We start from the raw sequence: 56,609 nt of genomic DNA on the forward strand, positions 1-56,609 counted from the left end.
TCCTGAGCCAGGATCAAACTCTCCATAAAAGAATTTGATTGCTCAAATTTCATTGACTTGGGTCTATCTTTCGCTCTTCAGTTTTCAAGGAACAATTTCTCTTTATCCCGCCATCCGGCGGTTGTGTGTGCCACGCTTTCGTGGCGACAAGATCTATAATACCATGCTGAGATGCTCTCGTCAACAGGATATTTGCTTTTTCCTAATGGAAACGTCTTATCTCTTGCGCCATTGCTCTTCGCTGGCAACGACAAGAAATATACTATCATGCACCTAGATCATAGTCAATAAGTACTTTCTCTTCGATAAAATGCAGAGAGTTTCCCTCGTCTCTCTAAAAACCTAAGACAAGGGAAACTCTTAACTTATCTTCTCATTTTCACTCTCTACAAACAGGTCCACTTGTACAGACTCACTAGCACTCATTCTATCTGAGTAGGTTAGCCTTCCTCTTTTAGCGAAAAACTTTCTTTAGTATCGCCAATGCATTTTTGGCATGGGGATAACGAAAAGAGAAGTCAAACTTGGTGGTTTGCTTTAGAATGCTCTTGTAGTGGCTAAAGGTACTAAAACTACTTTCACCGTGATAAGCCCCCATGCCACTTTCTCCAACTCCACCGAACGGAAGGTATGGCGTACCGATATGCATCAACGTATCGTTAATACAGCCACCTCCATACGACAGATGACCCGTGATGCGCTCTTCCACTTGTCCATCCTGCGTAAAGAGATAAAGGGCCAAAGGCTTCTCACCCGCTTTGACACGCTCAATCACTTCGTCCACATCCCTATAAGTCAATACCGGGAAGATCGGACCAAAGATCTCTTCTTGCATGACAGGCACCTCTTGCCCAGCAGGTTCTATCAACGTCGGTTCAATCTTAAGATGCTCTTCGTCCACTTTTCCACCGAAGAGAACTTTCCCATCATCTAAATAGCTTTTCACACGCTGGTAATGACGCTCATTGACAATCTTGGCATAAGCCTCATCCTCGATCGGATTCTCTCCATAAAAGCTTTTCACCACATCTGTGTATTCTTTCAGAAAAGCTTCTTTTACCTCTTCATGAACCAAGAGGTAGTCAGGAGCAATACATGTCTGTCCAGCATTGGTTAGCTTGCCGAAGGCAATTCGCTTTGCCGCTAAGGAGAGTTCCGCATCCTTATGCACAATACACGGGCTTTTTCCTCCTAGTTCCAAGGTAACCGGTGTTAAGTGTTTGCTGGCCGCCTCCATAACAATTTTGCCTACAGCCACACTACCTGTAAAGAAAATGTAATCGAACCGCTCCTGCAAAAGGTTTTGACTGGTTTCTACCCCGCCTTCTAACACATAGAGAAAACCATCGTCAAAATGATCGTTAATCAATCTTGTCAATAAATTGGAGCAAGCTGGGGTTAATTCCGACGGTTTGACAATAGCCGTGTTGCCGGCAGCCATAGCACCAATAAGAGGAGAGAGTGCCAGCTGAATGGGATAATTCCATGGTGAGATGATCAATGTTACCCCATAGGGCTCTGCCAATTGATACCCCTTGGAGCCGATGTGCGACTTCGCTGTTTTTACTTTTTGTCGCTTCGTCCATTTCGGAAGATGCTTAATAGCAAATCGAATTTCTTCCAGCAACAACCCGATTTCCGTTAGATAAACCTCTGTCTCTGATTTATTAAGATCTTCTTTCAGTGCGGCTGCAATCTCTGGCTCGTGTTCTTTGATCAGTGAATGCAATTTTTTAAGCTGATCGATTCTCGTGTCCATAGACAAGGTATGGCCGCCATCAAAATAAGATTTTTGCTTCTGTACCAACTGACGAACTTGTTCACTTGATGCTTCAGCTACCGGTGAGTTGCTCATTTCTTCATCAGCCCCTTATTGTCGTCATTCAAATTCCTGCATGGAAGAGGACGCCAACCCCACGTCACCTCTCTTACTATCCATTATAGCGGACTCCACACGTACGCCCCTATTTTCTTTCCATCCTTATGAAGCTTGAACAAAGAAAATAAGAGCTGTTTCGATCGCCGCAGCAAACAGCAACATAACAGCCACACCTGCAAAGGTTGGAAGCGCATGCTCCTTAAGCTTCCTCCATCCTTCGTCCCTCTTCTCTTTCCATGCCTCCGCACCCGGAAATAGCGATACGATCGCTTGCCACAACGTGATGCCTAATCGCATCCCCATTGCAGCGGAAATGATAATGGCGGGAAGCTCCAAAATCCCATGTGGCAAAATGGAGGTCACAAAAAGAACTATAGGATGCACTCCACTCGCTTCTGCCGCCGTTACCAAAACGGTTCCCAAGATCATGCCATTCATACATAAAGAGATTGCCGGGATAACCCCGAAGAAAAGACCCATGATCACCATGACGAGCGAGGCCCGCGCATTGTTTAAAAAAATCACGAGAAAGCCATTCCAAAAGGTGGGGTCCTCTCCCATAGCCTCCGCAATCTCTTTCAATTTTTCATCCACTCCTGCTAGTTGTAATACCACTAGAATTCGCTCAGGAAACATCAGCCCTATCAGGGTCCCCACTACAAGAAAGGCTGTAGCAATTCCAATCATGAACCGCTCTTCTTTTAATGCACGGATAAAGTTCTGCACCTTCTTCACCTCCTCATCGTCCTCTCTTCTCCTTTTGCGCATAACCCTCGTCCCAATGAATACATTTAGTATAGGACAGGTCATTCTCCCTCATTACGCACTTTGGAGGTGTTAAACATTGAATTTTTTCTGGGTCTTATCTGGAAAAAAACTAAAGCGAACGATCATCGCTGCTGTTTCTCTTCTATTCGCTGCCGGCATTTTCTATGCCGAACAAAACGATATTCAGGTTTTCTTACCACTTGAGCCTGGTCCAGCGGCCATCTACAGTGTGGATACTTCCAAACAGGAGCTCGCCCTCACTTTCGATATTAGCTGGGGAGAAGAAAAAGCAGAACCTATTCTGGAGGTTCTTAAAGAGAACGACATTAAAAAAGCTACCTTTTTCCTCTCTTCACCATGGGCTGAAAGTCACCCGGATATCGTCAAAAAAATTATCGATTCAGGATACGAAGTAGGAAGTCATGGTCATCGTCATACGAACTATAGTACCTTGGAAGATCAGGAAATCCGTACGGAAATCATGAAAGCACATCAGGTCTTATCCAAACTGACGGGCAAAGAGCCCAAGCTAATCCGTTTTCCCAACGGTGACTTTGATAAACGCGTACTAAAAACAGCAGATCAAATGGGGTACACCGCTATCCAGTGGGATACCGATTCCCGCGATTGGATGAACCCTGGTACAGAAAAGATTATCCAACGCGTCACCAGTAAAGCCCACCCAGGGGATATTATTCTCTTGCACGCCAGTGATTCCAGCAAACAAACCGCCGATGCCTTGCCCGATATTATTTCTACACTCCGTGAACAAGGGTATAAATTTGTTACGGTTTCTGAGTTGATCGCTGGCACCGATGTGGAAGTCAACCCCGTAGAATAAGAAGAGCGGGAGACAACTTACTTACTCGTCTAAGTGCGTCTCCCGCTCACCTCTCCCTTTCCTCCTGATAGAAAAAAGATGGGGTGATTTCTCCCATCCACATCCCCATTCCATGCCTTCCGATTTTCACTAGGCAAGGGTTAAGCCTTCAATGATTTATTATGCTTCTACGCTTTTCTCTTTCGCTCCCTGTGTCCAGTGATGAAGCTTCAGCACTTGCCACGCATTACAAACAAAAATTGTTAGAACCGTAAACCAAATCACATCGAGCGACATCTCCGCCACACGTTGATTGAGCGATGGGATCGCTTCTACAGTGGTCATCACCACCATAAAGAAAAAGGTAGGTAAAAAGGCGCTTTGATTCGTCATCTTCACCTTTACACGCGCCACCAATCCTCCAACAACCAGCAAAAACAGAAGAAGAAGCAGGTGTACCGCAAACGTTCCCTCTGCTGCGTACTTCACATAAAAGAGGTACAACAAATTCCCAACAACAAGTATCAATAATAAAGTCTGAATCGCCGTGTGGGCAACAGGATTACGAAACAATCCCCTACTGATCCAATTAAAAACCAGATAGCAAAAGAAACCCATCTGGGAAACCGCTGCGTACAAGAGACCCCCCAATAAAATGGCGCCCCACGAACCTAACTCAAGTCCAATCGTGAGCTCTAGTCCCCCGCCAATCAGGAGAGCGGCTCCCGCTCCAATCACTAATGTACTCCAAAACCACGTAACAATACCTCGAATCGTCATACCATCCGCTCCTACTCGTTTTCTTCGCTATTGCTGATTGTATCAAAATCCCCTTCCCCTTTACCAGTAGACAGAGGGCATAAAAACGTCCAACTTGTTTCAGATTAAGAATGATGAAGAAATGAATCCACCAGAAAGGACGGGGTTTTTTGTGCACAGCAAAGTAGGTCTATTCTTTTCCTTCCTTTTATTGTTCGCCATCCCTGCGTGTAGCCCCGCATCCAATTCGGAGTCGCAAACAGCCGACTACCAGAAAACCAAGGAAATGGTTGTTGACGTGCTCAATACGCAAGAGGGAAAACAAGCATTACAAGAGTTGCTTAAAGACCCAGACTTCCGCAAAGAAGTAATTATGAATGACGAAGTACTGGAGAGCACGGTCTCTACCACCATGGTCGATGCCAAGATGGCTAAACAGTGGGAGCAGTTATTTCAAAAACCAGCGGTTGCCACCAATTTCTATAAAGCCACTTCCTCTTCCCAAGAGGCCATGATGAAACAAATGCTCAAAGACCCAGAGTATCAAAAACTCATGCTCGACCTGTTAAAAGATCCTCAATATCAACAAACGGTCATGCAACAGATGAAATCACAAGAATATCGTGCGCATCTAATGAGTGTCATGGAAGAGGCCATACAAACCCCTACCTTCCAAGAAAAACTAGGGAAAATCATAGGAGAAAGCGCACAGAAGAGTCAACAGTCTTCCAAACAAGGGGGACAAAGCGAAGAGAAACAAGGGCAAGACGGTGGCAGTGGTCAGCAATCTGGAGGAGGTTAAAAAACAAATATCCGAACCCGTTATAGAGCATGCTTGCTCAGAAAAATGGCAATGGATGTGGTGGTATGAGAGGAAAAAACGAAGGAATGGGTCCCCACCACGCCCCTCCTTAATAAAAAGAAGGCAAGAGTGGGTCTCTTACCTTCTTGGTTCTTATCTCGCTATTTAGCTTCTTTCGCCATCATCGCCTGCGCGATTTCACCATAAATCTTCCCTGTGTTGGTATTCGCCCGATAAACAGATGGAGAGTAGTCTGGATCCTCAGGATCGCCATTTTGTGGGATGCCGAGCGGAATTTGCGCCAGTAACTCTGTTTGCAATTCCTCTGCCAGCTTCTCGCCGCCTCCTTGTCCAAACACGTAATCTTTTTGACCACCGCAATCATAATAGGACATGTTTTCCACAATTCCTAGAATATCATGATTGGTATGCAACGCCATCGCACCAGCACGGGCCGCTACGAAGGCGGCAGTGGCATGAGGAGTAGTAACAATCATCATGCGACTTTTCGGGATCATCTGGCTGATATCCATGGCCACATCGCCGGTTCCTGGAGGCAAGTCGACCAACATGTAATCCAGATCGCCCCAATCCACTTCGTTTAAGAAGTTGCGAATCATTTTACCTAACATGGGGCCACGCCAGATAACCGGAGCATTTTCCTCTACGAAAAATCCCATGGACATCACTTTTACTCCGTAGCGTTCTACTGGATAGATGGTCTTGCCAACCACTTTTGGACGACTAACGATTCCCATCATGTCCGGCACACTAAAGCCATAAATATCCGCATCGATAATGCCAACTTTCTTTCCTGCACGAGCCAAAGCGACAGCTAGATTAACCGTAACCGTTGATTTCCCTACTCCTCCTTTCCCACTGGCAATCCCGATAAATTGCGTTCCGCTATTCTCATCAAGCACATCGGATTGATCCGTTTGATGACCCCCGACGTTCTTCGGCTCTTCTTGTTGCTTGTCCTCTTTCGCTTCAGAAGCGTTGGGTTGACGCATGCTTTTTACTTTATCCATATGTTTTTGCCGTACAAACTGAGCGACACTCTCTTCTTCTTCTTTGCTCATCTGCACGAATTTAATCTGTACGGAAGAAACACCAAGTGGAGAAAGCTCCTCTTCCACCCTCCGCTTCACCTTCACTTGTTCTTTCTCATTTTGTTCAATTACCTTTATATTCATCGAAATCTGGTCTTCTTGGATTTGTACGTTATCGATCATGTCTAATTCCATGAGTCCCAATTTTAATTCAGGGTCTTTTACCTTCGATAACGCCGAGAGCACTTTCTCTTTTTCCACTGTTTTCACCTCAACGTTTTGCACATTCACCAAACTACTGCCAGTATAACATACCCCATAGTTAATCTCACAAGCAAACCTAGTAGGATAGAGAGGGTACTTCCTCCTCTACACTTTCTTCATTCTCGGCTTCTACGTAGTAGCGGAGAATGCCTTGATAAATGGCGGTTGCCATCTTCTTCTGATAACCCTCCTCCGCCAACAGGAGCGCTTCTTTTTCATTCGAAAGAAAGCCTACTTCCACCAATACGGAAGGAATATTTGATTCTTTGATTATGTAAATGTCTCCTCGCTGTTTGGGAAGACGCTCGGTATTCTCAAGGTTCATTTTAATCTCATCTTGAATATAAGCGGCCATCTTCTTATTCCCTTCCAACTTAGGATGGTAAAACGTTTGTGCCCCATCCCAACGAGGGGAGGGAATCGAGTTGAGGTGAATACTAACCAAGGCATCCGCTTCGCTTTCATTCACCATCTCTACTCTTCTAAGCAAATCTTGACTCTTACGGCGGCTATACCCCTTTGTCCCCTCTTGCGCCAAATCATAATCTCCTTCACGTGTCAGGATGACAAGTCCACCCGCCTCTTGAATGTAATCACGTACATACGTCGCAATGGGGAGTGTTACCTCTTTCTCCACTACACCAGACCGGCTCACCGCTCCCCCATCCACACCACCATGACCGGGATCGATCACGATAACCTTTCCTGCTAAGGGCATGTTCCAAGCGGTACGCGAAGGGATCTCAGGCAACCATAAGGAAAATAGAGCAAGCAATCCCAGTACCAGCCCTAAAACAGACCAAACTTTCTTCGGATGTCTTGTGATTGTTCGCATCGCTAAGGGAAGCATCTTCTTCGTCCTCTCCCAAGAGCTTGTTTATATCCTATCCTATGGGACAAGGGGGATAGATATGCTTTCTAACAACAGGAGACCGGAAAAGGAGGAAGTCACGATTAGAAAAGAATAAAAGAAGCATCCGATGAACATCATGCTTCTTTTATCCAGCTTTCTTACAATAATTTTTGTTTCCGCAACTGTAAGCCATACTTTAATCCACGACAAAACCAGCTAGCGGCTAATTGATGAAATAACTCATAAATAATGCCACGCATTCCTTCTTCGCCTGTTTCTTCTTCATCCAACCCGTATTTCTGCATCCAGGTACGGATATTTTCATCAGTATCTCCTTCGTAAGCGAGCAGGTACGGACTGTAGTCATTCGGATTGGACGCATACACCATTTTGCGGCTTGCATCCATCCCTACTTGAAAAATGTCGTACGCCAGTCGGTAGGCGGCTTCGTCAATCAGACAGCGCTGTTCGGATTGACAATAATCCAATATCGGGTCCATGACCTGTTCATAAAAACGTTCCAACTCGGTCCATGGAAATCCAATCAATGCCTTCTGCCGGATAGCTTCTGCTCGCTTTTCCAACACTTCTTCTAGGTAAATCAGATTGTCCGGCATCCCATCCCCTCCAACATGAAGCTGATGTTGTTTTCATTTTGCCGGTGTACGCGCCACTTCATACTACACGATTAATGGAAATACAACAAAAAACCCCGTTAAACAACGGGGTGAAGGGCTCCAGCGGATTAACGCTTGGAGAATTGTGGTGCACGACGTGCTTTTTTGAGACCATATTTTTTCCGTTCTTTCATCCGTGGGTCACGGGTCAAGAAGCCGGCTTTTTTCAATGATGGACGCAATTCAGCATCTACTTTGAGCAATGCACGAGCAACGCCGTGACGGATTGCCCCTGCCTGTCCAGTAAAGCCACCGCCATCTACATTAACCAATACATCATAACGACCAAGGGTATCGGTCAACACGAGCGGTTGACGGACAATCGCTTTCAGGGTTTCCAAACCAAAGTAATCATCTAAGTCACGACCGTTCACAACAATTCGTCCATCACCAGGAATGAGACGAACACGTGCGACGGACTCTTTCCGACGGCCTGTGCCATAAAATTGGACTTGTGCCATGTGGGGTTCCCTCCTTTAAGTTATCCTCGTAGTTCCCATTTTTCTGGTTGTTGTGCTTGTTGCTTATGCTCCGCTCCTGCATATACCTTCAACTTCTTCAGTTGAGCACGGCCGAGCTTGTTCTTTGGCAACATCCCACGAACAGCCAATTCGATCATGCGTTCTGGGCGCTCTTCGCGCAATTTCCCAGCGGTTTTTTCTTTCAATCCGCCTGGATGACCGGTGTGACGATAATATTTCTTCTGATCCAGCTTCTTCCCTGTTAGGTGAATCGCTGATGCATTAATTACAATCACATGATCTCCCGTATCCACGTGCGGGGTAAATTGAGGCTTATGTTTGCCACGCAACAAGGTTGCTACTTCTGTCGCCAGACGACCCAATGTTTGGCCTTCTGCATCAACAACATACCACTTCTTTTCCACTTCGTTTGGCTTTGCCATGTAGGTGGTGCGCATCGTTTTCCCTCCTTGAATCTCCGTCGGTTAAAGTACCGTAAACTTGATTTGGATCCATATATATGAATCATTTTACTTTCGCGCCGAATGTAGTTCCACCGGGGCTAGCAGTGGAAAATACCAACGACCATAATATCGTAAAAATCGCCTTATGTCAAGGGAAGGAACGGGTCAAACAAGAGGGCGATCTACTCGCCGTCAACCACACATCCTCCCCACTTAAGCATCCGCCTCCATCCATCCCCTCTCCTACTACGAATTTTTTCCTTTCTTCTGTCATTTACCAGTCGTCACTTCTCATATCGAGTTCTTTCGCATCCTACTACAGACGTCTCTTGCTATCTTTTAAACATGATCCAAATATCATTTCGTCTGCTCCTCTATTCAGCTAATATAACAGTCCATTAATCTGATCATGTTATACTAGGTAAACGAACCGCTAAGAGAAGGAGCAACGCACATTGCAAACGACACAATCCGTAATCATCAAACGACTTGAGAGAACAGACACTCCCGCTTTATGGGAACTACGCAAGCGAAATCGCTCCTTCCTTACCCCCTATGAGCCTCTTCGCCCGGACAGTTCGTTCACCTACGATGCCACGCAGGAGCAAATCGAGCAGGCGATCGCAACGGAGAAACTGGATCAAGGATACAGCTTCGGTATTTTTCTATCTGATGAAGAACAAACCCTCATTGGTAGAGTTAATCTGAGCAATATTGTACGTGGGGCATGGCAAAATTGCACCATCGGTTATTTTATAGATAAAGCGATGCAGGGGAACGGCTACATGACGACGGCGGTTTCTGAGGCCGTCCACTTTGCCTTTTATGAAGCAGGACTCCACCGTGTCCAAGCCGCTATCATGCCACGTAACCTAGGCTCCATTCGAGTCATTGAAAAAGTGGGCTTCCGCTACGAAGGCCTATCCAAGCGCTACTTACACATTAACGGACAGTGGGAGGATCATGAGATTTTCGCCATCACGCGTGAGGAATGGGAGTAGAAGAATAGCTCCTATCCATTTCGTCGCTTGCTCCTGCCTATTGTTCCAAAGTCCAATGCGGAAAGTGATGAAGGATATTCTTAAGTGTTAGAAAACGCTACGACGTTGCTCATGACAAAAGGGAGTATCCATCCTGATATATGGTGGTCACTCCCTCGTTCGTTTTTCATCATTTCATAGAGACAATACAGTTTACAAAAACTTCAATACACCTACAATCACTCCTGCTGACATTATTCCTGTCCCCACCATCCACTTAATCAGGTCTGCTTTAATCTCTCCTATTTCTGCTCTGACCCCTCCTACTTCTGCCCTAACCTCCCCTATTTCTGCTCTGACCCCTCCTACTTCTGCCCTAACCTCCCCTATTTCTGCTCTGACCCCTCCTACTTCTGCCCTAACCCCTCCTACTTCTGCTCTAACCCTCCCTACTTCTGCTCTAACTCCTCCTATTTCTGCTCTAACTCCTCCTATTTCTGCCCTAACATAATCTTTCGTAGCAACGTTTTGGAGGGAGTCACGAACGTATTCCTTTGTGGACATGTCCTGTAATGCACTGTTAATCGTGTCACGAACGTACTCTTTCGTCGCCACTCCCTGCAAGGAATCTTGCAACGTTTTGTAAATGAGAAGTTCCATCTTCTCTGCACTTGGTAACGTTTCTAGTTTCTCATCAATCTTATCTAGTCGCTCTTTCTGCAACAGGATCTGACCTTTTAATTCACTCATCTCATCATTGAGTCGATGGCTTGTACTTCTCAACTGTTCAAATTCATGAAGCCATTCTCCCTCCTCTCTTGTCGAAGCTAATTCTTGCGAGCCACTAACCAGGTCTGAAAGAGCAACCCGTTTCTTTTCTTCTCCCATTCCGTAACCCTCCCTACTTCATTTATTATATCAGAAAATTCTATTTTCTGTTGGTATGTTGCTATTTAAAGGCGCAAAAGTATGACTGCTCATAAGTATCCCACAAGGGGGACACTCCCTTTCATCCTCTTCGTTGTCATCAAATTCACTTAGCTGGTCTGAAACAACGCGGAATCAGGTGGTGATTTGACTCCATCTGATGAGAATAGCCCATTTCATAGAACCCGCATGGTTGGTGCCACACGCCCCGGATGAAAGCATTTAACATGGGAACATCTGGTTCTCTCATAGCGTGGTTGATGGGTGGGGCGACATGCATCGCTGCCTGATCCACGGCTCAGAGTCTCTTAGGGTGAAATCGCTCGCCCATCTTCCAACCACTCTTAGGGTGAGCTTCCACCATTATATGTAATGATATTTTTCCACCTGGTGAAATCATGTTCTATCAAGTGGAGACTTTCATAGAAGTGGGGACCAACACCCATTCAAAATATATTATCTATCTGCGAGAAACCCATTCGGTAAAAATGGCTCCACTCATTCGAAATCAGATGAAAAAGAATGTTAAAATAATATAGACCCAAGAGAGCCGTGAGTAAGGTTGAGCATAATTCGTTAACGTTATAAGCCACGTCCATCTATAATGCAAACCACTTAGAACAGAGAGCATCATCCCATAAACAGGAGCTGATACCGTGATCAAGCCCTCATTCACCCGTCTCGTTGATGCATTGCATGCCACTACTCCCTTCGTCCCACCCGAAGCACTCGAACGGCACTATCAAACATCACTTACCTTGCGCCTCGGCGCCAATGAAAGTTTATTTGGCCCCTCTCCACTGGCGCAAGAAGCCATGCAAAAAGAGATAGAGAAAATCCACCTCTATGGAGATTCGGAAAGTGATGAACTGCGTACTGAACTATCACGCCAGTTAGAAATCGATCGTGAGAGAATCGGTATAGGAGCAGGCATCGATGATCTGTTGGGCCTGACAGTTCGTACGTTTCTTGAACCGGGCGATGTAGCGGTTACCTCATTAGGGGGCTATCCCACTTTTAATTACCACGTGCGTGGGTATGGGGGGCAACTCTATTCTGTCCCTTACCAGCAGGGACGCAACGACTTAGAAGGATTAGCACAGGTGGCAGTCCAGCAGAAAGCCAAGATTGTCTATCTTGCCAATCCCGACAATCCTACTGGAACCTACTATGATGCGAAGGAACTACACGCCTGGATGAATGAGCTCCCATCAGAGACACTCCTTCTTCTCGATGAAGCTTATATCGAGTTTGCTCCAGCTGATACCGTGCTATCACTGCAGGAAACCCTTCACCCACAAATCATCCGGATGCGTACCTTCTCCAAAGTTCATGGACTTGCTGGAACGCGCATCGGCTATGCTATTGCTCATCCAGCAACGATCTCGGCATTCAATAAGATTCGTCACCATTTTGGAATCAATCGCATCGCGCAAGCGGGAGCGCTCGCCTCCCTCCATGATCCGACATACGTACACACGGTTGTCCAACAAGTAGAAGAGGGAAAGAGAGAGTACATCGCGCTCGCCCATGATCTAGGTTTACGTACCCTTCCTTCTGCAACCAACTTCGTCGCTTTTGATACGGGGAGTCCACAAAGAGCGGAGTGGATAGTGGAAGAATGTTTGCAACGTGGCGTATTTATTCGTAAACCCCAAGCAGAGGGGCTAAGTCATCTTGTTCGCATCTCCGTCGGCACGAAAGAGGATCGAAGGCAACTAGGAGACATCCTTAGCAACATCCTCAACGACTAAAACCTTAGCATAAAGGGACAAAGGGTCACCTCTTCCATTTACCATGGCTTCGCTCATGATATATAAGGATCAGACTCAAAACATGGATGGTTTAGACCTCGGATTGCCCAGTCACAGGCCATCCCTTCAACAATCGGTCATCTCTCTTCTGATACGTAACTTCACACCACCCACCTCGGTTGTATCTAGAAGAACCTCTGACAAAGACAGATAAGAAGCATCCCTTTGAAGATAAGGGTGAAAGCTCACCCTAAGAATGATTGGAAGATGGGCGAGCGGTTTCTCCTTGAACGACTCTGAGCCGTGGATCATGGGGCGAAAGGAGATGCCGCCGCCCATCAACCATGCACCGAGAGAACCTCATACTCTCAAGCAGTCTGCTTTCATCTAAGAGGTTATGTCACAAACCATAATGGGCTTTACTTCGTGAGAAAAGTTAATCCTATAACCTAACCACTTACTTTTCGCATAAGGAGTTCTATAGGGCCTCTCGAAAACGACCGACGCCACACATACGAGAGCAAGATCGCCAGTGAGAAGAAAATGAAACCACTAGCAATGGCCATGGCAAAAGAGGTTTCGTTCATACCAATGAGATAAAGGAACACGATAAAGAGAAAGTGCCCAACATAATGTGTCAAGGCCATCTGACCTGTATACACAACCGCTGTCGTAATAAGATGATTTCGATAGGCTTCTCCAATATAGATACAAAGTAAGATGATGCAGATAGCCGAACTGGAACTGGATAGCATATAAAGTGCATTGGGTGGCATCGGCTTGGTTTGGAAAAGGTACTGAGCAATCTCTAACCCTATGCTTTTACGAGAAATGGAAATTAAGAGATAAGAGACTGCCTCCGTAATCATAAAGCAGGAAAAGGCATAGAATAACAATTTCTTTCTCACTTGCGGACGCTTTAGATCCAGTCTTCCTATCCATAAGCCAATCAAAACAAAAGAAACCCACGGAAATATTGGATGATAGCCATTATAAAAGAGGTTTCTTATCAACCCATCCGCTGTCCAAAAGGTCTCGTAATATTGAAATGCTGCATCCCATCCTCGCGTGTAATCGAGAGTAAGCTGAAGCGATTGGGCGATGAGCAAAATGATCACTGCCACACCAATTACTCTGCGATTGGAGGACGCAATAAAAAAAGATGCGATAAATAGGTAAAATGCGTAATAATGGAGGATATCCGCATCCCAGCCACAAAGAAAAAGCCCCGTCCCTAAAATCAATAAAAAGAGAGAGCGTTTCCATATCACGATACGGTGTTTTTTGATATCTGCTTTCTCTTGCGTCACCCTCGCTGTTTTCGTCATTAACGAAAGTCCAATGCCCGCTAAAATAACAAAAATCGCAGAAGCTCTTCCTTCGAGCAACCCTGCCAAATAGACCAGCCACTCTGGTTCGAACGAAATCGGCTGTAACGCAATTTTGTAATTCACCAATACCATACCGAAGATAGCTAGCGCTCTAGCGATGTCATAACCGAGTATTCTAGTAGTTGGGGGTACCAATATGATCACTCCTAGTAACGTATTAGCCTCAATAGCGAAGAGCGCATTTCTATACAATCCACCATCGTAATAAGAACAAGCAGATAGTAACCCTTGTCTCTTCCGAGATATAGTATTCTCTACAGATCCTAAGTTTTCCTCTATCCTCTCCCTTGCAGGAGCCTTAAAAGAACCACGAGCACCGTCACTCATTTTTCATGATTCTTTGTGGAATGGGCAGGAAAGCACTTCCGAGCTTCTACATCAACACTGTCTCCTTGTTCTCCTTCTCCGTGATTTCTCTTTCTTCGTTCGCTTTACTCTCGTTTGCTTTACTCTCGTTCGCTTCGATTTTGCCCCTGTCGTATGGTTCTTCCCCACTCTCTTATTCACAAAAATATCTTGACTGCTCTGGGGAATAGACATCCATGTCGCCATACTTCCTAAGTTAAAATCGATATCAATGTAGTCTCCGATGAAAGAACTTGGTTCGCCAAAGAAATCATCTGCATTGGGATCAAATGATTGTTGACTCACGCGCTCATTGCGAAAGCTTTTCCCGCCATCTTTGGAAATGGCTTTAAATACATCAATCAACTCTGTTGTCACCCGATTGGTGTAATAGACGACCTTGATATTCCCCGTACGAGGTGAGGTCACTACCGCAGGGAAAAAATTTTGTGTCGGTACCGCGCTATCATCGACTCTTCTCGGGTTGGTCCACGTGACTCCATTGTCGTCTGACTTCGCGATGAAAATGTGTGCGTTCCCTTGCTCCCGCTCATCCATCCAAACCGCATACAGACTGCCTCTATTTCGCCCCTGTGACTGATCGACAGCTAGATAGGCGAAGGTCCCCACTCGAAAACCCCAATTGCTAACAGGTAGCGGAGAGGAGACAGGGGTAATTTGTGCCACCTCCATGGGCTCACTAAATGTGGACCCTCCATCGAGTGAAACCGCTAGGAGAAAAGTACTAGATGAACCGGCAAAACGAATCCAACCAACGTATACCTCTCCATTAACTCCGATCGCAATACTGGACCCCTGTTGAAAGAAAGGGGATTCTGAAAGAGTAATGGGTTCGGACCAATCTAACCCATTGTCTGAATGCTGAATCAGAATACCCACCATGGCTTCTGCATTATTAAAATGTGTATAGCTGACATAGGCTCTTCCTTGGTATGGGCTATCGGGTAGACGGTCGATCCTAAGATAGGGCTTATCAAAGCTATCTTCAAAGCTACCCTGATTTATGATCGTAGGTCCCGAGATGGTTTCTCCCCTATCGGTGGAGACATAAGCAACAGGAGACCCGGTGAGTAGAACAGTGAAGGCAATCCCGGTGACAATCACCCTATCTTTGTAATAGTCGACATACCCGTCACCCGCAAAGGGAATTCCTTCTGGAGGAAGCAAAACTCGATTATCCCAACTCTTTCCTCCATCGGTAGAACGGTAAAACCCAATCAACGGAATTCCACCTGTGCGGTAATCATTTGCAGTTGCCAGGACAATTTCTTCGCTTAGTTTTGCTATGGAAGGTTCATTTTGCGGAAAAGGGGAAGTAGTAACCTGAATATTTTTATATTTTTTATTATGTTGAAGCCCTATTAGTCTACGATGAGCATTTTTTGTATCTTTTCGAAGTGATAAGTCCCTTTTTTCGGGCACCATGGGGAGAAGTCTAGGAAAAGTCGTGAACAATTGGCCCACCCTTTCTGTTGTTAACTTCATATGCGGAAAAAAGAATGACTGCGCTTATCTGTTTAGTTAGAATGAACTATAGCGCTTGTCAGTTTCATGCGAAAAAGGTTCGAATAGCGATACAACTTCCTATTCGAACCTCTTCCTATTCTAGGCCATCTCAGACGCTAATCTAATTTCATAACCGTGATAGAAGCAGAATCCGCTGTCAGTGTTCCTCCAGCGCTTGCATTTAAATTGACTGTTCCAGGGTTATCCGTTCGGCTATTTACGAGAAAAAGCTCCGATGGAACCGTAGTTACTTCAAAGTTGACCGCTCCCGTATTCGTCACATTATTTTGCTGAACACCAAATCGACTACCCGGGACCAGAGTACGTCCCCCTCCATCATTAATAAACAGAGCAAATTGATTTCCTTGGTTCGCTGTGAGGCGCCATATCACGCGATAGATCCCTGTTTCTGTAATCATGATCTCGTTTGTTATCGTATTAATGGTAATCGCTGTTCCAATGTTGGCTGCTGCATTGGTTGTAGTAAACTCCACAAAATCCGTTGCAGGCATATCTCTATCAATAACTTGTGTCGTCGTCCGGTAAGCAAAAATAATATCGGATAACCCTCCTGCAGGGCCGGTTGGGCCTGTCGGTCCGGTTGGGCCTGTTGCTCCTTGTGGACCCGTCGGTCCCGTCGCTCCTGTTGCTCCTTGTGGACCCGTTGGTCCCGTCGCTCCTGTTGCTCCTTGCGGACCCGTGGGCCCTGTCGCTCCTGTTGCTCCGTGGACCCGTTGGTCCCGTTGCTCCTGTTGCTCCTTGGTCCCGTCGCTCCTGTTGCTCCTTGCGGACCCGTGGGCCCTGTCGCTCCTGTCGCTCCTTGTGGACCCGTTGGGCCTGGAGGACCCCCACTCGGTCCTGTCGGTCCGGTTACTCCCCTTGAACCCGTTGGACCTGCTGGTCCGGTTGGACCCGGTGGGCCAGTGGCACCTGGACGTCCCCTTTTCCCAGGCTTCCCATGTTTTCCGTGCTTTCCTCGTGGACCGCGTTGCGGTTCAAACTTAAAAAAGAAAAAGAAGAAGAAAAAAAACAATAGCTTCTTGCGGTCCTTCTTATGCAATTTTTTCTTAAAATTCAGGTGTTTTTTGTGAGCATGATGCGCATGTTTCTTTCCATGCGGTTTCCATAAATGAAAAGACATGATTCATCCTCCCCACGGCAAAAACTTCTTCTTTACTATACGGTGGGGAGACAAATATGGTATGTATGACCACCTATTTTTTTACCGACTTTTTATTATGTACATCATTCTTTCGCTCTCCACCCCTGATACCCCACTTCCATCATGGTCAAGCCTTCTGGCGGAAAGGTTTTTCCCACACGGCTCCGATCTTGTGCCCGCAGTAATTCTGAAATCTCTTCTGACTCCCTCTTTCCTAGCCCGACATCGACTAAAGTACTCACCATAATTCGCACCATATTATACAAAAAACCATTGCCTGTGATCTCCACCCATGTCACCGTTCCCAGCTGTCCCACCTGGCAACGATAAATGGTACGAATCCGATTCTCTTTCTCTGTCTTAGCGGAGGAAAAAGTAGTAAAATCATGAGTTCCTACAAACAGCATCGCTGCTTGTTGCATGTCTGTCAGATTCAATTGCCGTCTCGGCAAATGGGTGCGATATCGTCCCCTAAATACATCACGCACCGGATCGGTATCGATCTCATAGCGATACGTCTTCCAACTACTTCGCATCGCGTGAAAATCGGGCTCCACCTCTTCCACGTCCAGTACCACCAGATCACGGGGAAGAATGTGATTGATTGCATATCGCCACCGCTCTACAGGCATCGGACCGCTTGTTTCAAAATGAATCACCTGGCCTTGTGCATGCACCCCCCGATCGGTTCGTCCTGCCCCCATGACAGTAATCTTCTCCCCTGTCATCCGGGAGAGCTTTTGTTCCAATACTCCCTGCACGGTCCGCCCTCTGCTCTGCCTCTGAAAGCCAAGAAAATCAGTTCCATCATAGGCAATGGTCATCTTCAGCTTACGCATATTCCTCTCTCCCTTAAAAAAAAGAAAAAAGGGCAGAATTCAGGATCAATATCCTGCCCTCCCCCTTTTGCTAGTGAAAGCCAAATTTACTTCACTAGTTCAAGATAGACCATTTCCGCTCCGTCACCACGGCGCGGGCCAATTTTGATGATGCGGGTGTAACCACCACTACGCTCTTCAAAGCGAGGAGCGATCTCATCGAACAAAATCTTCACGGCATCTACTTTGGTGTGTGTTACCTCTTCGCCGTCCTTAACCGTCTTAGAACGGTCAGTCCGTACATATGCCGCCGCTTGACGACGTGCATGCAAGTCGCCACGTTTGGCGAGGGTAATCATTTTTTCGGCGATGGATTGAGCCTCTTTCGCTTTGCTTATAGTGGTTTCAATCCGTTCATTAATGAATAAATCGGAGACCAAGTCACGCAGCATTGCTTTACGCGCAGAACTATTGCGTCCCAGTTTTGCGTATGCCATAACGCGCATTTCCCCCTTTCCGTCGTCAGTAAACTAATCCTCTTCCCGTAAACCGAGGCCAAGGCCTTCTAGCTTTTCTTGCACTTCTTCGAGGGATTTGCGGCCGAGGTTGCGTACTTTCATCATGTCATCTTCCGACTTCTGCGTTAACTCGTGTACCGTATTAATCCCTGCCCGCTTCAAACAGTTATAGGAGCGAACGGAAAGATCCAGTTCTTCGATGGTCATTTCCATCACTTTCTCTTTCTTGTCCTCTTCCTTCTCCACCATGATTTCTGCCCCTTGTGCTTCTTCTGTCAGACCGACAAAGAGCATCAGATGCTCCGTCATGATCTTGGAGCCAAGGCTAACGGCTTCGTCCGGGCGAATGCTACCATCCGTCCAAACTTCCATCGTCAGTTTATCATAGTTGGTCACCTGTCCGACGCGGGTGTTTTCTACCTTATAATTCACCCGTTCAATGGGGCTATAGAGGGAATCAATCGGGATGACACCAATCGGTTGTTCATCTTTCTTATTCCCATCTGCAGGCACATACCCACGCCCCCGGTCAGCCGTCAAACGGACATGAAGACGGCCATCATCAGCTAGCGTACCAATATGAAGATCTGGATTTAGAATCTCCACATCGCTATCCGCACGGATATCGCCAGCGGTGACAGCACCGCCCCCTTCGACATCAATCTCAAGCACTTTCTCTTCTTCCGAATGGATACGAAGAGCCAAATGCTTCAGATTTAGAATGATCTGTGTCGTGTCCTCTACCACACCTGGAATGGTTGAAAACTCGTGCAAGACACCATCGATCTGTATCGAGGTAACAGCCGCTCCCGGCAACGATGACAACAGGATTCGACGTAAGGAGTTCCCTAAGGTGGTGCCATAGCCACGCTCCAAAGGTTCCACGACAAATTTCCCATACTTGTTATCATCGCTTAGCTCAACGGTTTCCACTTTCGGCTTTTCGATTTCGATCATACGGCTTCGAAACCCTCCTTCACACGTCGCTATCCGGGCTATCTGTAACTGATTTACTACCCTTATTCATGAAAACGAAACGGTCCCGTCCATTGTTGACCGAAAACCTCCAACTTAAACCAGCTGATGTTTGCCCGGCATCCGTCAATTATACACGGCGACGTTTTGGCGGGCGACAGCCGTTATGTGGAATCGGCGTGACGTCACGAATCAAGTTCACTTCTAAACCTGCCGCTTGAAGCGAACGAATTGCTGCTTCACGACCGGCTCCTGGTCCCTTGACAACCACTTCTACCGTTTTCAAACCATAATCCATCGCTTCTTTTGCTGCAGCTTCTGCCGCCATTTGCGCCGCAAACGGGGTGCTCTTACGAGAGCCTTTGAAGCCGAGCGTACCGGAACTTGCCCATGAAAGGGAGTTCCCTTGGCGGTCGGTAATCGTCACGATCGTGTTGTTAAATGTGGAACGAATATGAACCACACCAGACTCGACCGTACGACGTGCACGACGCTTCACGCGTTGCGTAGTTTTACGCTTAGCCATTCGATTTCCCTCCTTGCATTACTTTTTCTTGTTGGCGATCGTACGACGAGGTCCTTTACGGGTACGCGCGTTGTTCTTGCTACGCTGTCCGCGGACCGGAAGACCCCGACGATGACGCATTCCACGATACGATCCAATCTCGATCAATCGTTTGATGTTTAGTTGTGTCTCACGACGTAGGTCACCTTCAACGGTAAGATTCTTATCGATGTAGCTACGTAGCTTTGCTACTTCCTCTTCCGTCAAGTCGCGTACACGTGTATCTGGGTTGACACCAGCATCCTCCAGGATTTCCTGTGATAAGGAACGGCCAATGCCAAAGATATAGGTAAGAGCAATTTCGACCCGCTTATCGCGCGGTAAGTCGACTCCAGAAATCCGTGCCATCCGATGTGCACCTCCTATCTTTAACCTTGTTTTTGTTTGTGCTTCGGATTCTCGCAAATGACCATGACGATTCCTTTACGCTTGATCACTTTGCATTTCTCGCAAATCGGTTTCACCGAAGGTCTAACCTTCATTTCGAGTTACCTCCTGTCGATCCCGTCCGCATCTACTTATAACGATAAGTGATACGACCTCGGGTCAAATCATATGGGGAGAGCTCAACCGTTACCCGATCACCCGGTAGAATCCGAATGAAATGCATGCGAATCTTACCTGAAACATGAGCAAGAACCTTATGACCATTTTCTAATTCTACCCGAAACATGGCGTTCGGCAGCGGTTCAATCACTGTGCCCTCGACTTCAATCGTGTCTTCCTTGGCCATCTAATCAAACGCTCCTTTCGGCTGCACCTCTTTATGAGTGAGCTGGTATTGATTTAAAGCATATCTGAGCTTCGCATTGGATACTTTGCCTGTAGCTTGAAGGGATTCCGCCACCTTGTCCGCAACGGTGTGAGTAGGCTGTATATGCTTCACGTTTTTTCGCTTCGCCTGATCAAACTTTCGCTTATCCCCATCTGCTAGCCAGATGAACTGATCATCGATGACACCGACGACAATCGCAAGTTGACCTGCCTCTCGTCCCTTCAGTACACGCACAAACTGACCCAAACGAAGAGTACTTGTGGAATCCATTACGTCCAGCTCCTAGACGGTGTCATCACCGGTTAAGATTTCAAAGCCATCATCCGTAACGGCAATCGTGTGTTCAAAATGAGCACAGAGGGAACCATCACGCGTGACAACCGTCCAGTCGTCCGCAAGGGTTTTCACATGACGGGTGCCTGCATTCACCATCGGTTCGATTGCAAGCGTCATCCCTCTCTTCAACCGTGGTCCTCTTCCTGGTGGACCATAGTTCGGAATGGATGGATCTTCGTGTAATGTCTGTCCCACTCCGTGACCAGCATACTCACGAACAATCGAATAGCCCGCCTCCTCCACATACGCTTGAACGGCATGAGAGATATCTCCCAAGCGTGCCCCTGCCTTGGCGGCATGGATCCCTTTATAGAGTGACGTCTTGGTCACATCCAAAAGTCTTTGTGCCTCATCGGAGATGGTTCCTACCGCATACGTCCATGCGGAGTCTCCATGATACCCCTGATAGTAAGCACCGATATCTATCGTGATGATATCGCCATCCTTCAAGGTACGTGGTCCAGGAATACCGTGTACCAACTCTTCATTAACCGAGGCACATACATGACCGGCAAAGCCATTGTACCCCTTAAAAGAAGAGGTAGCTCCTTGCTTACGTAGAAACGCCTCAACGATTGCATCCAATTCCTTCGTTGTTACCCCCGGTCGAATCGCTTCTTTCACCACTTGATGGGCTTCATACACCATTCGTCCCGAAGCTCGCATACGCTCCAGCTCATTGGCCGATTTAAGGATAATCATTAAGCCGAACCTCGAATCTCTTGCAAGATGGCCTCAGTCACTTGATCGATCGGCTGTTTGCCGTCCACTTCTACGAGGCTGCCTGCTTTATCATAGTAGGCGAGTAAATGACGGGTATTCTCCGTATTTACCTCTAGACGATTTTTCACCGTCTCCTCTTTATCATCATCGCGCTGATAGAGCCTGCCACCACAACGGTCACAGGTTCCATCTTGCGTTGGTGGGTTAAAGATTAAGTGATAAGCCGTTCCACATTGCGAACAAATCCGACGGCCAGTCAGCCGACTGATTAACGTTTCTTCATCTACATCTATATAAACTACGCGGTCCAACGTTCTTCCAATATCGGATAAAAGTTCATCCAACGCTTCTGCCTGAGGCAACGTACGTGGAAAGCCGTCTAGTAAAAAACCGCTAGCACAATCATCTTTTCCTAAGCGATCGCGGACAATACCAATTGTCACCCGATCTGGAACCAATTTGCCCTCATCCATAAAGGACTTGGCTTCCAATCCCAGCGGCGTGCCTTCCTCTACCGCTTGGCGAAACATATCCCCCGTCGATATATGAGGAATCTGATGTTCTTCGACAATCCGTTCCGCTTGGGTGCCTTTGCCGGCACCCGGCAGACCCATTAGTACGAGATTCAAGACACAATCCCTCCTGATGTGAGTATCCAGCGCGGGTCGCCCATTTTACTTATTGATAAAGCCTTTATAATGCCGCTTAATTAATTGGCTCTCAATCGTCTTCATCGTTTCTAGGGCAACACCGACTACGATCAAGAGAGACGTTCCGCCAATCTGAACACTTGTCGGTAGTTCAGCTAACGTGGTGAAGAACACGGGCAGGATCGAGATCGCTGCCAAAAAGAGTGCTCCCGACAAGGTCAAGCGATTCATCACCTTCGTCAAGAAGACCGAGGTATTTTTCCCTGGACGAATACCGGGGATATAGCCACCGTTCTTCTTTAACTGATCGGCCAACTGAATGGGATTGATCTGTACGAACGTATAGAAATACGTGAATCCGATAATGAGGATAACGTAGAGAACCATCCCGAGCGGCTGATTATAGGAGAAGTTATTGATGACCCATTGTGCTACCGCATTATCCGACCAGAAACTTGCAATGGTAGGCGGGAACATCAATAATGAGATCGCAAAGATCACCGGAATAACCCCTGCAGCATTTACTTTCATCGGAATGTGTGTCGTCTGGCCACCAAACATGCGCCGACCCACAACCCGCTTAGCGTACTGCACCGGAATTTTGCGGATTCCTTGCTGAATAAAGATGACTCCAGCCACAATCGCAACCAGGACAAGGACAATCACAGCAATCTTGATGATGTTCAAGAAGAGCTGGTCTCCTGCTCCCATAAACTCGGATTCATACACTTGCATCGACACATTCGGGATGGAAGCGACAATCCCGGCAAAAATGAGAATGGAGATTCCATTGCCGATACCACTTTCGGTGATTTGCTCACCCAACCACATGAGGAAGGCCGTCCCTGCCGTCATGGTGATGGAGATGAGTGCATACGTCCAAAAGCTACTGTCTTCAATAAAAGTACCATTACCCATCCGGTTGAAACCGACGGAAAGACCGATTGACTGGATCAATGCCAAAACGATCGTTCCATAGCGGGTTACCTGTGCCAACTTACGCCTTCCGACTTCCCCTTCTCTCGCCCACTGGGTGAACTTAGGAATCACATCCATCTGCAACAGCTGCACAATAATCGACGCCGTAATATAGGGCATGATTCCCATCGCTAAGATGGAGAAGTTAAGGAATGCGCCTCCAGAAAAACTGTTTAGCAGTCCAAATACACCTTGGTCTTGTAGACTTGCCAGAGCTTCTTTATTGGTTCCTGGAACCGGAATATGCGTTCCGATCCGAAAGATCACCAACATAATGAGCGTAAAGAAAATTCGGCGGCGTAGGTCTTCCACCTTGAAAATGTTACCCAGTGTTTGAAACATTAAAGCACCTCCGTCGCGCCCCCAGCGGCCGCGATTTTCTCCGCAGCGGTGCGAGAAAATTTGTGTGCCTTCACGGTCACTTTCACCTTGAGTTCACCGTCACCTAGTACTTTGAGGCCATCACGGATATTCTTGATTACTTTTGTTTCCAAAAGCAATTCAGGAGTAACCTCGGTTCCGTCTTCAAAACGATTGAGTGTTTCCAAGTTGATTACTGCATACTCTTTTCGATTCACGTTGGTAAAACCACGCTTCGGTAGTCGGCGGTAGATTGGGTTTTGTCCCCCTTCAAAGCCAGGACGAACCCCACCACCGGTACGCGCGTTTTGCCCTTTATGACCACGACCGGAAGTTTTTCCGTTTCCGCTAGCCATTCCGCGACCAACACGATTCCGCTTTTTACGCGAACCTTCATTAGGTTTTAATTCGTGGAGTTTCATCTTGCCACCTCCTTCTACAGTAAAATCGCTTACGCGTTTTCTTCTTTTACTTCAACCAGGTGCTTCACTTTGTTGATCATACCACGAATAGCAGGATGATCGTCATGGGTAACAGACTGGTTAAGTTTTCTAAGACCTAAGGTCTTCACGGTGGTCCGTTGGATTTCAGGACGACCGATCAGACTCCGCTTCAAGGTAATCACTAATTTCTTAGACACGGTCATCCCTCCTATCCTAACAGTTCTTCCACCGTTTTGCCGCGTTTTTTCGCGACATCTTCTGGACGCTTCATTTCGCGAATCCCATTCAGGGTTGCACGAACCATGTTGATCGGGTTGTTGGACCCTAGCGACTTGGTCAAGATATCGCCCACACCTGCAACAGTCAAGACATCACGCACCGGACCCCCTGCAATCACACCGGTACCCGTAGAAGCAGGTTTTAACAATACGCGACCTGCACCAAACTTACCGATGACATCATGCGGGATGGTCGTTCCTTGTAGAGGCACACGAATCATGCTTTTTCTCGCTTCTTCGACGCCCTTACGAATCGCTTCCGGCACTTCGGTCGCTTTTCCGATACCGGCACCAACCATACCTTTGCCGTCTCCGACAACGACCAACGCGCTAAAGCTGAAGCGGCGTCCACCTTTGACTACTTTGGAGACGCGGTTAATATTAACCACTTTCTCTTGTAGATCGCTTTGGTCTTTTCTCACGTTTTTCCCTCCCTTGCTCAAAACTTGAGACCTCCTTCACGCGCGGCTTCTGCCAACGCTTGAACGCGTCCGTGGTAGATGTAACCGCCCCGGTCAAAGACCACGTTTGAGATGCCTTTTTCCAGTCCACGCTTTGCAACAAGCTCTCCTACTTTACGAGCCGCCTCCACGTTTCCGCCATTCACGCCTTCACCCAATTCGGGATCCAAAGTGGAAGCAGAAACCAAGGTGTGTCCTTTCACATCGTCGATCAACTGAGCGTAGATGTTTTTGGACGAACGGAATACATTTAGACGTGGACGTGCAGCCGTTCCTACGATCTTCTTCCGTACCCGTAGGTGACGATGTTTCCGCTTGATGTTGCTATCTACTTTCTTGATCACGCCGCATTCACTCCCTTCTGCTTAATCTTACTTACCGGTCTTACCTTCTTTACGACGAATCCGCTCATCACTGTACTTGATCCCTTTACCTTTGTAAGGCTCTGGTTCGCGTACGGAGCGAATGTTGGCGGCAAAAGCTCCAACCAACTCTTTGTTGATCCCCTTCACTTGAATCTCCGTCTGTTTCGGAACTTCTAGTTCGATTCCTTCCGGTAGATCCATCTCTACTGGGTTTGAATAACCCACGTTGAGGACCAATTTACTGCCTTTCATCTGAGCACGGTACCCCACACCCACCAACTCAAGCACTTTGGTAAACCCTTGGGTTACACCAAGAACCATGTTAGCGACGTTACTGCGTGTTGTGCCATGCAGTGAACGATGTGTGCGGTGATCGCTCGGACGAGTCACCAAGATTTGATTCTCTTCTACTGCAAGCGTAATGTCCGAATGAATGGTACGCGTGAGAGTACCCTTCGGACCTTTTACTGTGATCTCATTCTCCCCTAAGGTTACTTCTACACCCGCTGGGATCTGAATTGGTAAACGTCCAATCCGAGACATTGTCTTCACCTCCATCCATTTGCACAAGGATTACCATACATATGCGAGTACTTCGCCACCCACTTTGGCTCGACGAGCTTCTCCATCGGTCAATAAACCTTTGGAGGTGGACAGGATTGCAATCCCTAAGCCACGCAATACGCGCGGTACTTCATCACTTTTCGTGTATACTCGTAAACCTGGTTTACTGATTCGCTTCAGGCCAGAGATCACACGCTCGTTGCTTTCGTCATACTTCAAAAAGATACGAATGATCCCTTGCTTGCTGTCTTCGATATATTCTGCGTCACGGACAAAGCCTTCCCGTTTCAGAATCTCCGCAATCTCCCGCTTCAAGTTGGAAGCCGGAATTTCTACGCTCTCATGACGAACAGCGTTCGCATTACGGATTCTTGTCAGCATATCAGCGATCGGGTCTGTCATCACCATTTATCGGTTCCCTCCTTCCTCGCTCCATTACCAGCTAGCTTTACGCACGCCGGGAATCTGCCCTTTATAGGCCAACTCGCGGAAACAAATACGGCATAAGCGGAATTTGCGCAAGACCGAATGTGGTCTGCCACAACGCTCACAACGTGTGTATTCCCGTACTTGAAACTTCTGCTTACGTTTTTGTTTGGCGATCATCGATTTCTTGGCCAACGGATTCCCTCCTTTTCCTCTAAGGCTAAATCGATTGCGATCTACTACTTACGAAATGGCATTCCCATTTCGGTTAGCAATTCACGTGCTTCTTCATCGTTGGTTGCTGTGGTGACAATAATAATGTCCATCCCACGTACTTTGTCTACTTTATCGTACTCAATCTCAGGAAACATCAACTGCTCTTTAAGTCCGAGCGTATAGTTCCCACGGCCGTCAAATGCTTTAGCGGAAATCCCACGGAAGTCGCGCACCCGTGGAAGCGCAGCATTGATCAGCTTGTCGAGGAAGTGATACATGCGCTCACCGCGCAAGGTCACTTTGCAACCGATTGGCATACCTTCACGCAACTTGAAGCCTGCAATCGATTTTTTCGCTTTAGTAATCACCGGTTTTTGTCCAGCGATCATGGTCAAGTCTTCCACCGCACTATCCAATACTTTTGGATTTTGCACGGCTTCACCTACACCCATGTTGATCACGATCTTTTCGATCTTCGGCACCTGCATCGGGCTGGAGTATTGGAACTTCTTCACCAATGCGGGTGAGATTTCTTTATTAAACTTTTCTTTTAAGCGTGCTGCCATTGCTTAGGACCTCCCTTCTGAAACGGCTTCTTACTTGTCCAGGATTTCTCCGGATTTTTTCGCATAGCGAACTTTGGTTTCCTTGCCTTTACGCTCGACCATCTTGTACCCAACTCGAGTAGGTTCGTTCGATTTTGGGTCCTCTACCATCAGGTTGGAGAGGTGAATCGGCGCTTCTTGCTCGATAATGCCCCCTTGCGGATTGGCTTGCGATGGGCGCGAATGCTTCTTCACCATGTTAACCCCTTCAACCAATGCGCGGTTGTCCTTCGGGAACACTTTCAAAACACGTCCTTTGGTATACACCATTTTTCCGTTCTTATCGCGTGTAGGTGCATCTTTGCCCCGCAACACAATAACGGTGTCGCCTTTTTTAATATGCAACTTGTTTGGACGCTTCTGTTCCATGTCCTGGCACCTCCTTCTTTACAGCCAATCAATCCCTATCTTTATCGTTACAGCACTTCCGGTGCGAGTGAGACGATCTTCATGTAGTCGTTCTCACGAAGTTCACGTGCTACGGGTCCAAAGATCCGTGTTCCGCGTGGGGTTTTGTCGTCTTTGATAACCACCGCGGCATTCTCGTCAAAACGAATATAGGATCCATCATTACGCCGTGCAGGACGAGCCGTACGTACAATAACTGCGCGAACGACTTCCCCTTTCTTAACAACGCCGCCTGGTGTAGCCTGTTTGACCGAAGCGACGATCACATCACCAATACCGGCAAACCGACGTTTCGAACCGCCGAGTACTTTGATACACATCAATTCGCGTGCACCGGAGTTATCTGCGACCCGCAACCGAGTTTGAGGTTGAATCATTGCCAAACACCCTCCTTCCGTACATAAGGCCCATCCATCGTTAGATGATTACAGCCTCTTCTACGATTTCTACCAAACGCCAGCGCTTATCTTTGGATAGCGGACGTGTTTCCATGATGCGAACCACATCACCTTTTTTAGCGGTGTTTTCTTCATCATGCGCCTTAAATTTCTTCGTATATTTTACTCGTTTGCCGTAAAGACGATCCGTTTTGTACGTTTCTACAGCTACGACGATTGTTTTATCCATTTTGTCACTAACCACTTTGCCGACGCGTACTTTTCTCCGAGTGGTACGTTGTGTCTCACTCATCCTTGTTTCCTCCTTTCAATCCCGAGTTCGCGCTCTCTGAGCACGGTTTTCGCACGCGCAATGTCTTTGCGTACTTGACCAATTCGGGCTGGATTGTCCAGCTGGCCTGTTGCCGCTTGGAACCGGAGGTTAAATAATTCTTCTTTTAGTGTACGCAACTTTTGTTCGATCTCGGCGGTGGTTAGTTCAATTAGCTCTTTAGCTTTCATCTGCTCCACCCGCTTCGTCTCGTTTTACAAACTTCGTTTTGATTGGAAGTTTGTTTGCTGCTAGTCGCATCGCTTCCCGTGCTACTTCTTCTGAAACACCTGCAACCTCAAACATGATTTTGCCTGGTTTCACAACCGCTACCCACTTCTCAGGCGAACCTTTACCGGAACCCATCCGTACTTCAAGTGGTTTTTGTGTAACGGGTTTGTCTGGGAAAATACGAATCCATACTTTACCGCCACGCTTCATATAACGGTTCATAGCAATACGTGCTGCTTCGATTTGACGGTTGGTGATCCAAGCCGGTTCCAATGCTTTTAAACCGTAATCACCGAAGTTGACCTCGGTACCACCTTTGGCCTTACCGCGCATCGAGCCACGATGCTCCTTACGATACTTCGTCCGTTTTGGCATCAACATGTTATTTTCCTCCTTCCGCGTCTTCCTTTTTCTTTGCGGGGAGAACTTCGCCACGGTAGATCCAAACTTTCACACCAATACGTCCATACGTTGTGTGCGCTTCTGCCGTACCGTAGTCGATATCCGCACGCAAGGTGTGAAGCGGAACTGTTCCTTCGCTATAGCCTTCGCTACGAGCGATGTCAGCTCCACCCAAACGACCACCCACTTGAGTACGAATCCCTTTTGCTCCCGCACGCATCGTCCGTTGAATGGTTTGCTTCATTGCACGACGGAATGAAACACGACGCTCCAACTGCTGTGCAATGCTTTCTGCTACTAAGTTTGCATCCAATTCCGGTGACTTGATCTCGCTGATGTTAATGTGCACTTTCTTGCTTGTCATCTTCGTCAAGTGCTTCCGGAGTGCTTCCACCTCGGAACCGCCTTTCCCGATCACCATTCCCGGCTTAGCGGTCCGGATGTTCAAGTTGACGCGATTGGCTGCACGCTCGATCTCCACATTGGAAACGGCTGCATCTTTGAGTCGACCCATGATGTAGTCGCGGATGGCAATGTCCTCATGCAGTAAATCTGCATAGTCACGGCCGCCATACCACTTGGATTCCCAATCACGGATGACGCCTACCCGCAAGCCCACTGGGTTTACTTTTTGACCCACTCGTTATCCCTCCTTTTATTTTTCAGATACGACCACGGTCACATGACTGGTCCGTTTGTTAATCTTGCTTGCGCGCCCCATAGCACGCGGACGGAACCGTTTCATGGTCGGACCTTCATCGACAAACGCCTTCGAAATTACTAGGTTGCTTGGATCCATATCAAAGTTATGCTCTGCATTGGCTGCGGCGGATTGAATCACCTTTTCAATGATCGGTGATGCGGCACGCGGAGTAAAGCGCAGAATTGCAATGGCTTCCTCCACCGTTTTCCCGCGAACTAGGTCCATGACCAGCCGCGCCTTTCGGGGAGCGATCCGCACATAACGTGCGACGGCTTTCGCTTCCATCTTGTGACCTCCTCTCTTGCCTTAAGGACTTTATGAAACACCTTATTTTCTCCGTGTCTTCTTATCGTCAGCAGCATGGCCACGATAGGTGCGCGTAGGAACAAACTCACCCAACTTGTGACCCACCATATCTTCGCTAACAAAGACTGGCACATGCTTGCGCCCGTCATGAACCGCGATGGTGTGCCCGACGAATTGCGGAAAGACTGTCGACCGACGAGACCAAGTTTTGATCACGCGCTTTTCGTCTTTCTCATTTAATTCTTCGACCTTTTTCATTAGATGATCATCAATAAAAGGTCCTTTTTTCAGGCTGCGACCCATACGTCCAACCTCCCTTCGTAAGAAGCCCCGCTTAAGTCAGGCTTATTTCTTCTTTTTCTTACGACGACGGACAATGTACTTATCCGAGGGCTTGTTCTTTTTGCGTGTTTTGTAGCCAAGGGTTGGTTTGCCCCAAGGAGACATCGGTGATTTACGCCCGATTGGCGCACGTCCCTCACCACCACCATGTGGATGGTCAGACGGGTTCATGACAGAACCACGAACGGTTGGCCGAATTCCGAGCCAGCGTGAACGTCCTGCTTTCCCGATGTTGATCAATTCATGATCCAAGTTCCCTACTTGGCCTATGGTAGCGCGGCATTGGAGTAAGACCATACGGGTTTCACCCGATGTCAAACGAATGATGGCATACTTGCCTTCTTTCCCGAGTAACTGTGCACTCGCTCCTGCTGCACGAACCATTTGTCCACCACGACCGGGTTTTAATTCGATATTATGAATGACCGTACCCACTGGAATGTTGGCCAGCGGAAGTGCATTCCCGGTTTTGATGTCGGCTTCTGGACCCGAAACGAGCATATCGCCTACCTGGATTCCTTTTGGTGCGAGGATGTAACGCTTCTCACCGTCTACATAATGAAGGAGTGCGATGTTCGCGGAGCGGTTTGGATCGTATTCGATCGTTGCCACTTTCGCTTCGATGCTGTCCTTGTTCCGCTTAAAGTCGATAATACGGTATTTCCGCTTATGTCCACCGCCTTGATGGCGCATGGTCAAACGACCTTGGTTGTTACGACCACTCTTTTTATTGAGTGAGACTGTTAGCGATTTTTCCGGCTGATCGGTGGTAACCTCCTCAAAGGTGGAAACCGTCATTTGCCGGCGACCTGGTGTGATCGGCTTAAAATGTTTGATACCCATGTGTGTGTCCCTCCTTTACTTATAAAAGTTACACTTCGAAGATTTCGATGGACTTGCTGTCTTCGGTCAGCTGTACGATCGCTTTTTTCTTCTCTGGACGACGACCAGAATAACGTCCGTACCGCTTGATTTTCCCGATTTGACGCAACGTGTTCACTTTCGCCACTTTGACGCCAAAGATTTGTTCCACAGCTTTTTTGATCTCCGTCTTGTTCGCGCGAAGGTCTACTTCAAATACGTATTTCCCTTCAGCGGTTAAGTCGGTCGTCTTTTCCGTCACAATCGGGCGACGGATAATATCGCGTGGGTCTTTCACTGGCCGAACACCTCCTCTATGCGTGCGGCCGCTGCCGGGGTCATGATCACTTTGTCATGATGAAGCACATCGAGGACGTTAACGCCTTCGGCTGTGATGTATTTTACACCCCGGATGTTGCGGAGCGAGAGTGCAACGTTCTCGTCCATGCTCGCGTCAACAACCAAAGCTTTCTTCCCTGCTTCAAGGTTGTTTAAGATACGAGTCATTTCCTTGGTTTTCGGTTGTTCCATGCTCAATTCATTGAGAAGGATCAACTCATCCGCTTTTACTTTAGAAGAAAGAGCGGAACGAATCGCAAGGCGACGAACTTTCTTTGGTAGCTTGTAGCTGTAGCTACGTGGAGTCGGACCAAAGGTGACACCACCGCCTACCCAGATCGGGGAACGGATGCTACCGTGACGCGCACGTCCGGTTCCTTTTTGCCGCCAAGGCTTCCGGCCACCGCCGCGAACCGCAGAACGATTTTTTACTGCATGAGTCCCACGACGAAGCGATGCTTGTTGCATCACAACGGCATCGTGCAGGACACTCTCATTGGGTTCAATCCCAAAAACGGTTTCGAGTAGTTCATGATCGCCTACTTGATTCCCATTGATATCTAAGACTGCTAACTTTGCCATGACGCTTCCTCCTTTCTACCTTATTTCTGGCCTTTGACCGCAGAGCGAATCATTACATAGCCATTTTTCGGACCAGGTACGTTTCCTTTAATAAGGACAACATTGCGCTCCGCATCTACTTTCACTACTTCAAGATTTTGCGTAGTAATGCGTTCGCCACCCATACGTCCTGGTAAATTGTGTCCTTTAAATACGCGCATTGGATCTACTGCACCCAATGAACCTGGACGACGATGGTAACGAGAACCGTGAGACATTGGTCCGCGAGCTTGGTTGTGGCGCTTGATCGCACCTGCAAACCCTTTCCCTTTGGACGTGCCGGTTACATCGACGGTTTCACCTTCATTGAAAAGGTCTGCTTTCACTTCTTGACCCATTTCGTAATCTGCTGGGTTCATCCCACGAATTTCGCGTACGAATTTCTTCGCTGCGCTTTCCGCTTTTTTCGCATGACCCAATTCCGGTTTAGTCGCACGATGTTCTTTTTTATCTTCGAAACCAAGTTGGACTGCTTCATAGCCGTCCGTCGTCATTTCTTTACGTTGAAGAACGACACAAGGACCTGCTTCTACAACAGTGACCGGTACTACCGTGCCGTCTTCGCGGAAGATTTGCGTCATCCCTAACTTTCTTCCCAGAATACCTTTCACGTCATACACCTCCTGCCATCAGTCACTTTTTCTTTTATAATTTGATTTCAATATCGACGCCAGAAGGCAAGTCGAGTCGCATCAGCGCATCCACTGTTTGTGGCGTAGGATTGACGATATCAATCAAACGCTTATGAGTCCGCATCTCGAATTGCTCTCGCGAGTCTTTGTATTTGTGCGTCGCCCGCAACACGGTGTAAACGGATTTTTCGGTTGGGAGTGGGATTGGTCCCGATACTCCTGCACCTGTCCGCTTCGCTGTATCGACGATCTTCTCTGCCGATGTGTCCAACGCGCGATGGTCATACGCTTTTAAACGGATACGAATCTTTTGTTTTGCCATACATGCCCCTCCTTCTACGTTCATTTTTTGAAATGAACTTACTCCGCGGAAATTATCCCAACCCACCCCTAGGCAATGGGGCCGGGTGTGTCGGCAACCTTCCGCATCATCGCCGTCCATGACCAACATTCCCTATTATATATAAACGAAAAGCCGGATGCAAGAGGAAATTTGCGTCCGGCTCGAAGTATTCTCCGATTGAATCTACGAAAAGCTCATTTTAGGTTCACTATACTATAGTAGAAAGAGAACAACACGACCTTACTTAAAGGTTAGAGCACCCGCAAAATCTGGTCACATAAGGCCATAGTGGCAACATTGTCGGCACCACTTGTGCGTGGTGAAAGGTGATCTTCACAACACTTCATGAAGTGAGCCATCTCCCCCACATATCCGCGTAGATACAGATCACGATAAGCACCTGACATAGGAGACGCAGAGGGAGTAAAGACACGATCTTCTTCCTCAAGAGCTTGCCACGGCAGAGGTTCCGCCTCTTGCGGACGGGAGCGGTGGACGGTAAGGGAAGTAAGTTCCTCTACCTCGACAAATCCATCGTCACATGTGACCAAGAGCCTCTCACTCTCACGTGACCAAGCTGTCATTCCTGCAAAGTAGAGGCTACCCACAACCCCATTCTCAAATTGCAGGCAGATCGCTTGGGAAAGTTGTTCTTGTTCTCGACTGGCGACGCCCGTAACGAGGGTAGCTTCCCCAAACAAATAGCGAACAAGATCAACAAAATGGATGGCGACAAATTTCATGTATTCTTCGTGCGTCTTGCAAAAGGGCGTACTATCGACTGCGAATGTCGCTTGAAAGGAACGAGGAGCCCCTAAGCTTCCTTCTTGGATTAGGTTCGCTAGCTTGGTGTAACAAGGGGCGTACCGTTTCATAAAACCTACCATGAGGACAACTCCTGCTTCTTCAGCAGCACTTGCCGCTCGTCGTGATTCTTCCTCATTCATACCGAGCGGTTTTTCGACATAGACGTTTTTCCCAGCAGCAATGCAGTCCATTACGATGTCTAGCTGATCGTAAGGCTGCGCGACCACCACCACCCCATCACACTCTTCTTGCTGCAGCATACTTCGGTAATCATCATAAGCTGTTCCCTGACTCCCGAAGCGTTGGAGAGCGGAGCGAGCACTTTCTATATGTAACGTAGCGACAGCTTGAATCGTAGAACCTGCTTCTACTGCCGCAGGAAAGATATTGGTTGTCGCATGAAATCCGGCACCGATAAACAAAAGCTTGGGTTTGTGCATGTTGTGTTCCTCTCATTCGTGTCCATAGGTTTTGGTCATCGTATCACTTTGGAGAAACAGATACAAATGAGAGAAATCCGGCCATGCTATAACTTCTAGAGTTAAATGTTCTTTCATTCCAACTAATTCACAAAACCCTCCAATGAGAATCAAATTCTTCATTGTTATCAACGCGCTTTTTGCAAATCATCTTGCATAGCACCCGACAGCTTCACCCAAATCACCGCCCCATTGGGGTGCTTGTATGGAAGAGGACAGTCCAGTTGGGTGGGATTTTCCAATATCCAGGCGTAAGTCTTCTTATAAGGAAGCGACGTTGACTCTGAAGTATCTCCTCCAATAAGCGCAGAGGATTGACGGTATTCTTCTAGAGTGAAAGGGCCTTTCACTCCAACTAAGTCACAAACCCCGATGATCGTTCCTGTCCCACTGGCAATAACCGCAATGGTTCCACGCACGTGGGTAGCAGAGCCTCGGATTTCCCACTTCTTTTCACCACTTATGACCTTGGTCGCCCACGGTTCACGGATCATGAGCCCTCTTGTAATCGCATCTTCCTCTGCATCGAGCGAGAAAAGAGACTGCTGTCTTCCTTTACTTCCTTCTTTCATTTTACATAACCCCTTTCATCCATTGTTTTTCTCTATAACTGTTCCTATTTCTTATCGATCTCCTTCCATTTCGGACTCACTGAGCTTGTCTCTCTTATCTCGATTATTTATACTAGACAAAATATCAATAAGGTGGGTGACGGTACATGATAAAGCGGTGCAATTGGGTAAATAGCGATCCCTTGTATATTCAATATCACGACCATGAATGGGGAATTCCCGTATACGATGAGCGAAAGCTTTTTGAAATGCTCAATCTGGAAGGAGCACAAGCTGGCCTTAGTTGGTATACCATTTTAAATAAGCGCGAGAATTATAGAGAAGCATTTGATGCTTTCGATCCTAGTAAAATCATTCATTATGATGAGCAAAAAATCGCAGAACTTCTTCAAAATGAAGGAATTATCCGTAATAAACGGAAGATCCAAGCCGTCATGGATAATGCGCATGCCTATTTTCGTGTGAAGGAGGAATTCGGGTCGTTCCGTGCATACATATGGCACTTCGTCGACGAAAAGCCGATCATCAACCATTTTGTTTCTCCAGAAGATGTCCCTAGTTCCACTGAGATCAGCACACAGATGAGTAAAGATTTAAAGAAAAGGGGCTTTAAATTTGTTGGCCCAACGATATGCTACGCCTATATGCAAGCCGTTGGAATGGTGAATGACCATTTAACAACCTGTTTCTGCTATGCAAATGATTGATTGCTTCCCTGCTGACAATGTTGCTTCTCATCCAACCATAGTTTCCTCATATCGAGAAAGCCAAATCGATCCAAATAAATGTCCTTCATCGTAGGATGAAACATATTTTGCTCGATCGGATGATCCAAATAGAGCAGGAGATGATTCGCTCTAATATAAGCTTCTAACTCATTCATACTTGCTAGACGCTTATTTTCATCGATCTCAAATTTAATGTTATCTAAATGGGTTTCCACCTGCTTCCACTGATGAACCAAGCCCGTGCGTTGAGATAACAGAGATTGATTATAAAACCAGTCTAGAAAAGACAATACATCGTCACTTCCTACATCCCGTCCCATAATCAGATCCGCTTGATCATCCTGCTCTTCTTCACAGGTTGATGTATACATGGGACGGATCTGCATCCCTACTTCTGCCGCTTGTTTCACAAACCATTTCACATCCGGCTCAAAAGTATCTATTTTGTACGAAAACAGGATCTCTTCCCCTTGATATCCTGATTTTTTCAGTAAGGCGGCTACTTTCCCTCTATCCTTAGGGATGCGATGCGATCGAGTAGCAAAATAGCTTGAAGCCGCGGTGACGATCTCTCTCCCTAGTGCCTGACCTATTTTTTCTATATCAAACAAGTGATAGATCGCTTCACGAAAAAAGGGATTTTGTATCATGGAGGAGCGTTTTTTAAAGTTGAAGATGATAAAGCGTAAACCTACTGTTGCGTTCGTCTGATAACTTTCTTCTTCCTTTTCGGTAATCTCATACCTCATCCCAAAATGCCGTTCATTTGCCAAGGGATAGAAATGAGCCTCATCCAAAAATGGGCGCGGTAAGAAGTGGCGATCAAACACCTCGAGTGCTAGTTTCGTCTCTCGTTTTTCTTTGATTCGATAGGGTCCTGTACTAATGAATTGATTTTCTGTAAAAAGGACATCGCGCGGGAGGATAACCAACACATACCAACTAAGATAGCGTAAAAATAGCGGGTTCGGTTTGTGTAAGCGAAAGGTGATGATATAAGGCGAGACGCACTCTATTTCCGCAATATTTTCGACAATCCAGTGATTGGGAAGAGTCGGATCGCGAAATCGTTCGAAAGTAAATCGAATATCTTCACTTACCAATTCCCTGTGATGGTGAAACAGGACACCTTTACGTAGATAAAAAGTCCACTCCACTTCTTCTGTATCTCTTTTCCATGCATGTGCAATATGTGGTTGAATCGCATTGGTTTTAGAATCATACAACACCAATGGATCTCCCAAATGCATAATCAAGAAGCATTCAAATGATGTGGATATATAACGAGGATCAATACTGTAGATGTCTTTATACACAATGGCTCGAAGCACATCTTTTTTATTGGAAGCCGTCTGAAATCCCAAGAAATCTTGTACCTTTTCAAAGATTTGCTTCGGAAAAGGAGAGGGCAAGGAGATTTGCAATATTTGCATAATCTCATCTAACCGTTCCATTTTCATTAACTGGTCCACTTCATGCTCCAGATCTTCCTGTAAGGATCGTGAAAAAATAATGCTTGATGCATTGCCTCTCCCTCTTCCTGGAATGTAGACCATTCTTCCTTGCTCCTGCATCCGCTTTAATCTCAACTTCACATTTTTCCCTGTACAAGCCCATAATTGCTCTAATTCTTGGAATTTGAATTTGGCTTGAAGTCCTTGCTCACGTTCATACAGATACCCCCTCAATTGAAAATAGGGAGTTAACTTTCTCATCGCCATCCCTCCTGTTAAAAGGGGAAGTTTTGAATATGAAGATTCTCTTTTTATCCCTTTTAGTATAGGTCATACTAGATTCCAGAACAAGGAGGGAATCGACATGTTGAAACAACTCCATCCCAATATTCGCATCCGGTTGTTTATTACTTTCTTAACTCGTTTTGTTCATGCCATGCTGTTGCCTTTTATGGCCATTTATTTGTCTGAGCATTTCGGGGAAGAAATCGCCGGTGTGTTATTAATCCTGATGTTCGTCCTCTTATTCCTTTCCAGTATTTACGGCGGACAATTGACCGATGTGATCGGGAGAAAAAAAACGATGGTTATCGGCGAAACGACTAACGTCTTCGCCTTTTTCGGATTGTTGATGGTGAGTACCCCTTTATTTTCCTCACCCATCATTACTTATTTGATGGTTGTCATCAACCAAATCTGTACAGGGTTAATTGCCCCCGCGTCCGAAGCCATGTTGATTGATGCCAGTGAACCGGAAGATAGAAGTTATATCTTTTCATTAAACTACTGGGCGATTAATTTAGGCATGGTTACGGGTTTATTGATTGCCATCCTGTTATTTGAAAACTACTACTTCTACATGGTCATCGGTATCTTTGCTCTATCGCTTCTCACTTTGTGGTTAACGAGCGTGAAGATCGATGATACGTTCCAAGTTCATCATGAAAAAAGGACTCCTACCCGCATATGGAACCTAAACTCGCTCTTAAAACACTATACTTCCGTCATCAAAGACATCCCCTTTCTGTTTTTTACCCTAGGCGGGATTGCGATCGCCTCCATCGAACCACAATTATATAATTTCATCTCTGTGCGCATAGAAAAAGAGTTTCCTACCACCTTCTTTTCTCTATTCAATCACCCTTTCACGCTGGATGGGATAAAAGTGTACGGCTCGATCATTGGATTAAATACCATATTGATCATCAGTTTCATTACGTTAATAACAAAGATGTTCGCAGGAAAATCGCGCGAACTTCTGCAATATTCAGGGTTTACTCTATTTGGGTTAAGCTTTGCTTATCTCAGTTTTTCAAATTTCTTACCCGGGATTATTCTCGCTGTTGTGCTTTATACACTTGGCGAGCTCCTATTTATCCCAGCTCGACAAAGTTTACTAGCGGATATGATTGAACCCTCGCAAAGAGGGGCTTATTTAGCTGTCAATGGTTTTATTCTTCATTTTGGAAAGCTTTTTGGTGCAACTGGCTTAATCATTGGCGCACTGGTCGGTAGTACGGGGATGTGTATACTGATCCTATTTGCCACTCTACTAGCGATTCTCTTTTCACATATCGGGCTGCAAGGGAGAAAAAAGAAAGGCGACACCGAAGCCATCATTGCTTCCTCTCAGTCGTGAAAACCGGGGAAACAGCTAAAGGATTCGTTAAACTAGAAAAGAGCCGTGAGGGTTCCATAACTCCCCTACGGCTCTTTTTAAGCAATTCTACTACTCGCTATACGCTCTCTCCTGTTTCTATATTATTCCTCTAATAGGAAGGGAAAATGTGATATAATCAGATTAAATAAGGGCAGACGGGTCCGTGGTGGATGGCTAATCCTCCCCGTAGAAGGGGGGGAGATAGATGCTAGACACCATCCTACTTATCCTTCGGATTGTTAGTGAGGTTGTAAAGTTTGGTAAGTGGCTTTACGACCAGTGGCGAAAATATCGTGACACAAAAAACAATCCACCCACGGGCGCCTAAACCTAGTGGTGGACTGTTTCCGTAAGCTGTAACTCTTTTACGGGGACGCCATCTACTATGGCGTGTCTGCTCTCGCGACGGTAGGTGTTAGCGCACCTGCCGTTTTGCGTCCTCTTGATAATATGATACCACAATTGACTGTAAATTATCCATACTGTGCTTAAAATGAAAAGTGACCCGCCTATGGCCTCCAACAAGCGACCGGAATCAAAAAAACTCACCTCACGTCTACTCCTTCCGTTTTACTGCTAACTTCTCCATACTTTCTTCACACCATTGAATCGTGGCTTTAACAATGTACTGGCCGTGGGATAACGTCATCATCCAGTAATCAAAGTGTGGGTCTTCTTTTCTTTTTGTAAGGAGAAAATTCTCCATCGTATTGAGAGATTGGAGAATATCTTCCATCTTTTGTTGGTATTGAACGATTTGTGCGATGTTGTGCTCAGTATCAAGGTGTTGTCCGTAAAAAATCTTCAGCAGGAGTTCGTTTTTGTGGATCGGTATTTTTTCAATCGGCTTCTCCATCCAGTTTATAAATTCTTCTTTTCCTCGTTCCGTAATCGTATACACTTTCCGATCTGGCTTTCCATCCACCTTTTCAATATGATAAACGGCAAAGCCAAGCTCTACTAGTTTTTTTAAGGTTGGATAGATTTGTCCATAACTCTCCTGCCAAAAGTGTTTAATACTACTCTCGATTGTTCTTTTTATTTCATAACCCGTTGAGGGCGCATACATCAAAAGACCCAGTAAGGTATATGTCGTTTTGTTTTCTCTAGACATTTTTCACCCTCGCTTCACTTGTTCATGAATCTCCATAGTATAGCACATTTTTTATTTTGACATTTTTAAATGTTGCCTATATAATGAATCACAAAGATATATCTTTTTGATATAAGAGGAGGATAACAAGCATGTCAAACTACGATGTATTGGTGATTGGTGCAGGTATTGGTGGTCTCTGTGCAGCTGCGCGTTTATCCCAGCTAGGTCATAAAGTAGCTGTTTTTGAACACCACGTGCGTCCAGGAGGTTATGCAACCAACTTCCCGCGAAAAGGCAAATATGAGTTTGATGTATCCTTACATGCCATGGGCAGCTTAAGTGAGGGAGAAGTTTGTTATGAGCTTTTTTCAAAATGTGGAATGATGGATCGCCTTACCCCTCTAAAAAAAGAACATCCGTATACGGTTGTATGGGATGATGAGAAGATTACCATTCCTCAAGATCATGAGCAATATCTAGCACTTCTACAAGACTTGTTCCCACAAGAAAAGGAAGGGATCGCCAAATTATTTAACGATTTATATGCTTTTGGTCAAGAAATGAAATTCCTACAAGATTCATCGATCCCTAAAGCCGAGAAACAAGAGCTTTTTTTCAGTAAAGCCCCCTTGTTTATTCAATGGTCCCAGATGACCACCGCAGAAGTGATGAAGCAGTATGTCGATGACGAATCCCTCATCTCATTTTTCACCCTACTGTGGCCGTACTATGGTGTTCCTCCGCAAATGCTTACCGCCCATTACTTTTTTGTTCCATGGTTGGGCTACCACTTTGAAGGCACGTACTATATCAAAGGGGGGGCACAAGCCATTGCTGATGCATTAGCTGAGGTCATTCATGAGCATGGTGGCAAGGTACATTTGCGACAAGAAGTTACCGAGATTATCATAGAAGATCAAAAAGCAGTCGGAATTAAAACAAAGAAAGGGGGTACATATACAGGAAGATGGATCGTCTCAAATGCTTCCCCGCACATGACCTTTTCAAGGTTAGTGGATGAAAGCTTCACTACCTCCTCCTACCGTGAAAGTTACGAAAAAATGGAGATTGGACCCTCCATTACGCAACTTTATCTCGGACTAAACGAAGAGCCGGCAAAATTTCAACTCATTGATGAAGATATTGTATTTGTAAAAGAAAAAGATCCAAGTAAAGATTACCAGTATCTAAAGAACGGGGATTATCAAAAAGCCAATTTTGGGATCACCAATTATTATCAGTTAGATCCTGAACTCAGCCCAAATGGGAAGCCCGTCATAGTGACAGCCTTCATCGACTTTATCGAAAACTGGCCTGAGGATAAGAAAGAGTATAAGAAGCGAAAAGAAGAAGTCACTCAGTATTTGCTTAGTCAACTAGAAGAGCGTTACCCAGGAATCACACAAGCGATCGAAGTACTCGAATTAGGCACACCACGAACGATGCAAAAATATACAAAAAATCCCGCGGGTGCTGTATATGGATTTGCTCAAACGGTCGAGCAATCCGGACTACATCGTTTAGAAAAAACCACACCCATCGATCAACTCTCACTCGTGGGAGCATGGACACGCCCAGGGGGAGGTTACCAAGGTGCTATGGTATCCGGTACCAGTGAAGCCGAAAGAATCCACAAAAAATTGAGTCATCTGATAAGTAATTAACTCACCTTTCATAAAGCGAAAGTTCATCTCAGATTAGAGATATTCACGAAAAGCACCCCTCTCATTTGGTAGGATAAGAATGAGACAGAAACACCACCAAAGAGGGGTGCTTTTTGCTTGAACGAACAAACAAACTACCTTCTACAGGATCATTCCTGGTCCAATCCGCATTCGGTTCCTTTATCATTCTGCATGGCCCTTGTAAGGTAGTAGAAGAACACTTCTCTACCCTACTCCCACTCAAATAAGCTCAATTGCTGGTACGCTCTCTCGCGTGGTTCAAAATCTGCCACACTGATCCCCAGTAACCGTACTCCCTTCTCCTCTATAGAGAGCATGTCAAACATCGTACGAATACATGCCATTATCTCTTGCTCGCTAGTAATAGATTCAGGTACCGTCATTCTACGTGTGATCAGCTTGAAATCATGGAAGCGAACCTTTAAGACGATTACTCGTGCAGACAGCTTCTTGTCTTTTAACCGTAGAGATACTGACTCTGCTAATTTCTCTAGGATCGGCTGCATCTCTTCCCACGTAGTTGCATCAACGGCTAGGGTAGTCTCTCGTCCGATTGACTTCCGAACACGTTTTGGATTAACCGGGCGTTCATCCTCGCCTCGGACAAAACCATATAAAATCTCGCCTCGTTTGCCCAACACCTCGATGCATTTCTCTTTCGACCACTTCCTCAGGTCAGCCCCGCTTTGAACACTCATCGCCTTCAATTGTTTTTCCGTGACTGTCCCAATCCCCCAGAAGTCACCAATTGAAAGGACATCCAGAAAAGCTTGCGCTTGCTCTGGCGTAACAACCGTTAGTCCAGCCGGTTTCTGATAACCAGAGGCCAACTTCGCAATCAACTTATTGTAAGAAACACCTGCCGAAGAAGTCAGTTTTAATTCTTTTTGGATACGGTCTTTAACCATTCGGGCAATCAGCGTCGCCGACCGAACTCCTACTTTATTTTCCGTTACATCTAAGAACGCCTCGTCCAGTGATAATGGCTCAACAAGATCAGTAAACGTATGGAAGATCTCCATTACCTCCTGCGACACTTGCTTGTATAACTCCATGCGAGTCCGGATGAAAATGGCTTGGGGACAGAGGGTGTAAGCTCGTTTAGATGGCATCGCCGAATGGATTCCATACGTTCTTGCTTCATAGGAGCAGGTAGCCACTACCCCTCGACCATACGGATCACCCCCCACGATCACGGGTTTTCCTTTTAGATCGGGATTCTCACGTTGCTCGACCGAGGCGAAGAACGCATCCATATCGATATGAATAATCTTGCGCATAGGATTTAAGCCCCTTTATGAAGAGGATGTTCTTACCCTCTACCATACACAAACAAGCGTTCTTTTTCCAGTCCATCCAGTTCACGCCGTCCTCAAGATCCTCACATGAGCGAACCTTTCTATTCCGCAAATGAGAAAAAGTGTTTTGAAATGACCCATTTGATTTGGGCTGATTATTTTTCCTCACATGCACTTTCATTCGTGGCAAGAGGAGATATCTCACTATAGATTAAATAATCATACTCCTCGGTAAAAGGGTTTGCATGATATTCTTCTTCTGTCCCGTAAAAGAACGCTTCATACTTCATATAATCATGCGGATCATCTGACGTAAGTGGGAGCGCACTTCCTCGATGCCCCAGTACATACTTTATGCCCTTCTTTTTGTCGATCCAACTCCCTACTGCGTTTGCTTCCTTTATTTCACCATCAGCATTGATGGTGCGATAATCTACCTTCCCACCTAAAAACATCTCTTCATAAGACGTACACGTGAGGTACGTCCCCGTTTCATTCACACGAATCTGCCCCCAACCTCCTTCTTCCTTTAGCGGGGGTGCTCCTGGTACACTTCCCACGATAAATACCCATCCGGTGTAACCTTCGGGAATGGTATATTGCAAATTCTTCTTCTCTTCTTTTTCAAATAATCCCATAAGAAAGATGAAATAAAACGATAACAGCATAACCACCACCACAACAGGAATGTTGACCCAATAGAAGAGGTGTTTATCTCGTTTCCCCATCCTTTTCTGATGCCAACCTTGTTCTCCCAAATGAAACCCTCTCATCAAACCTTGATCAATAATCCAAATTCCCAGGGTAAACAGTGGTGCATAATAGCCTATCAGAAAAATAAAAGAAATAGATGCTACGAGATGCCACGAAAAAGAATAGAGCGTTGGGTACTTTACACGGTAGGCATTTACATCAATTAGGCTTGATATAGGATAACCATAGACAAATACCGCCAAGGTTGATATCAACGTCGCAATTGCCTCAAATCCTCCCCCTTTCACATTCCACAGAATAGCAAGAAGGACACTTCCAATCACTGCAGCTACCAACTTTCTTTTAAACATTCAACCACTTCCCGCTCATCCATTATTCTTTCTTTCCGCTACTTCCACTCTTCCCTCACACTCCCCCACCTTCTCACGAACGGCTGCACTATGAGTTGAAGTATCCGTTCCACCATCCACACTCCCATGGTGAAAAGAGGTGCATACATCCCAAAGAGGAAGATAAACGGTAACGAGCAAACGATATGCCAAAAATAGGAGTAGATCGCTGGTAAATCGGTTTCATCTGTTCCTTTATCAATAAGAAGGGATAACCAAAACATAAAGAAAGTTATCATCGTAGAAAATAGAAATGCAGGTAAGACAAAGTGATAAAACCATAGAACGAAGGTATATGCTATCAGAAAAGTTATGGTTTTACTGATAATACGAATCATAATCAATGTCTCTCCTAACAAATGAAGATTGAGTTGAGAGAAGATATTCCTTCCTCTCTCTTTCCTCATGTTAAAGGAGAAACAGAAGAGACGGCAGTTCTAACTTTTGTAGAACCGAATAGGCGTTCTTTATCACTCTTTATGAAAGAGCGTGATCCATTCCCGGAACAAACCACGACATCTACTTGGTCATTCATTCATTTGAATCCCTAATCCCTTCACCTCCTTCAATCAAAAATAAGAACAGAAGTAGCTGGGCCACTTCTGTTCTTCCATGGTAAGCAAAAAATAATCAGCATGGTAAAGCACATGCCTCATCCTGTGCAATAACCCCTTCCTCAAGACCCCGCTCTCTCTTGATTATCCTCTATCTCAATGATATTTAGCGGGTGTCCATCCGGGTCATACACATCAAACATGGTGTGATGACAATGAGAGGAAGTCCATTCTTCCAGCTTGCTCACCTTATATCCACTCTTCTTTAAAGCTTCCCACATGGCTGAGGCATCCTTTACCGTAATATTGAAAAGTGGTCTATCTAACACTTCTACCTCATCCGACTCACTTAAAGTAAGCAAAGGATGCCCCTCAAAATTTGCTTGGCGCTCTCCTTCCCATTCTTCTATATCCCGTAGTGTGAATCCCAAGTGGTTAGTATAAAAGTGAATGGCTCTCTCCAAGTCTTTCACATGCAAAAATAAAGCTCCTATCTTTGTATCACTCAATACCATTCCCCCCTTCGATAGGAGTGATATTTCTCTATATTTTTATTTAACTCCTGCCAAGTTCACACCATAAGCAATGCAGTTCATAAAAATCGTCTCCATCCTTATTGCTATGGCGATGGCTTCTCCCTAAATTAAACGTTTCAACTTCTCTTCAAAAAGGGTTGACATCCCTAATGTATTAGTGCACTATATAGATAGTACACTAATACACGATACAAAACTTGAAAGGAGTGCTTCCCTTGAGTGCATGGAAAGCAACGTTACGCAAAGATTTTTACGTAGGACGCCCTGGAGCAATTACATGGTTAGTGGTAATAACCCTATTTGTTCTCTATGGAAATATTTTTCATCACGGTAATTCGGAGGTGAAGGGAGGGATTCTTCTCGTCACCCTAGCCTTTCACGTCTTCTATCTTCCAGGCTATCTCTTCTACAGTCTACGAAGAGAAAGGAATCAGCTTCATCTCTGGCTGAACAATCCGCAACCCGTTAATCGACTGGTTTTATCCAAGTTTCTAAATGGGTGTTTCGCACTCTTGATCTCGATCAGCATCAGCCTTGTCTATCTTCTCATCTCGTGGGCACTCGACCCCGACATATTGAATCACATTCGTTTTGAAGTCATGGGTACACACGAACTTACTCTCCTTCTAAACGCGCTCATTGGCTCCATTTCTTTTTGCCTCTTTGCCTGTGGGATCCTCCTTCTTCTATGGTCTGCAACGCAGTGGTTTAAAACCTATGCAGGAAAAGGGGCATGGGTCATCACCATTATCGTCGCCATCATCCTCTTTTCCATTTTTACCAACTCCCTCAGTTGGCTGATCGAATCGATGTTTTTAACTCTACAGATGACACCAAACGATCTAAATGAACATGTTGCGCTACTCTTAGCAGGAAATTCAATCTTTTTCTTCTTGCTCACGCTTGTTCTCTTCTTCCTCTCCACTTGGATACTTGAGAAGAAAGTAGAGGTGTAATCATGGATTCCTTTGCTCATTCCGAGCCGATTTACCAACAGCTGGCTCATCGCCTTCAACGGCAGATTATACGCGGAGATTTGAAGCCCGGAGATAAGCTCCCTTCCGTTCGCGAGATGGCACTCCAGGTCAATCTAAATCCAAACACAGTTTCACACACGTACAAAGAACTTCAAGCCCAGGGGGTGGTAGAAATGCGTAGAGGGCAAGGCACATTTATTACAGAGAATGATAGCCGGCTAAGTCAACTTCGAAAAGACCTTTGTTCACAAGAAATGAATACGTTTCTTCGAAAAATGACAGAGATGGGCTTCGAGGAAGTAGAGATCATTAATGGTCTACAAGAACATATGCATCATCTATCCAAGGGAGGGAACAAGTAACATGATTCAATTAAACAATGTTTCTAAGCGGTACATCAGAAAAACCGCCCTTCATCCTCTTCAGCTCCAATTGCCTCAAGGGAAGATGATCGGCATTATTGGCGAAAATGGAAGCGGGAAATCCACACTTCTTAAGCTCATCACTGGATTGGCAAAGCCTTCCTCCGGTACCATCACGATTGACGATGAGCCGGTAACACGCCGAATCGCGAAAAAGGTGGCTTATCTCTCCGATCACGACATGCACTATCCTTTTTATACCGTGCGCGAGATGATCGAGTACTATGCTACACAATTTGCTGATTTCGATCTTGAGAAGGCCCAGCAAATGATAACTTTTATGAAATTAGATGGTGAACAGAAAGTAGCACATCTCTCCAAAGGAAATCGCGGTAGATTAAAGCTGATTCTGGTACTCTCCCGTCAAGCACCCTATATTCTCATGGACGAACCATTATCCGGTTTAGACCCGATGGTGCGCCAATCCATTATTAAAGGGCTCATCTCATTTATCGACTTCGGTCACCAGACCGTGTTAATAACCACCCATGAAGTACAGGAAGTAGAGCCCATCTTGGATATGATAGTAGCGATCCATGAGGGAAAAGTGTTAAAGATGATTGATACAGACACCTTGCGCACAGAAGAAAATTTAAGCGTTACCGATTGGATGCACCAAACCTATACAACAATCGATTCATCATCTGAGGAGGCATAAATCATGAAGCAACAACCTATTCTCCAACTTCGTCATCTTCATAAGCGTATCGGCAAGAAAACCATTATCCACGATATGAACCTTACCTTGCACGCTGGAGAAGTGTTCGGTTTTCTCGGTCCCAACGGGGCCGGGAAAACCACCACCATCCGTATGATTGTTGGCCTTGGTTCTGTTACCAGTGGAGAGGTCATCATTGCGGGGAAGAATTTAAAAAAAGACTTTGAAGGTGCGATTAAACATGTAGGTGGCATAGTCGAAAATCCGGAGATGTATTCCTTTCTCACTGGCTATCAAAACTTGATCCACTATTGGCGCATGTACAAGGGGATAAGAAAAGAACGGATCAACGAAGTGGTTCAGCTCGTCGGATTGAAAGAACGCATTCACGATAAGGTAAAAAGCTATTCTCTTGGCATGCGCCAACGCCTAGGTCTAGCTCAAGCCCTGCTTCATTCTCCTAAGTTACTCATATTGGACGAGCCTACCAATGGGTTGGACCCGGCAGGAATCCGTGAAATACGTAATTACCTACGAACCATTGCCCGTGAGCAGAACATCGCCATTCTTGTTTCTAGTCACCTGCTTTCGGAAATGGAACTGATGTGTGACCACATCGGAATTATTCAAGAGGGACGACTTCTCGATGTAAAAGAAGTTCATCAATGGGTTAATCAATCGGGGGAGCAACAAGAACAAGTGCTTCATCTTGAAATTGAGCCACGCGCCAAAGCAGAAGCCTTTATCGCTCAACACTATCCACAAACATCGATTTCATCTGATCATGAGCAACTCACCTTATCGCTGTCACGTACACAAATCCCTTCGCTCATCCAATCGCTTGCGGCAGAAGGGTTGCAAATATTCAATGTACATTCTGCACAAAAGACACTAGAAGACCAATTCTTAGAGATCACAGGAGGCAAAGACATTGGCTAATTTTCTACGACTCGTACAAAACGAAAACATGAAAATCTATCGCCGTACTGGTACCTTGGTCATGGCTGTATTGCTATTACTCACTTCGCTTGCCTTTCTTGTGTTTTACAAAGACTCCCTTCCCGGTCCTTTCTTCGGAAGTGTTCCAGAAAATCCTGATTGGAAAGAAGAGCTTCAAGCATCGAACGAACGCTTGCAAGCAGACTTACAGAACCCACGAACCCCAGAAGGGATGAAAGAAGACATCCGAAGTAACCTCATGATCCGCGAGTATCGCATTCAACAAGATCTTTCGCCTCATTCTGACATGTGGCAATACCTAAATGATACATCCCGGTTAATCAACTTGATCACGATCTTTACCATCATCGTTGCCGCCACCAGTGTCGCAGGTGAGTTCTCCTGGGGAACCATCAAGCTACTGCTTATTCGTCCGATGAGCCGTGGAAAGATCTTGTTATCGAAATATGTGGCCGCTCAACTATTTGCCCTTTCATTCCTTATTCTGCTACTCGTCTCCTCTTTCCTTTTTAGTGGTATTCTCTTTGGATTTAGTACAAGCACACCGGACTTGATCTATAACAATGGTGAAGTGATCGAGCAAAGCATGATACGAACCATCGCCATCACCTATGGATTATCCATTGTTAAACTCATCATGATGGTAACTTTCGCTTTTATGATTTCCACACTCTTTCGTAGCAGTTCATTCGCCATTGGTGCCTCCATATCTCTTTATCTCTCAGGAGCCACTATCGTGGGCTATGCTGTCCTCAATGGGATGGAGTGGGTAAAATATACGTTCCTTGCCAACCTCAATTTGGAGAGTTACTTTCAGGGACGTCCACTATTTGAGAACATGAGCTTCTCTTTCTCCATCACAAATCTAGCCATCCATTTCATTCTCTTTCTCGCCGTTTCTTGGTTTTTCTTTCAGAAGCGAGACACGGCGTAACCAACTTACCCAAATAAACAAAATCGAAAGCCCCCTATCTTTTACAGATAGGAGGCTCTTCTTATTCACTCTACTTCCCATTTACTCTGTAATCGGATGATCCGATTCCTTACTCGCTCCTGTCGGGGCTTCTCCTTCCATAAAGTAACCCACCTGATCGATCGAGTAGCCATAGTCCGTAATGGAATAGTCAGAAACAAGATTGGACGTGATGGTATCTCCATCCACGATGACCCAGAAGGCATCCAATTCCCCATCAAACGTCTCTTGAGTGGTTCCATTGCCATCCTTGATGTAAACGAAATCATAATTGGATTCCGTTTCAAAGCGACTGAAGTGAAGGGCTACCTGCGTCGCACCAGACTGGGTATAGGTGTGCGATTCGTCGTAGTAGTTGGAGTACGGATGATCCGTTTCATAGCTGGCATCTTCGTAGAACCATTCCCCTTCTCCACCACCATCATCTGATGGGAAAGTGGCTTCCAATAGGTAGGAGTCGCTCTTACTGGATGCTCCACTCCATCCGACAACGCCGATATAATAGGTACCTGCCGAGGCGTCGTAGGAAATCGATTCATTGGAAGTGCCTGATTTCCACGACCTTGCTACCCGCGTCCCTGAGGAATTGTACAGATAGAGGTCATAGTCACCTGGTAGTGAAGTTAAGCTGATGTCAATTGAGCCAGCTTCACTTGCTTCCAACTTGTAGTAATCTTGGTCACTACCATCCCAGATAAAGCTCTCATACTGCTCCCCGGAGTTAATCGGTCCATACGCCGTTGCGATGCTGTCATTGGGTTCATAAGTATCCTCATCATCACCAGGAGGAGGAGGAGGATTTCCAGTCAATGAAGCATAGATATTGATGCGTCCATGTGTGAAATCACTGCCTGTTCCAGGGATATTGTCCGCATACTCTTCCAAAGCGGACCGTATCTCACTGTTGTTCATCCCTTCGGAGGCAAGAAGCGCAGCGGCACCGGCAGTGTGGGGAGCTGCCATCGAGGTCCCACTATAGCTTACATACCCGCCCCCTAATTGAGTCGAGAGGATACCCACTCCAGGAGCGGCTACATCGACCCAACTACCATAGTTGGAAAAAGAAGCGAGATCATCATCTTCATCTACTGCGGCTACGGCGATCGATTCCTCATAGTAAGCAGGATACGAAGGAGAACTAGTGGAAGAATTACCCGCAGCACATATGACCACTGCTCCTTGTGCCCAGGCATACTCCACCGCTTCTTGCACCACAGCGGACGGACTGCTTCCTCCTAGACTCAGGTTAATGACATCCGCACCATTGGTAGCAGCATACTCAATTCCACCTGCCACCCAGTCATTGTAACCTGAACCGTTTGAATCTAATACCCGCACCGCCATGATGCTCACATTGGGTGCCACGCCCGCTACACCTTCGTTATTGTTGGTAGTAGCGGCAATCGTGCCTGCAACATGGGTCCCATGCCCCTGTTGATCATAAGAATTTTCATCCTCATTTACGAAATCGTATCCCTGTGTCACTTGACTCGACAGATCATCATGGTCATCTTGCACCCCGGTATCAACGACGGCGACGACCACGTCGCTACTCCCTCTAGTGATATCCCAAGCTTCTTCTGCGCTCATGTTTGGTGGGCCGTACTGTTCGGAATAGCGTGTGTCATTCGGTGTCCAGAACGCCTCATACACCACGCGAGGTTCTGCATACTCCACATTATCCATGCTCTCGTAAGTGGCAATCGCTTCTTCTGCCGATTGCCCTTTTACTTCGATCACATCGAAGTGTAGCTTCTCATTGCGTGAGAGAACGGTGGACTTTTCCGTTTCGTGAAGACTACCCATCACTTCACTGGACGTATTCTCCTTAAACTTGACAATGATTTGGTTGTTACTTGCTTCCATGAGATCCGTCTCTGTCTCCGCCTGAGCGGGCATGTTCATGGATAGCGAAAGCGAAAGGGCAAGCATGACCACCATGACGATCGTAAATGCTCGTTTCCTACGTTTCATCCCGATCTCCCCCTTTTTTTTGCATAGCTCCCTGACTGTCGACCGAACGACCATTGAAATTTTTCACACGGAAAATTGCTTTCGAATTCCGTGAATCTTTTTTGTGAATTATCTGAATGAAGCTTCCAAGAGATAGGAATCACTGGTGCTTGACGCTCCATTCCACCCTACCACGCGAAGGTAATAGGTACCTGCACTCCCCCACCAGTAGGAGATGGATTCACTTGAACTTCCTCCTCTCGTCGAAGAGGCAACAAGCGTACCCGAAGCATTGTACAAATAGAGATCATAGTCTCCTGGTAAAGAACTCAGACTAACAGAGATTCGTCCTCTTCTCGTCTTCACCAGCTTGTAGTAATCTTGGTCACTTCCATCCCAGATAAAGCTCTCATACTGCTCTCCGGAGTTAATCGGTCCATACGCCGTTGCGATGCTGTCATTGGGTTCATAGGTATCCTCGTCGTCACCTGGAGGAGGAGGGGGAGGAGGATCTCCCGTTAGTGAAGCATAGATATTGATGCGTCCATGTGTGAAATCACTGCCTGTTCCAGGGATATTGTCCGCATACTCTTCCAAAGCGGACCGTATCTCACTGTTGTTCATCCCTTCGGAGGCAAGAAGCGCAGCGGCACCGGCAGTGTGGGGAGCTGCCATCGAGGTCCCACTATAGCTTACATACCCGCCCCCTAATTGAGTCGAGAGGATACCCACTCCAGGAGCGGCTACATCGACCCAACTACCATAGTTGGAAAAAGAAGCGAGATCATCATCTTCATCTACTGCGGCTACGGCGATCGATTCCTCATAGTAAGCAGGATACGAAGGAGAACTAGTGGAAGAATTACCCGCAGCACATATGACCACTGCTCCTTGTGCCCAGGCATACTCCACTGCTTCTTGCACCACAGCGGACGGACTGCTTCCTCCTAGACTCAGGTTAATGACATCCGCACCATTGGTCGCAGCATACTCAATTCCACCTGCCACCCAGTCATTGTAACCTGAACCGTTTGAATCTAATACCCGCACCGCCATGATGCTCACATTGGGTGCCACGCCCGCTACACCTTCGTTATTGTTGGTAGTAGCGGCAATCGTGCCTGCAACATGGGTCCCATGCCCCTGTTGATCATAAGAATTTTCATCCTCATTTACGAAATCGTACCCCTGTGTTACTTGGCTCGATAGATCATCATGGTCGTCTTGCACCCCGGTATCAACGACGGCGACGACCACGTCGCTACTCCCTCTAGTGATATCCCAAGCTTCTTCTGCGCTCATGTTTGGTGGGCCGTACTGTTCGGAATAGCGTGTGTCATTCGGTGTCCAGAACGCCTCATACACCACGCGAGGTTCTGCATACTCCACATTATCCATGCTCTCGTAAGTGGCAATCGCTTCTTCTGCCGATTGCCCTTTTACTTCGATCACATCGAAGTGTAGCTTCTCATTGCGTGAGAGAACGGTGGACTTTTCCGTTTTGTGAAGACTACTCATCACTTTACTGGACGTATTCTCTTTGAACTTGACAATGATTTGGTTGCTACTTGCTTCCATGAGATCCGTCTCTGTCTCCGCCTGAGCGGGCATGTTCGTAGATAGCGAAAGCGAAAGGGCAAGCATGACCACCATGACGATCGTAAATGCTCGTTTCCTACGTTTCATCCCGATCTCCCCCTTTTTTTAGAAAAACGGCCTAGCAAGCATTCCCCTGAGAAACAAGAGTTTCTTTTTTCTCTTTTTCCTTCTACTCTGATCCATAGACCACTTTCTACAAAAAATATGGCTCCCGACAAAGACCTTCCCTGTACCCTCCTCATTTCTCTCCTTTTTCTAAAATGAGTGTCTTTTCTGAATAATATAACATATTAGAATAGTTGTAAATATTAAATCGCTATTTTTTTATTGTTTTTTGATTAAAATTTTCGATCTTTTGTTACCAACTGATATCTCTTTTTTATTTTGTTTTATTATACTTTATCAATTTAAAGTGATTCAGTCAATGTTTTATCAGGGAACACGCCTTTCGGTCTTTATAAAACAGAATACCTTCATAAATGGAGACCGAGCCATCACTCGATCTCCATTTATAATTTTATCTGTAAATGCTAACATTCATCTTTAAATCACTTTTTGTCCAACATCTTACATCATCTACTTCTATAAAATTATAAGAAATAAGAGGGAAACCTTTTCTCATCTCGGATAGGAGCGAACACAGAGCTTAAGAAATCCCCTGTAAAAAAATGAGAAGAAGAGGCGAGCCTCCAATGGGTTGTCCACCTCCTCTTTGTTACTGCAAATACTCTTCCAAAGTTAATTGATTCGAATAGATGGCTGTTGCTTCCTTAACACCCACATACCGAAGATGCCATGGTTCGTACAAGTATCCGGTCACGTCTTCTTCGCCTTGGGGATAGCGAATAATAAAGCCATAACGATGCGCATGATTGGCTACCCATTTTCCTTCCGCTGTCTGCCCAAAAGAGGTATCCAATAAGAAGTTAACCGATTCACTCGTAATATCCATCGCCAATCCAGACTGGTGTTCACTCTGTCCAGCGCGGGCACTAACACGATTGGCTTCTTGTTCACCACTTTGCTGGGCCTTATAAGCAAAGATGGCTTCTTGCCTTTCATAGGAGCGATAACCAGACTGCGCATATAAATTATGTCCCGCTTGTTTTGCCGAAGCAAACAACTCCTCCAATGCAGCCGCTGCTTCCGGTCGAAGTTTTTTCTTCGGTAAGTCCTCAGAATATGGGAAGGGAACATTGGGTGTAGTCAGTGATGGGATATACCCATCAGGGAGACGATGTGTCTTATTAATCAGAGCGGTTAAACTTTGCGGATTCGTTATGGTCATCACCCCGCCCTCTTCAACAGGAGACTCCTCATCTTTTGTCTTGTCTTCCGTAGAGTGATCCATCTCTGCCGTCAACTCCGGCTCGGACAAATCAAGCGGACGAGCCAAAAGGCTCCACCCTTCTTTCATTTTCTGAAAGTCATAAACGATATGATCCCATTGGATCTCACTCTGACTGCCCGCGGAATCCGCAGTATTCTTCATCAACTCTTGTACCCGTTGTTCAATTTGAGCCGATGTTGCTTCTGAATGTATCGCTTTCAATAATCCATATATTACATCCTGGTTGGATTCATTGAAGCCACTTGCTTTTAGCTCTCTTAAGCGCTCGGTTTCTTCCTCTACAATGAACGTGAGACTACCCGTTGCATAAGAAATTTCCACATTCGCTTTGCCATCGGCAAAATCCAGATCCTTAAAGGCTGTTTTCTCTATCTGCCATTCTTTTTTTACCTCAAGATTGTATTCTTCAACAAAATCTTGTGCGGTTAACCCCATATCCGTCCATGTTCCCTCTTGTTCTTCTTTTGTTTGTTCGTCCTTTTTTGTCGAATCTGCCTCCATCCGTTGCTCCTTCTGATAACCAACAATAAGAAGTACACTAACCAACACCAATAGCAAAGATACTATTAAAGTAACTTTTAGTTTCAATTCTCTTCCCTCCCACTTTCACTCCCCACTATATCAAATTAATCTGCTGCTGGGTGTACATTTACTCATCTAGAATGCAAAAGACTTTTATAGATTATTCACAATGACATCAAACGCCTCATTCTCTCAGATGAAGCGTAGAAAAACAGATGTCTATTCACTGATTGGTGCTAGAGACATAGGGACCTGCTGTTCCCGACCCATTTAAAGATCCATATAATAGTTTTGAAGGAGCACAATCCACAAAATGGAGTGAACAGTATGGGATTTCACAATAAAAAAGGATTAGTAAGCGTCGTTATTCCAGTTTATAATAAAGCTCCTTATATTAAACAATGCTTACGTAGTATACAAAGACAATCTTATCCTCATATCGAACTCATCATCGTTAACGATGCATCGACAGATAATAGTGCAAAAGTAATCCGAAAATGGATAAAATCTCTACCCGCTGCCAAACGATCCAAAGTTATATTTCACTCTCTGTCAAGGAACATCGGATATGCGGGTTCCTATAGTTTGGCAATGTTTTTAGCCCGTGGCGAATTTATTGCTATGCAAGATGCAGATGATTACTCCCACCCTCAACGAATCGCAAAACAAGTGCGATTTCTCCGGCAAAATCCTACCGTCGGTTTGGTCGGTACGAAATTCGGAGTTTTCCATCATCCCAAACCAAAAATCGTCAGAGTGCCCACATGGGTACGGTTCGGAAAGAAAATCATGAAGAGCTATCGTCAAGGTAAACATTGTATTTGTGTTGGTACCACTCTTTTTCGACGTTCCCTATTTGATAAATTTGGCGGGATAGAACGGGGAAAAGGTCATGCAGAAGACATGCATTTCATACGCAAATACTTTCGAAATCACGTTCGCCTCGCTAATATACCTCAAGTCTTGTACTATTATCGAAAGAACTCTTCCCAGCGCTCCATAAAAATGCGCCGATTGCGTAAAATGAGAAGGAAGAAGAGAAGGCAAGCACTTAAACAAAGAAGAAACAGCCTTAATCAAAGAAGATAGGGCCTTTAATCTACTTCTGTTTCTAATCACACGGGTCATTTATCAACCTATAATCTATTTCCACTACTTCCCATCTATTTTCATTTAGATGGGAAGTTTTTTATAAGATAGCACTTGCCACTTCATATGATACCGCTTTCAATATCTTTAAGGTTATCATATGAAAGTTCATCACTTCTCCTCGACCGCCTTTGGATTGAATTTCCCTTCCCTCTCTCTTCGTCTCCCTCTTATAAGAAGTCATGGTCCCCTATATGTTGCTACAGAACACTCTATCCAACATATATTTACCGATTAAAAAACCCAAAATATAGGATATATATTCAGTTGATGTAAATATTCTTAAAACAAATATCTCTTAAATTTTTTTAAAAAAATCAAAGATTGATATTTACATACTCTTTTTTTTGCTTTATTATGATAAACAGATACATTGGCAGTGCATGAAATAGGATGATCATCTATGACGGTTTTCCCAACTAAACAGAGCAACTTTCTCGACATTTTAACCACATCCCTATTCGATTGAGGTTAACCAACAATTACTGAACAGGACCACTCTTTCCAAGTTCGCCCCCCCTCCCGTCGGATGAACATGGTCGATTTTTGGAAACATACCGTTCTTATACTTAAATCCTTTGCACGCACTGAGGGTGATTACTAACCAATGTAGGCAGAAAAAATAGAAAATACAAATAAAGGGGTTGTGTCATGAATCACAAGAGAAAAATCGTATCGGTACTCACAGCAGCTGGACTCGTTCTTTCCCTCCCATTAGCAGGCGGGTTTGAACTATCGACTGCTAAGGCAGAAGCATCATCAGCAGAAAAAATTATTGTAAAATTCAACGAAACAACATCTCAATCACAGAAACGCTCTCTTTATGAAGCAGAACGTTCTACTGTTCTCTCTGAGAATGAGCAACTTGACTTCGAAGTCATTGAAGTCGAAGGCTCTGTCGACAAGGCAATCGAAGAGTACAGCGAAATGGAGGGTGTAGAATATGCTGAACCCATCATGGAATACAAAGCATCTTGGACACCTAACGATCCGTATTACTCTTCTGACCAATATGGTCCACAATTGATGGAAGTCCCCATTGTTTGGGATCAAACCAAGGGTAGCAGTGACGTTGTGGTTGCCGTCATCGATACCGGGGTTCAAGACGATCATGAAGACCTCGAAGGACAAGTTACCTCCGGCTACGATTTCGTAGACAATGATCGTGATGCCTACGATGAACAAGGTCATGGCACCCACGTAGCTGGTACCATCGCCGCTTCCACAGATAATGGA

At 45.9% G+C, this 56,609-nt stretch carries 68 protein-coding genes and 1 pseudogene (1 of these 69 running past the window's edge); 14 read left to right on the forward strand and 55 right to left on the reverse strand.

From position 1 onward, the window contains the following. Positions 1-454: 454 nt before the first annotated feature. Together AC6RGY_RS12620 and AC6RGY_RS12625 are read right to left on the reverse strand one after the other, a co-directional pair. Positions 455-1,855: an aldehyde dehydrogenase gene (locus AC6RGY_RS12620; protein WP_499863407.1), complete on the reverse strand. Its 1,401-nt coding sequence runs from the start codon at positions 1,853-1,855 to the stop codon at positions 455-457. Positions 1,856-1,981: 126 nt separating this feature from the next. Beyond that, positions 1,982-2,605 carry a stage II sporulation protein M gene (locus tag AC6RGY_RS12625; protein WP_499863409.1) on the reverse strand — a complete coding sequence of 208 codons (624 nt, stop codon included), beginning with the start codon at positions 2,603-2,605 and terminating at the stop codon, positions 1,982-1,984. A gap of 118 nt (positions 2,606-2,723) precedes the next feature. On the opposite strand from AC6RGY_RS12625, the gene pdaB reads away from it, so the two are divergent. Further along, positions 2,724-3,488: a polysaccharide deacetylase family sporulation protein PdaB gene (pdaB, locus tag AC6RGY_RS12630; protein ID WP_499863411.1), complete on the forward strand. Its 765-nt coding sequence runs from the start codon at positions 2,724-2,726 to the stop codon at positions 3,486-3,488. 159 nt (positions 3,489-3,647) lie between these two features. Here the strand turns inward: pdaB and AC6RGY_RS12635 are convergent, their stop codons facing one another. After that, positions 3,648-4,247, reverse strand: a complete 600-nt coding sequence (locus AC6RGY_RS12635) for a KinB-signaling pathway activation protein (protein ID WP_499863414.1) — start codon at positions 4,245-4,247, stop codon at positions 3,648-3,650. 151 nt (positions 4,248-4,398) lie between these two features. On the opposite strand from AC6RGY_RS12635, the gene gerD reads away from it, so the two are divergent. After that, positions 4,399-5,028, forward strand: a complete 630-nt coding sequence (gerD, locus tag AC6RGY_RS12640; protein ID WP_499863416.1) for a spore germination lipoprotein GerD — start codon at positions 4,399-4,401, stop codon at positions 5,026-5,028. Positions 5,029-5,189: 161 nt separating this feature from the next. Here the strand turns inward: gerD and salA are convergent, their stop codons facing one another. From salA to rplM, 5 genes are all read right to left on the reverse strand, one after another. Beyond that, a complete protein-coding gene (gene salA / locus AC6RGY_RS12645) occupies positions 5,190-6,371 on the reverse strand; it encodes an iron-sulfur carrier protein/transcriptional regulator SalA (protein ID WP_499863419.1) in 1,182 nt (393 codons plus the stop codon). A 49-nt stretch (positions 6,372-6,420) separates the two neighbouring features. After that, positions 6,421-7,194 (reverse strand): N-acetylmuramoyl-L-alanine amidase CwlD, encoded by a 774-nt coding sequence (gene cwlD, locus AC6RGY_RS12650; protein ID WP_499863421.1) that lies wholly within the window; start codon positions 7,192-7,194, stop codon positions 6,421-6,423. A 161-nt stretch (positions 7,195-7,355) separates the two neighbouring features. Next, positions 7,356-7,814, reverse strand: a complete 459-nt coding sequence (locus AC6RGY_RS12655) for a hypothetical protein (protein WP_499863423.1) — start codon at positions 7,812-7,814, stop codon at positions 7,356-7,358. A 128-nt stretch (positions 7,815-7,942) separates the two neighbouring features. Beyond that, positions 7,943-8,335: a 30S ribosomal protein S9 gene (rpsI, locus tag AC6RGY_RS12660; protein WP_499863425.1), complete on the reverse strand. Its 393-nt coding sequence runs from the start codon at positions 8,333-8,335 to the stop codon at positions 7,943-7,945. Between the two features lie 20 nt (positions 8,336-8,355). Then, complete coding sequence (gene rplM / locus AC6RGY_RS12665; protein ID WP_499863428.1) at positions 8,356-8,793, reverse strand: 50S ribosomal protein L13; 438 nt, start codon at positions 8,791-8,793, stop codon at positions 8,356-8,358. Between the two features lie 461 nt (positions 8,794-9,254). Here rplM and AC6RGY_RS12670 point away from each other — a divergent pair, with 461 nt between their 5' ends. Then, the gene (locus AC6RGY_RS12670) at positions 9,255-9,800 is read left to right on the forward strand and encodes a GNAT family N-acetyltransferase (RefSeq protein WP_499863431.1); all 546 of its coding nucleotides are present in this window, start codon (positions 9,255-9,257) and stop codon (positions 9,798-9,800) included. A 192-nt stretch (positions 9,801-9,992) separates the two neighbouring features. Here AC6RGY_RS12670 and AC6RGY_RS12675 read toward each other — a convergent pair whose 3' ends face one another. Beyond that, positions 9,993-10,667: a CCDC90 family protein gene (locus AC6RGY_RS12675; RefSeq protein ID WP_499863434.1), complete on the reverse strand. Its 675-nt coding sequence runs from the start codon at positions 10,665-10,667 to the stop codon at positions 9,993-9,995. Between the two features lie 695 nt (positions 10,668-11,362). On the opposite strand from AC6RGY_RS12675, the gene AC6RGY_RS12680 reads away from it, so the two are divergent. Continuing rightward, positions 11,363-12,460 (forward strand): aminotransferase class I/II-fold pyridoxal phosphate-dependent enzyme, encoded by a 1,098-nt coding sequence (locus tag AC6RGY_RS12680; RefSeq protein ID WP_499863436.1) that lies wholly within the window; start codon positions 11,363-11,365, stop codon positions 12,458-12,460. 449 nt (positions 12,461-12,909) lie between these two features. Here the strand turns inward: AC6RGY_RS12680 and AC6RGY_RS12685 are convergent, their stop codons facing one another. The 38 genes from AC6RGY_RS12685 to AC6RGY_RS12870 form a co-directional block, all read right to left on the reverse strand. Then, a complete protein-coding gene (locus tag AC6RGY_RS12685; RefSeq protein ID WP_499863890.1) occupies positions 12,910-13,995 on the reverse strand; it encodes a DUF418 domain-containing protein in 1,086 nt (361 codons plus the stop codon). Positions 13,996-14,229: 234 nt separating this feature from the next. After that, complete coding sequence (locus AC6RGY_RS12690) at positions 14,230-15,438, reverse strand: sialidase family protein (RefSeq protein WP_499863438.1); 1,209 nt, start codon at positions 15,436-15,438, stop codon at positions 14,230-14,232. A gap of 401 nt (positions 15,439-15,839) precedes the next feature. Beyond that, complete coding sequence (locus AC6RGY_RS12695; protein ID WP_499863440.1) at positions 15,840-16,142, reverse strand: hypothetical protein; 303 nt, start codon at positions 16,140-16,142, stop codon at positions 15,840-15,842. An 11-nt stretch (positions 16,143-16,153) separates the two neighbouring features. Next, positions 16,154-16,864 (reverse strand): hypothetical protein, encoded by a 711-nt coding sequence (locus tag AC6RGY_RS12700; protein ID WP_499863442.1) that lies wholly within the window; start codon positions 16,862-16,864, stop codon positions 16,154-16,156. A 104-nt stretch (positions 16,865-16,968) separates the two neighbouring features. Next, entirely contained in the window at positions 16,969-17,724 is a 756-nt protein-coding gene (gene truA / locus AC6RGY_RS12705; protein WP_499863444.1) for a tRNA pseudouridine(38-40) synthase TruA, read from the reverse strand. Between the two features lie 86 nt (positions 17,725-17,810). Further along, complete coding sequence (rplQ, locus tag AC6RGY_RS12710) at positions 17,811-18,200, reverse strand: 50S ribosomal protein L17 (protein WP_499863446.1); 390 nt, start codon at positions 18,198-18,200, stop codon at positions 17,811-17,813. Positions 18,201-18,233: 33 nt separating this feature from the next. After that, positions 18,234-19,178 (reverse strand): DNA-directed RNA polymerase subunit alpha, encoded by a 945-nt coding sequence (locus AC6RGY_RS12715; protein ID WP_499863448.1) that lies wholly within the window; start codon positions 19,176-19,178, stop codon positions 18,234-18,236. Between the two features lie 148 nt (positions 19,179-19,326). Further along, positions 19,327-19,722, reverse strand: coding sequence for a 30S ribosomal protein S11 (gene rpsK, locus AC6RGY_RS12720; RefSeq protein ID WP_499863451.1), 396 nt, complete (start codon positions 19,720-19,722; stop codon positions 19,327-19,329). An 18-nt stretch (positions 19,723-19,740) separates the two neighbouring features. Beyond that, the gene (gene rpsM, locus AC6RGY_RS12725) at positions 19,741-20,109 is read right to left on the reverse strand and encodes a 30S ribosomal protein S13 (RefSeq protein ID WP_499863453.1); all 369 of its coding nucleotides are present in this window, start codon (positions 20,107-20,109) and stop codon (positions 19,741-19,743) included. A 20-nt stretch (positions 20,110-20,129) separates the two neighbouring features. Beyond that, positions 20,130-20,243, reverse strand: a complete 114-nt coding sequence (rpmJ, locus tag AC6RGY_RS12730) for a 50S ribosomal protein L36 (protein WP_499863455.1) — start codon at positions 20,241-20,243, stop codon at positions 20,130-20,132. 32 nt (positions 20,244-20,275) lie between these two features. Then, on the reverse strand, positions 20,276-20,494 hold the full coding sequence (gene infA, locus AC6RGY_RS12735) for a translation initiation factor IF-1 (RefSeq protein ID WP_258840886.1): 219 nt from the start codon (positions 20,492-20,494) through the stop codon (positions 20,276-20,278). After that, positions 20,495-20,806: a KOW domain-containing RNA-binding protein gene (locus AC6RGY_RS12740; RefSeq protein WP_499863458.1), complete on the reverse strand. Its 312-nt coding sequence runs from the start codon at positions 20,804-20,806 to the stop codon at positions 20,495-20,497. A gap of 12 nt (positions 20,807-20,818) precedes the next feature. Further along, positions 20,819-21,574 carry a type I methionyl aminopeptidase gene (gene map / locus AC6RGY_RS12745; protein ID WP_499863461.1) on the reverse strand — a complete coding sequence of 252 codons (756 nt, stop codon included), beginning with the start codon at positions 21,572-21,574 and terminating at the stop codon, positions 20,819-20,821. Beyond that, entirely contained in the window at positions 21,574-22,224 is a 651-nt protein-coding gene (locus tag AC6RGY_RS12750; protein WP_499863464.1) for an adenylate kinase, read from the reverse strand. The genes map and AC6RGY_RS12750 overlap by 1 nt, the downstream gene beginning before the upstream one ends. Before the next feature lie 45 nt (positions 22,225-22,269). Next, entirely contained in the window at positions 22,270-23,565 is a 1,296-nt protein-coding gene (secY, locus tag AC6RGY_RS12755) for a preprotein translocase subunit SecY (RefSeq protein WP_499863466.1), read from the reverse strand. Continuing rightward, a complete protein-coding gene (gene rplO, locus AC6RGY_RS12760; RefSeq protein WP_499863468.1) occupies positions 23,565-24,005 on the reverse strand; it encodes a 50S ribosomal protein L15 in 441 nt (146 codons plus the stop codon). The genes secY and rplO overlap by 1 nt, the downstream gene beginning before the upstream one ends. A 29-nt stretch (positions 24,006-24,034) precedes the next feature. Beyond that, entirely contained in the window at positions 24,035-24,223 is a 189-nt protein-coding gene (gene rpmD / locus AC6RGY_RS12765; RefSeq protein ID WP_499863470.1) for a 50S ribosomal protein L30, read from the reverse strand. A gap of 11 nt (positions 24,224-24,234) precedes the next feature. Continuing rightward, a complete protein-coding gene (gene rpsE / locus AC6RGY_RS12770; protein ID WP_499863471.1) occupies positions 24,235-24,726 on the reverse strand; it encodes a 30S ribosomal protein S5 in 492 nt (163 codons plus the stop codon). Between the two features lie 17 nt (positions 24,727-24,743). Further along, complete coding sequence (gene rplR / locus AC6RGY_RS12775) at positions 24,744-25,109, reverse strand: 50S ribosomal protein L18 (protein ID WP_499863473.1); 366 nt, start codon at positions 25,107-25,109, stop codon at positions 24,744-24,746. 27 nt (positions 25,110-25,136) lie between these two features. Beyond that, positions 25,137-25,673 carry a 50S ribosomal protein L6 gene (gene rplF / locus AC6RGY_RS12780; RefSeq protein WP_499863475.1) on the reverse strand — a complete coding sequence of 179 codons (537 nt, stop codon included), beginning with the start codon at positions 25,671-25,673 and terminating at the stop codon, positions 25,137-25,139. Between the two features lie 30 nt (positions 25,674-25,703). Further along, a complete protein-coding gene (rpsH, locus tag AC6RGY_RS12785; RefSeq protein WP_499863477.1) occupies positions 25,704-26,102 on the reverse strand; it encodes a 30S ribosomal protein S8 in 399 nt (132 codons plus the stop codon). 27 nt (positions 26,103-26,129) lie between these two features. Further along, positions 26,130-26,315 (reverse strand): type Z 30S ribosomal protein S14, encoded by a 186-nt coding sequence (locus AC6RGY_RS12790; RefSeq protein ID WP_499863478.1) that lies wholly within the window; start codon positions 26,313-26,315, stop codon positions 26,130-26,132. Positions 26,316-26,359: 44 nt separating this feature from the next. Beyond that, positions 26,360-26,902 carry a 50S ribosomal protein L5 gene (gene rplE, locus AC6RGY_RS12795; RefSeq protein ID WP_499863480.1) on the reverse strand — a complete coding sequence of 181 codons (543 nt, stop codon included), beginning with the start codon at positions 26,900-26,902 and terminating at the stop codon, positions 26,360-26,362. Positions 26,903-26,932: 30 nt separating this feature from the next. Then, positions 26,933-27,286, reverse strand: a complete 354-nt coding sequence (gene rplX, locus AC6RGY_RS12800; protein ID WP_499863892.1) for a 50S ribosomal protein L24 — start codon at positions 27,284-27,286, stop codon at positions 26,933-26,935. 71 nt (positions 27,287-27,357) lie between these two features. Beyond that, positions 27,358-27,726: a 50S ribosomal protein L14 gene (gene rplN, locus AC6RGY_RS12805; RefSeq protein WP_499863482.1), complete on the reverse strand. Its 369-nt coding sequence runs from the start codon at positions 27,724-27,726 to the stop codon at positions 27,358-27,360. Positions 27,727-27,766: 40 nt separating this feature from the next. Beyond that, complete coding sequence (gene rpsQ / locus AC6RGY_RS12810) at positions 27,767-28,039, reverse strand: 30S ribosomal protein S17 (RefSeq protein ID WP_499863485.1); 273 nt, start codon at positions 28,037-28,039, stop codon at positions 27,767-27,769. Beyond that, the gene (gene rpmC, locus AC6RGY_RS12815) at positions 28,036-28,248 is read right to left on the reverse strand and encodes a 50S ribosomal protein L29 (RefSeq protein ID WP_499863893.1); all 213 of its coding nucleotides are present in this window, start codon (positions 28,246-28,248) and stop codon (positions 28,036-28,038) included. Before rpmC ends, rpsQ begins: the two co-directional genes overlap by 4 nt. Beyond that, positions 28,238-28,669, reverse strand: coding sequence for a 50S ribosomal protein L16 (gene rplP / locus AC6RGY_RS12820; RefSeq protein WP_499863488.1), 432 nt, complete (start codon positions 28,667-28,669; stop codon positions 28,238-28,240). The genes rpmC and rplP overlap by 11 nt, the downstream gene beginning before the upstream one ends. A 1-nt stretch (position 28,670) precedes the next feature. Continuing rightward, positions 28,671-29,330: a 30S ribosomal protein S3 gene (rpsC, locus tag AC6RGY_RS12825; RefSeq protein ID WP_499863490.1), complete on the reverse strand. Its 660-nt coding sequence runs from the start codon at positions 29,328-29,330 to the stop codon at positions 28,671-28,673. A 15-nt stretch (positions 29,331-29,345) separates the two neighbouring features. Further along, positions 29,346-29,678 (reverse strand): 50S ribosomal protein L22, encoded by a 333-nt coding sequence (gene rplV / locus AC6RGY_RS12830; RefSeq protein ID WP_499863492.1) that lies wholly within the window; start codon positions 29,676-29,678, stop codon positions 29,346-29,348. A gap of 42 nt (positions 29,679-29,720) precedes the next feature. Beyond that, positions 29,721-30,002 (reverse strand): 30S ribosomal protein S19, encoded by a 282-nt coding sequence (rpsS, locus tag AC6RGY_RS12835; RefSeq protein WP_499863493.1) that lies wholly within the window; start codon positions 30,000-30,002, stop codon positions 29,721-29,723. A 42-nt stretch (positions 30,003-30,044) separates the two neighbouring features. Beyond that, positions 30,045-30,884, reverse strand: a complete 840-nt coding sequence (gene rplB / locus AC6RGY_RS12840) for a 50S ribosomal protein L2 (RefSeq protein WP_499863494.1) — start codon at positions 30,882-30,884, stop codon at positions 30,045-30,047. Between the two features lie 28 nt (positions 30,885-30,912). Then, the gene (rplW, locus tag AC6RGY_RS12845) at positions 30,913-31,200 is read right to left on the reverse strand and encodes a 50S ribosomal protein L23 (protein WP_499863497.1); all 288 of its coding nucleotides are present in this window, start codon (positions 31,198-31,200) and stop codon (positions 30,913-30,915) included. Continuing rightward, complete coding sequence (rplD, locus tag AC6RGY_RS12850; RefSeq protein ID WP_499863499.1) at positions 31,197-31,823, reverse strand: 50S ribosomal protein L4; 627 nt, start codon at positions 31,821-31,823, stop codon at positions 31,197-31,199. The genes rplW and rplD overlap by 4 nt, the downstream gene beginning before the upstream one ends. 20 nt (positions 31,824-31,843) lie before the next feature. Beyond that, positions 31,844-32,473, reverse strand: coding sequence for a 50S ribosomal protein L3 (gene rplC, locus AC6RGY_RS12855; protein ID WP_499863502.1), 630 nt, complete (start codon positions 32,471-32,473; stop codon positions 31,844-31,846). A 34-nt stretch (positions 32,474-32,507) separates the two neighbouring features. Then, a complete protein-coding gene (gene rpsJ / locus AC6RGY_RS12860; RefSeq protein WP_499863504.1) occupies positions 32,508-32,816 on the reverse strand; it encodes a 30S ribosomal protein S10 in 309 nt (102 codons plus the stop codon). Between the two features lie 272 nt (positions 32,817-33,088). Next, positions 33,089-34,084 (reverse strand): Gfo/Idh/MocA family protein, encoded by a 996-nt coding sequence (locus AC6RGY_RS12865; protein WP_499863506.1) that lies wholly within the window; start codon positions 34,082-34,084, stop codon positions 33,089-33,091. Positions 34,085-34,251: 167 nt separating this feature from the next. Continuing rightward, positions 34,252-34,695, reverse strand: a complete 444-nt coding sequence (locus AC6RGY_RS12870) for an ASCH domain-containing protein (protein WP_499863508.1) — start codon at positions 34,693-34,695, stop codon at positions 34,252-34,254. A gap of 149 nt (positions 34,696-34,844) precedes the next feature. Here AC6RGY_RS12870 and AC6RGY_RS12875 point away from each other — a divergent pair, with 149 nt between their 5' ends. Continuing rightward, positions 34,845-35,402, forward strand: coding sequence for a DNA-3-methyladenine glycosylase I (locus AC6RGY_RS12875; RefSeq protein ID WP_499863895.1), 558 nt, complete (start codon positions 34,845-34,847; stop codon positions 35,400-35,402). Here the strand turns inward: AC6RGY_RS12875 and AC6RGY_RS12880 are convergent. Continuing rightward, positions 35,387-37,138, reverse strand: coding sequence for an ABC transporter substrate-binding protein (locus AC6RGY_RS12880; protein ID WP_499863510.1), 1,752 nt, complete (start codon positions 37,136-37,138; stop codon positions 35,387-35,389). The genes AC6RGY_RS12875 and AC6RGY_RS12880 overlap by 16 nt on opposite strands. Before the next feature lie 103 nt (positions 37,139-37,241). On the opposite strand from AC6RGY_RS12880, the gene AC6RGY_RS12885 reads away from it, so the two are divergent. Next, positions 37,242-38,516 carry an MFS transporter gene (locus AC6RGY_RS12885; protein ID WP_499863512.1) on the forward strand — a complete coding sequence of 425 codons (1,275 nt, stop codon included), beginning with the start codon at positions 37,242-37,244 and terminating at the stop codon, positions 38,514-38,516. Between the two features lie 577 nt (positions 38,517-39,093). Here the strand turns inward: AC6RGY_RS12885 and AC6RGY_RS12890 are convergent. Then, positions 39,094-39,651 carry a PadR family transcriptional regulator gene (locus AC6RGY_RS12890; protein WP_499863514.1) on the reverse strand — a complete coding sequence of 186 codons (558 nt, stop codon included), beginning with the start codon at positions 39,649-39,651 and terminating at the stop codon, positions 39,094-39,096. A 131-nt stretch (positions 39,652-39,782) separates the two neighbouring features. On the opposite strand from AC6RGY_RS12890, the gene AC6RGY_RS12895 reads away from it, so the two are divergent. Beyond that, a complete protein-coding gene (locus AC6RGY_RS12895; RefSeq protein WP_499863516.1) occupies positions 39,783-41,297 on the forward strand; it encodes a phytoene desaturase family protein in 1,515 nt (504 codons plus the stop codon). 230 nt (positions 41,298-41,527) lie between these two features. Here the strand turns inward: AC6RGY_RS12895 and dinB are convergent, their stop codons facing one another. From dinB to AC6RGY_RS12910, 3 genes are all read right to left on the reverse strand, one after another. Further along, positions 41,528-42,598, reverse strand: coding sequence for a DNA polymerase IV (gene dinB, locus AC6RGY_RS12900; protein WP_499863518.1), 1,071 nt, complete (start codon positions 42,596-42,598; stop codon positions 41,528-41,530). Between the two features lie 173 nt (positions 42,599-42,771). Then, positions 42,772-43,680, reverse strand: a complete 909-nt coding sequence (locus tag AC6RGY_RS12905) for a DUF6843 domain-containing protein (protein WP_499863520.1) — start codon at positions 43,678-43,680, stop codon at positions 42,772-42,774. A 715-nt stretch (positions 43,681-44,395) separates the two neighbouring features. Further along, positions 44,396-44,782 carry a VOC family protein gene (locus tag AC6RGY_RS12910; RefSeq protein ID WP_499863522.1) on the reverse strand — a complete coding sequence of 129 codons (387 nt, stop codon included), beginning with the start codon at positions 44,780-44,782 and terminating at the stop codon, positions 44,396-44,398. Between the two features lie 242 nt (positions 44,783-45,024). Here AC6RGY_RS12910 and AC6RGY_RS12915 point away from each other — a divergent pair, with 242 nt between their 5' ends. The 5 genes from AC6RGY_RS12915 to AC6RGY_RS12935 are packed head-to-tail and all read left to right on the forward strand — an operon-like array spanning position 45,025 to position 48,760. Further along, positions 45,025-45,765: a hypothetical protein gene (locus AC6RGY_RS12915; RefSeq protein ID WP_499863524.1), complete on the forward strand. Its 741-nt coding sequence runs from the start codon at positions 45,025-45,027 to the stop codon at positions 45,763-45,765. 2 nt (positions 45,766-45,767) lie between these two features. Next, a complete protein-coding gene (locus AC6RGY_RS12920) occupies positions 45,768-46,148 on the forward strand; it encodes a GntR family transcriptional regulator (RefSeq protein WP_499863526.1) in 381 nt (126 codons plus the stop codon). 1 nt (position 46,149) lies between these two features. Further along, the gene (locus AC6RGY_RS12925) at positions 46,150-46,866 is read left to right on the forward strand and encodes an ABC transporter ATP-binding protein (protein ID WP_499863528.1); all 717 of its coding nucleotides are present in this window, start codon (positions 46,150-46,152) and stop codon (positions 46,864-46,866) included. Positions 46,867-46,869: 3 nt separating this feature from the next. Continuing rightward, the gene (locus tag AC6RGY_RS12930; protein ID WP_499863531.1) at positions 46,870-47,805 is read left to right on the forward strand and encodes an ABC transporter ATP-binding protein; all 936 of its coding nucleotides are present in this window, start codon (positions 46,870-46,872) and stop codon (positions 47,803-47,805) included. Further along, entirely contained in the window at positions 47,798-48,760 is a 963-nt protein-coding gene (locus AC6RGY_RS12935) for an ABC transporter permease (protein WP_499863533.1), read from the forward strand. The genes AC6RGY_RS12930 and AC6RGY_RS12935 overlap by 8 nt, the downstream gene beginning before the upstream one ends. Before the next feature lie 81 nt (positions 48,761-48,841). Here AC6RGY_RS12935 and AC6RGY_RS12940 read toward each other — a convergent pair whose 3' ends face one another. From AC6RGY_RS12940 to AC6RGY_RS12950, 3 genes are all read right to left on the reverse strand, one after another. Further along, complete coding sequence (locus AC6RGY_RS12940; RefSeq protein ID WP_499863535.1) at positions 48,842-50,773, reverse strand: S8 family serine peptidase; 1,932 nt, start codon at positions 50,771-50,773, stop codon at positions 48,842-48,844. Between the two features lie 108 nt (positions 50,774-50,881). After that, a complete protein-coding gene (locus AC6RGY_RS12945; protein ID WP_499863538.1) occupies positions 50,882-52,438 on the reverse strand; it encodes a S8 family serine peptidase in 1,557 nt (518 codons plus the stop codon). 628 nt (positions 52,439-53,066) lie between these two features. Then, positions 53,067-54,290: a M15 family metallopeptidase gene (locus tag AC6RGY_RS12950; RefSeq protein WP_499863540.1), complete on the reverse strand. Its 1,224-nt coding sequence runs from the start codon at positions 54,288-54,290 to the stop codon at positions 53,067-53,069. Positions 54,291-54,551: 261 nt separating this feature from the next. On the opposite strand from AC6RGY_RS12950, the gene AC6RGY_RS12955 reads away from it, so the two are divergent. Both AC6RGY_RS12955 and AC6RGY_RS12960 read left to right on the forward strand, forming a co-directional pair. Further along, on the forward strand, positions 54,552-55,313 hold the full coding sequence (locus tag AC6RGY_RS12955; protein ID WP_499863542.1) for a glycosyltransferase family 2 protein: 762 nt from the start codon (positions 54,552-54,554) through the stop codon (positions 55,311-55,313). Positions 55,314-56,024: 711 nt separating this feature from the next. Beyond that, positions 56,025-56,609: pseudogene (locus AC6RGY_RS12960) on the forward strand (S8 family peptidase) (its annotated part continues 573 nt past the right edge of the window); the annotation flags it as partial.

Source organism: Mechercharimyces mesophilus (assembly GCF_059818345.1).

Bases quoted from the DNA above. Each gene is read 5' to 3' on its own strand.
- truA (WP_499863444.1), bottom strand. From the start codon at position 17,724: ATGCGTAAGCTGAAGATGACCATTGCCTATGATGGAACTGATTTTCTT.
- rpsJ (WP_499863504.1), bottom strand. From the start codon at position 32,816: ATGGCAAAACAAAAGATTCGTATCCGTTTAAAAGCGTATGACCATCGC.
- AC6RGY_RS12890 (WP_499863514.1), bottom strand. From the start codon at position 39,651: ATGTCTAGAGAAAACAAAACGACATATACCTTACTGGGTCTTTTGATG.
- AC6RGY_RS12940 (WP_499863535.1), bottom strand. From the start codon at position 50,773: ATGAAACGTAGGAAACGAGCATTTACGATCGTCATGGTGGTCATGCTT.
- rplM (WP_499863428.1), bottom strand. From the start codon at position 8,793: ATGCGCACCACCTACATGGCAAAGCCAAACGAAGTGGAAAAGAAGTGG.
- AC6RGY_RS12905 (WP_499863520.1), bottom strand. From the start codon at position 43,680: ATGTTTAAAAGAAAGTTGGTAGCTGCAGTGATTGGAAGTGTCCTTCTT.
- rpsK (WP_499863451.1), bottom strand. From the start codon at position 19,722: ATGGCTAAGCGTAAAACTACGCAACGCGTGAAGCGTCGTGCACGTCGT.
- rpmC (WP_499863893.1), bottom strand. From the start codon at position 28,248: ATGAAAGCTAAAGAGCTAATTGAACTAACCACCGCCGAGATCGAACAA.
- infA (WP_258840886.1), bottom strand. From the start codon at position 20,494: ATGGCCAAGGAAGACACGATTGAAGTCGAGGGCACAGTGATTGAACCG.
- rpsM (WP_499863453.1), bottom strand. From the start codon at position 20,109: ATGGCACGGATTTCTGGAGTCGACTTACCGCGCGATAAGCGGGTCGAA.
- AC6RGY_RS12740 (WP_499863458.1), bottom strand. From the start codon at position 20,806: ATGGATTCCACAAGTACTCTTCGTTTGGGTCAGTTTGTGCGTGTACTG.
- rplD (WP_499863499.1), bottom strand. From the start codon at position 31,823: ATGGCAAAGTTAGCAGTCTTAGATATCAATGGGAATCAAGTAGGCGAT.
- AC6RGY_RS12635 (WP_499863414.1), bottom strand. From the start codon at position 4,247: ATGACGATTCGAGGTATTGTTACGTGGTTTTGGAGTACATTAGTGATT.
- rplO (WP_499863468.1), bottom strand. From the start codon at position 24,005: ATGAAACTCCACGAATTAAAACCTAATGAAGGTTCGCGTAAAAAGCGG.
- AC6RGY_RS12885 (WP_499863512.1), top strand. From the start codon at position 37,242: ATGTTGAAACAACTCCATCCCAATATTCGCATCCGGTTGTTTATTACT.
- AC6RGY_RS12955 (WP_499863542.1), top strand. From the start codon at position 54,552: ATGGGATTTCACAATAAAAAAGGATTAGTAAGCGTCGTTATTCCAGTT.
- AC6RGY_RS12700 (WP_499863442.1), bottom strand. From the start codon at position 16,864: ATGTCTTTTCATTTATGGAAACCGCATGGAAAGAAACATGCGCATCAT.
- AC6RGY_RS12655 (WP_499863423.1), bottom strand. From the start codon at position 7,814: ATGCCGGACAATCTGATTTACCTAGAAGAAGTGTTGGAAAAGCGAGCA.
- rpsS (WP_499863493.1), bottom strand. From the start codon at position 30,002: ATGGGTCGCAGCCTGAAAAAAGGACCTTTTATTGATGATCATCTAATG.
- map (WP_499863461.1), bottom strand. From the start codon at position 21,574: ATGATTATCCTTAAATCGGCCAATGAGCTGGAGCGTATGCGAGCTTCG.
- AC6RGY_RS12930 (WP_499863531.1), top strand. From the start codon at position 46,870: ATGAAGCAACAACCTATTCTCCAACTTCGTCATCTTCATAAGCGTATC.
- rpsH (WP_499863477.1), bottom strand. From the start codon at position 26,102: ATGGTGATGACAGACCCGATCGCTGATATGCTGACAAGAATCCGTAAT.
- AC6RGY_RS12945 (WP_499863538.1), bottom strand. From the start codon at position 52,438: ATGAAACGTAGGAAACGAGCATTTACGATCGTCATGGTGGTCATGCTT.
- secY (WP_499863466.1), bottom strand. From the start codon at position 23,565: ATGTTTCAAACACTGGGTAACATTTTCAAGGTGGAAGACCTACGCCGC.
- dinB (WP_499863518.1), bottom strand. From the start codon at position 42,598: ATGCGCAAGATTATTCATATCGATATGGATGCGTTCTTCGCCTCGGTC.
- rpmJ (WP_499863455.1), bottom strand. From the start codon at position 20,243: ATGAAGGTTAGACCTTCGGTGAAACCGATTTGCGAGAAATGCAAAGTG.
- AC6RGY_RS12870 (WP_499863508.1), bottom strand. From the start codon at position 34,695: ATGAAAGAAGGAAGTAAAGGAAGACAGCAGTCTCTTTTCTCGCTCGAT.
- AC6RGY_RS12715 (WP_499863448.1), bottom strand. From the start codon at position 19,178: ATGATCGAAATCGAAAAGCCGAAAGTGGAAACCGTTGAGCTAAGCGAT.
- AC6RGY_RS12695 (WP_499863440.1), bottom strand. From the start codon at position 16,142: ATGATTACAGAAACAGGGATCTATCGCGTGATATGGCGCCTCACAGCG.
- rplV (WP_499863492.1), bottom strand. From the start codon at position 29,678: ATGGAAGCGAAAGCCGTCGCACGTTATGTGCGGATCGCTCCCCGAAAG.
- rplB (WP_499863494.1), bottom strand. From the start codon at position 30,884: ATGGGTATCAAACATTTTAAGCCGATCACACCAGGTCGCCGGCAAATG.
- rplF (WP_499863475.1), bottom strand. From the start codon at position 25,673: ATGTCTCGGATTGGACGTTTACCAATTCAGATCCCAGCGGGTGTAGAA.
- AC6RGY_RS12920 (WP_499863526.1), top strand. From the start codon at position 45,768: ATGGATTCCTTTGCTCATTCCGAGCCGATTTACCAACAGCTGGCTCAT.
- AC6RGY_RS12880 (WP_499863510.1), bottom strand. From the start codon at position 37,138: ATGAGAAAGTTAACTCCCTATTTTCAATTGAGGGGGTATCTGTATGAA.
- AC6RGY_RS12620 (WP_499863407.1), bottom strand. From the start codon at position 1,855: ATGAGCAACTCACCGGTAGCTGAAGCATCAAGTGAACAAGTTCGTCAG.
- rplQ (WP_499863446.1), bottom strand. From the start codon at position 18,200: ATGGCATACGCAAAACTGGGACGCAATAGTTCTGCGCGTAAAGCAATG.
- rplN (WP_499863482.1), bottom strand. From the start codon at position 27,726: ATGATTCAACCTCAAACTCGGTTGCGGGTCGCAGATAACTCCGGTGCA.
- cwlD (WP_499863421.1), bottom strand. From the start codon at position 7,194: ATGCTTCCCTTAGCGATGCGAACAATCACAAGACATCCGAAGAAAGTT.
- rplE (WP_499863480.1), bottom strand. From the start codon at position 26,902: ATGGCAGCACGCTTAAAAGAAAAGTTTAATAAAGAAATCTCACCCGCA.
- rplP (WP_499863488.1), bottom strand. From the start codon at position 28,669: ATGTTGATGCCAAAACGGACGAAGTATCGTAAGGAGCATCGTGGCTCG.
- AC6RGY_RS12675 (WP_499863434.1), bottom strand. From the start codon at position 10,667: ATGGGAGAAGAAAAGAAACGGGTTGCTCTTTCAGACCTGGTTAGTGGC.
- AC6RGY_RS12895 (WP_499863516.1), top strand. From the start codon at position 39,783: ATGTCAAACTACGATGTATTGGTGATTGGTGCAGGTATTGGTGGTCTC.
- AC6RGY_RS12925 (WP_499863528.1), top strand. From the start codon at position 46,150: ATGATTCAATTAAACAATGTTTCTAAGCGGTACATCAGAAAAACCGCC.
- AC6RGY_RS12865 (WP_499863506.1), bottom strand. From the start codon at position 34,084: ATGCACAAACCCAAGCTTTTGTTTATCGGTGCCGGATTTCATGCGACA.
- rpsI (WP_499863425.1), bottom strand. From the start codon at position 8,335: ATGGCACAAGTCCAATTTTATGGCACAGGCCGTCGGAAAGAGTCCGTC.
- rpsQ (WP_499863485.1), bottom strand. From the start codon at position 28,039: ATGAGTGAGACACAACGTACCACTCGGAGAAAAGTACGCGTCGGCAAA.